Source organism: Methylobacterium sp. WL69 (genome assembly GCF_008039485.1).
Lineage (GTDB): Bacteria > Pseudomonadota > Alphaproteobacteria > Rhizobiales > Beijerinckiaceae > Methylobacterium.
In genome coordinates, this window is record NZ_VRUZ01000022.1 from 1 (window position 1) to 53,683 (window position 53,683).

General features: G+C 70.4%; 52 protein-coding genes and 1 pseudogene. 29 read left to right on the top strand and 24 right to left on the bottom strand.

Features of this window, described 5'->3' with window-relative positions; all coding sequences use genetic code 11:
• The 4 genes from FV218_RS08775 to rpoZ all read right to left on the bottom strand — a co-directional run.
• Positions 1–630 (bottom strand): NYN domain-containing protein (locus FV218_RS08775; protein WP_246685046.1); only part of this gene is annotated, 630 nt, incomplete at its 3' end.
• A gap of 346 nt (positions 631–976) precedes the next feature.
• Positions 977–1,567 carry an orotate phosphoribosyltransferase gene (pyrE, locus tag FV218_RS08780; RefSeq protein ID WP_147709445.1) on the bottom strand — a complete coding sequence of 197 codons (591 nt, stop codon included), beginning with the start codon at positions 1,565–1,567 and terminating at the stop codon, positions 977–979.
• A 584-nt stretch (positions 1,568–2,151) separates the two neighbouring features.
• Complete coding sequence (locus FV218_RS08790) at positions 2,152–4,401, bottom strand: bifunctional (p)ppGpp synthetase/guanosine-3',5'-bis(diphosphate) 3'-pyrophosphohydrolase (protein ID WP_147709446.1); 2,250 nt, start codon at positions 4,399–4,401, stop codon at positions 2,152–2,154.
• 208 nt (positions 4,402–4,609) lie between these two features.
• Positions 4,610–5,014 (bottom strand): DNA-directed RNA polymerase subunit omega, encoded by a 405-nt coding sequence (rpoZ, locus tag FV218_RS08795; protein WP_056092390.1) that lies wholly within the window; start codon positions 5,012–5,014, stop codon positions 4,610–4,612.
• A gap of 118 nt (positions 5,015–5,132) precedes the next feature.
• Here rpoZ and FV218_RS08800 point away from each other — a divergent pair, with 118 nt between their 5' ends.
• From FV218_RS08800 to FV218_RS08815, 4 genes are all read left to right on the top strand, one after another.
• Positions 5,133–5,864, top strand: a complete 732-nt coding sequence (locus FV218_RS08800) for a GDSL-type esterase/lipase family protein (RefSeq protein ID WP_187273003.1) — start codon at positions 5,133–5,135, stop codon at positions 5,862–5,864.
• Between the two features lie 58 nt (positions 5,865–5,922).
• Positions 5,923–6,672: a type I methionyl aminopeptidase gene (map, locus tag FV218_RS08805; RefSeq protein ID WP_056092381.1), complete on the top strand. Its 750-nt coding sequence runs from the start codon at positions 5,923–5,925 to the stop codon at positions 6,670–6,672.
• 92 nt (positions 6,673–6,764) lie between these two features.
• Complete coding sequence (locus FV218_RS08810; protein ID WP_056092378.1) at positions 6,765–7,103, top strand: helix-turn-helix transcriptional regulator; 339 nt, start codon at positions 6,765–6,767, stop codon at positions 7,101–7,103.
• The gene (locus FV218_RS08815) at positions 7,063–8,316 is read left to right on the top strand and encodes a type II toxin-antitoxin system HipA family toxin (RefSeq protein ID WP_147709448.1); all 1,254 of its coding nucleotides are present in this window, start codon (positions 7,063–7,065) and stop codon (positions 8,314–8,316) included. Before FV218_RS08810 ends, FV218_RS08815 begins: the two co-directional genes overlap by 41 nt.
• An 85-nt stretch (positions 8,317–8,401) precedes the next feature.
• On the opposite strand, the gene FV218_RS08820 is transcribed toward FV218_RS08815, so the two are convergent.
• A complete protein-coding gene (locus FV218_RS08820; RefSeq protein ID WP_147709449.1) occupies positions 8,402–8,806 on the bottom strand; it encodes a 4-oxalocrotonate tautomerase family protein in 405 nt (134 codons plus the stop codon).
• Between the two features lie 100 nt (positions 8,807–8,906).
• Here FV218_RS08820 and FV218_RS08825 point away from each other — a divergent pair, with 100 nt between their 5' ends.
• The gene (locus FV218_RS08825; protein WP_147709450.1) at positions 8,907–9,755 is read left to right on the top strand and encodes a LysR family transcriptional regulator; all 849 of its coding nucleotides are present in this window, start codon (positions 8,907–8,909) and stop codon (positions 9,753–9,755) included.
• A 620-nt stretch (positions 9,756–10,375) separates the two neighbouring features.
• Complete coding sequence (locus FV218_RS08830; RefSeq protein WP_147709451.1) at positions 10,376–11,098, top strand: carbonic anhydrase; 723 nt, start codon at positions 10,376–10,378, stop codon at positions 11,096–11,098.
• Positions 11,099–11,156: 58 nt separating this feature from the next.
• On the opposite strand, the gene FV218_RS08835 is transcribed toward FV218_RS08830, so the two are convergent.
• Positions 11,157–12,368 carry an NAD(P)/FAD-dependent oxidoreductase gene (locus FV218_RS08835; protein ID WP_187273004.1) on the bottom strand — a complete coding sequence of 404 codons (1,212 nt, stop codon included), beginning with the start codon at positions 12,366–12,368 and terminating at the stop codon, positions 11,157–11,159.
• Between the two features lie 247 nt (positions 12,369–12,615).
• Here FV218_RS08835 and fabD point away from each other — a divergent pair, with 247 nt between their 5' ends.
• The 5 genes and pseudogenes from fabD to FV218_RS08860 form a co-directional block, all read left to right on the top strand.
• Positions 12,616–13,554, top strand: a complete 939-nt coding sequence (fabD, locus tag FV218_RS08840; protein WP_147709453.1) for an ACP S-malonyltransferase — start codon at positions 12,616–12,618, stop codon at positions 13,552–13,554.
• A 14-nt stretch (positions 13,555–13,568) separates the two neighbouring features.
• Positions 13,569–14,309: a 3-oxoacyl-[acyl-carrier-protein] reductase gene (gene fabG, locus FV218_RS08845; RefSeq protein ID WP_056092357.1), complete on the top strand. Its 741-nt coding sequence runs from the start codon at positions 13,569–13,571 to the stop codon at positions 14,307–14,309.
• A gap of 324 nt (positions 14,310–14,633) precedes the next feature.
• Positions 14,634–14,870: an acyl carrier protein gene (locus tag FV218_RS08850; protein WP_018044468.1), complete on the top strand. Its 237-nt coding sequence runs from the start codon at positions 14,634–14,636 to the stop codon at positions 14,868–14,870.
• An 87-nt stretch (positions 14,871–14,957) separates the two neighbouring features.
• Positions 14,958–16,220 (top strand): beta-ketoacyl-ACP synthase II, encoded by a 1,263-nt coding sequence (fabF, locus tag FV218_RS08855; RefSeq protein WP_056092354.1) that lies wholly within the window; start codon positions 14,958–14,960, stop codon positions 16,218–16,220.
• A 195-nt stretch (positions 16,221–16,415) separates the two neighbouring features.
• A pseudogene (locus FV218_RS08860) lies at positions 16,416–16,589 on the top strand (beta-ketoacyl-ACP synthase II); the annotation flags it as partial.
• A 219-nt stretch (positions 16,590–16,808) separates the two neighbouring features.
• On the opposite strand, the gene FV218_RS08865 reads toward FV218_RS08860, so the two are convergent.
• Positions 16,809–17,162, bottom strand: a complete 354-nt coding sequence (locus FV218_RS08865) for a hypothetical protein (protein ID WP_147709454.1) — start codon at positions 17,160–17,162, stop codon at positions 16,809–16,811.
• Positions 17,163–17,508: 346 nt separating this feature from the next.
• Between FV218_RS08865 and mltG the strand changes: the two genes are divergently transcribed.
• The 3 genes from mltG to gmk all read left to right on the top strand — a co-directional run bounded on the left by mltG (position 17,509) and on the right by gmk (position 20,655).
• A complete protein-coding gene (gene mltG / locus FV218_RS08870; RefSeq protein ID WP_147709475.1) occupies positions 17,509–18,861 on the top strand; it encodes an endolytic transglycosylase MltG in 1,353 nt (450 codons plus the stop codon).
• A gap of 259 nt (positions 18,862–19,120) precedes the next feature.
• Positions 19,121–19,999 (top strand): YicC/YloC family endoribonuclease, encoded by an 879-nt coding sequence (locus tag FV218_RS08875; RefSeq protein ID WP_056092351.1) that lies wholly within the window; start codon positions 19,121–19,123, stop codon positions 19,997–19,999.
• 11 nt (positions 20,000–20,010) lie between these two features.
• Positions 20,011–20,655: a guanylate kinase gene (gene gmk, locus FV218_RS08880; protein ID WP_147709455.1), complete on the top strand. Its 645-nt coding sequence runs from the start codon at positions 20,011–20,013 to the stop codon at positions 20,653–20,655.
• Between the two features lies 1 nt (position 20,656).
• Here gmk and FV218_RS08885 read toward each other — a convergent pair whose 3' ends face one another.
• The gene (locus FV218_RS08885) at positions 20,657–21,703 is read right to left on the bottom strand and encodes a lysylphosphatidylglycerol synthase domain-containing protein (protein ID WP_147709456.1); all 1,047 of its coding nucleotides are present in this window, start codon (positions 21,701–21,703) and stop codon (positions 20,657–20,659) included.
• 67 nt (positions 21,704–21,770) lie between these two features.
• Positions 21,771–22,250: a (2Fe-2S) ferredoxin domain-containing protein gene (locus tag FV218_RS22705; RefSeq protein ID WP_187273005.1), complete on the bottom strand. Its 480-nt coding sequence runs from the start codon at positions 22,248–22,250 to the stop codon at positions 21,771–21,773.
• A gap of 191 nt (positions 22,251–22,441) precedes the next feature.
• Between FV218_RS22705 and FV218_RS08895 the strand changes: the two genes are divergently transcribed.
• Complete coding sequence (locus FV218_RS08895; protein WP_056092340.1) at positions 22,442–23,755, top strand: hypothetical protein; 1,314 nt, start codon at positions 22,442–22,444, stop codon at positions 23,753–23,755.
• 41 nt (positions 23,756–23,796) lie between these two features.
• Positions 23,797–24,078, top strand: a complete 282-nt coding sequence (locus FV218_RS08900) for a hypothetical protein (RefSeq protein ID WP_056092337.1) — start codon at positions 23,797–23,799, stop codon at positions 24,076–24,078.
• A 3-nt stretch (positions 24,079–24,081) separates the two neighbouring features.
• Here FV218_RS08900 and FV218_RS08905 read toward each other — a convergent pair whose 3' ends face one another.
• The 8 genes from FV218_RS08905 to FV218_RS08940 form a co-directional block, all read right to left on the bottom strand.
• Positions 24,082–25,449, bottom strand: coding sequence for a sigma-54 dependent transcriptional regulator (locus tag FV218_RS08905; protein ID WP_056092333.1), 1,368 nt, complete (start codon positions 25,447–25,449; stop codon positions 24,082–24,084).
• Between the two features lie 55 nt (positions 25,450–25,504).
• A complete protein-coding gene (gene fliN, locus FV218_RS08910) occupies positions 25,505–25,849 on the bottom strand; it encodes a flagellar motor switch protein FliN (protein ID WP_056092330.1) in 345 nt (114 codons plus the stop codon).
• A 51-nt stretch (positions 25,850–25,900) separates the two neighbouring features.
• Positions 25,901–26,488, bottom strand: coding sequence for a FliH/SctL family protein (locus tag FV218_RS08915; protein ID WP_147709457.1), 588 nt, complete (start codon positions 26,486–26,488; stop codon positions 25,901–25,903).
• The gene (fliG, locus tag FV218_RS08920; protein WP_147709458.1) at positions 26,485–27,537 is read right to left on the bottom strand and encodes a flagellar motor switch protein FliG; all 1,053 of its coding nucleotides are present in this window, start codon (positions 27,535–27,537) and stop codon (positions 26,485–26,487) included. Before fliG ends, FV218_RS08915 begins: the two co-directional genes overlap by 4 nt.
• A 45-nt stretch (positions 27,538–27,582) precedes the next feature.
• Positions 27,583–29,196: a flagellar basal-body MS-ring/collar protein FliF gene (fliF, locus tag FV218_RS08925; protein ID WP_147709459.1), complete on the bottom strand. Its 1,614-nt coding sequence runs from the start codon at positions 29,194–29,196 to the stop codon at positions 27,583–27,585.
• Between the two features lie 261 nt (positions 29,197–29,457).
• Complete coding sequence (locus tag FV218_RS08930) at positions 29,458–29,733, bottom strand: DUF1153 domain-containing protein (protein WP_018044452.1); 276 nt, start codon at positions 29,731–29,733, stop codon at positions 29,458–29,460.
• Positions 29,734–29,834: 101 nt separating this feature from the next.
• Positions 29,835–30,512 (bottom strand): flagellar hook capping FlgD N-terminal domain-containing protein, encoded by a 678-nt coding sequence (locus FV218_RS08935; RefSeq protein WP_147709460.1) that lies wholly within the window; start codon positions 30,510–30,512, stop codon positions 29,835–29,837.
• A gap of 13 nt (positions 30,513–30,525) precedes the next feature.
• Positions 30,526–31,617 carry a flagellar hook-length control protein FliK gene (locus FV218_RS08940; RefSeq protein ID WP_244474993.1) on the bottom strand — a complete coding sequence of 364 codons (1,092 nt, stop codon included), beginning with the start codon at positions 31,615–31,617 and terminating at the stop codon, positions 30,526–30,528.
• 773 nt (positions 31,618–32,390) lie between these two features.
• Between FV218_RS08940 and mnmA the strand changes: the two genes are divergently transcribed.
• The 4 genes from mnmA (at position 32,391) to FV218_RS08960 (ending at position 37,244) form a co-directional block, all read left to right on the top strand.
• Positions 32,391–33,539, top strand: coding sequence for a tRNA 2-thiouridine(34) synthase MnmA (mnmA, locus tag FV218_RS08945; protein WP_056092317.1), 1,149 nt, complete (start codon positions 32,391–32,393; stop codon positions 33,537–33,539).
• Between the two features lie 37 nt (positions 33,540–33,576).
• On the top strand, positions 33,577–34,230 hold the full coding sequence (locus tag FV218_RS08950) for a methyltransferase domain-containing protein (RefSeq protein ID WP_056092312.1): 654 nt from the start codon (positions 33,577–33,579) through the stop codon (positions 34,228–34,230).
• Between the two features lie 400 nt (positions 34,231–34,630).
• The gene (gene ilvD / locus FV218_RS08955) at positions 34,631–36,361 is read left to right on the top strand and encodes a dihydroxy-acid dehydratase (protein WP_056092310.1); all 1,731 of its coding nucleotides are present in this window, start codon (positions 34,631–34,633) and stop codon (positions 36,359–36,361) included.
• The gene (locus FV218_RS08960) at positions 36,348–37,244 is read left to right on the top strand and encodes a tetratricopeptide repeat protein (RefSeq protein ID WP_056092306.1); all 897 of its coding nucleotides are present in this window, start codon (positions 36,348–36,350) and stop codon (positions 37,242–37,244) included. The genes ilvD and FV218_RS08960 overlap by 14 nt, the downstream gene beginning before the upstream one ends.
• Positions 37,245–37,274: 30 nt before the next feature.
• Here FV218_RS08960 and FV218_RS08965 read toward each other — a convergent pair whose 3' ends face one another.
• Positions 37,275–37,901 (bottom strand): glutathione S-transferase family protein, encoded by a 627-nt coding sequence (locus FV218_RS08965; protein WP_147709462.1) that lies wholly within the window; start codon positions 37,899–37,901, stop codon positions 37,275–37,277.
• Positions 37,902–37,979: 78 nt separating this feature from the next.
• Positions 37,980–38,768, bottom strand: a complete 789-nt coding sequence (xth, locus tag FV218_RS08970) for an exodeoxyribonuclease III (protein WP_147709463.1) — start codon at positions 38,766–38,768, stop codon at positions 37,980–37,982.
• 96 nt (positions 38,769–38,864) lie between these two features.
• On the opposite strand from xth, the gene FV218_RS08975 reads away from it, so the two are divergent.
• The 3 genes from FV218_RS08975 (at position 38,865) to glpX (ending at position 42,144) form a co-directional block, all read left to right on the top strand.
• Positions 38,865–39,566, top strand: coding sequence for a ceramidase domain-containing protein (locus FV218_RS08975; protein ID WP_147709464.1), 702 nt, complete (start codon positions 38,865–38,867; stop codon positions 39,564–39,566).
• Positions 39,567–39,715: 149 nt separating this feature from the next.
• Positions 39,716–41,038 carry a homoserine dehydrogenase gene (locus tag FV218_RS08980; protein ID WP_147709465.1) on the top strand — a complete coding sequence of 441 codons (1,323 nt, stop codon included), beginning with the start codon at positions 39,716–39,718 and terminating at the stop codon, positions 41,036–41,038.
• A 113-nt stretch (positions 41,039–41,151) separates the two neighbouring features.
• Complete coding sequence (gene glpX, locus FV218_RS08985) at positions 41,152–42,144, top strand: class II fructose-bisphosphatase (protein WP_056092291.1); 993 nt, start codon at positions 41,152–41,154, stop codon at positions 42,142–42,144.
• Between the two features lie 12 nt (positions 42,145–42,156).
• Here glpX and FV218_RS08990 read toward each other — a convergent pair whose 3' ends face one another.
• The 4 genes from FV218_RS08990 to FV218_RS23430 form a co-directional block, all read right to left on the bottom strand.
• Positions 42,157–42,420 carry a YARHG domain-containing protein gene (locus FV218_RS08990; RefSeq protein ID WP_147709466.1) on the bottom strand — a complete coding sequence of 88 codons (264 nt, stop codon included), beginning with the start codon at positions 42,418–42,420 and terminating at the stop codon, positions 42,157–42,159.
• A 106-nt stretch (positions 42,421–42,526) separates the two neighbouring features.
• Positions 42,527–43,396, bottom strand: coding sequence for a tetratricopeptide repeat protein (locus FV218_RS08995; protein WP_147709467.1), 870 nt, complete (start codon positions 43,394–43,396; stop codon positions 42,527–42,529).
• 264 nt (positions 43,397–43,660) lie between these two features.
• Positions 43,661–45,535, bottom strand: a complete 1,875-nt coding sequence (locus tag FV218_RS09000) for an ABC-F family ATP-binding cassette domain-containing protein (protein ID WP_147709468.1) — start codon at positions 45,533–45,535, stop codon at positions 43,661–43,663.
• An 84-nt stretch (positions 45,536–45,619) separates the two neighbouring features.
• Positions 45,620–45,748, bottom strand: coding sequence for a hypothetical protein (locus FV218_RS23430; protein WP_274533123.1), 129 nt, complete (start codon positions 45,746–45,748; stop codon positions 45,620–45,622).
• Between the two features lie 469 nt (positions 45,749–46,217).
• Here FV218_RS23430 and FV218_RS09010 point away from each other — a divergent pair, with 469 nt between their 5' ends.
• Genes FV218_RS09010 through FV218_RS09025 form a run of 4 tightly spaced genes read left to right on the top strand, consistent with a single transcriptional unit; the run spans position 46,218 to position 49,662 of the window.
• Positions 46,218–46,904, top strand: a complete 687-nt coding sequence (locus tag FV218_RS09010; protein ID WP_056092281.1) for a Crp/Fnr family transcriptional regulator — start codon at positions 46,218–46,220, stop codon at positions 46,902–46,904.
• Between the two features lie 3 nt (positions 46,905–46,907).
• Positions 46,908–47,981 (top strand): ABC transporter ATP-binding protein, encoded by a 1,074-nt coding sequence (locus tag FV218_RS09015; RefSeq protein WP_147709469.1) that lies wholly within the window; start codon positions 46,908–46,910, stop codon positions 47,979–47,981.
• Positions 47,978–48,874 (top strand): ABC transporter permease subunit, encoded by an 897-nt coding sequence (locus FV218_RS09020; RefSeq protein ID WP_147709470.1) that lies wholly within the window; start codon positions 47,978–47,980, stop codon positions 48,872–48,874. The genes FV218_RS09015 and FV218_RS09020 overlap by 4 nt, the downstream gene beginning before the upstream one ends.
• A complete protein-coding gene (locus tag FV218_RS09025) occupies positions 48,871–49,662 on the top strand; it encodes an ABC transporter permease subunit (RefSeq protein WP_147709471.1) in 792 nt (263 codons plus the stop codon). Before FV218_RS09020 ends, FV218_RS09025 begins: the two co-directional genes overlap by 4 nt.
• 88 nt (positions 49,663–49,750) lie before the next feature.
• Here FV218_RS09025 and FV218_RS09030 read toward each other — a convergent pair whose 3' ends face one another.
• Positions 49,751–51,673: an AsmA family protein gene (locus tag FV218_RS09030; protein WP_147709472.1), complete on the bottom strand. Its 1,923-nt coding sequence runs from the start codon at positions 51,671–51,673 to the stop codon at positions 49,751–49,753.
• Between the two features lie 286 nt (positions 51,674–51,959).
• Here FV218_RS09030 and FV218_RS09035 point away from each other — a divergent pair, with 286 nt between their 5' ends.
• Together FV218_RS09035 and FV218_RS09040 are read left to right on the top strand one after the other, a co-directional pair.
• A complete protein-coding gene (locus tag FV218_RS09035; RefSeq protein ID WP_147709473.1) occupies positions 51,960–52,688 on the top strand; it encodes a CoA transferase subunit A in 729 nt (242 codons plus the stop codon).
• Between the two features lie 23 nt (positions 52,689–52,711).
• On the top strand, positions 52,712–53,371 hold the full coding sequence (locus FV218_RS09040) for a 3-oxoacid CoA-transferase subunit B (RefSeq protein WP_147709474.1): 660 nt from the start codon (positions 52,712–52,714) through the stop codon (positions 53,369–53,371).
• The last annotated feature ends 312 nt before the right edge of the window (positions 53,372–53,683 follow it).

Sequence of the window (53,683 nt, forward strand, 5' to 3'; positions counted from 1 at the left end):
GGGGCGGGGGGGGGCCGAGCGCTCGGGGGTCTCGCCGCGGGAGCGGGTGCCGGTGTCGCCGGGGCCGGACACGGACCGGTCCGGCGTCGATCGCACGTTGCGCTCGCCCGGGTCGCGGCCGACGCGGGGGATGAGGTGGACGAGGTCGAGGAACTCGTCGGCCTGCCGGCGCAGGTCGTCGGCCACCATGGCGGGCTGGGTCTGGATGGTGGAGACCACGGTCACCCGCACGCCCTTGCGCTGCATGGCCTCGACGAGGGAGCGGAAGTCGCCGTCGCCGGAGAACAGCACCATGTGGTCGATGCGGGGCGCGAGTTCGAGGGCATCGATGGCGAGCTCGATGTCCATGTTGCCCTTGATCTTGCGGCGCCCGGCCGAATCGACGAACTCCTTGGCGGGCTTGGTCACGACCCGATAGCCGTTGTAGTCGAGCCAATCGATGAGCGGACGGATCGACGAGTATTCCTGGTCCTCGACCATGGCAGTGTAGTAGAAGGCCCGGATGAGATTGTCGCGCGCCTGGAACTCCTTCAACAGACGACGGTAATCGATGTCGAACCCGAGGGCCTTGGTCGCGGCGTAGAGATTGGCCCCGTCGATGAACAGGGCGCTGCGCTGTTGTGCGCTCATGAAACGATCCAATTTTCCGATACGAAGTCAGGCCGCGGCCGCTTCGCGCATCATGATCTCTGTCGAATTTCGCAATCTAGAGTCTGTCTTTCGACCGTCTTCGACCGGATTTTAATCAACGAAATCGATAAAATGGCGACGGCTCGCCGGCGCGCGGCGAAACAGCCGCGCGTAGTAGGGCACCGAGGCGATTTATGTCAAGCTTGACCAGTATTAAGTGTAGAAATTCTAAGTTTCCCGGACTGGTTTAGTCGAAATTCTACCGAAACCGGAAATAAATCTCTCCTCAAGCCGGGCCGCCGTCTTGGCCGGCTCGATCCCGCTGCGCCGGAGCCATGCGACGGCCTCAGGCCTTCGGCACGACCCGGCTGCCGGGCTTGACCGCCGGCAGGGCCGCGAGTTCGGGCGGCAGGGCGTCGGCCGGGTAGGCCGGGATGTCGAGGGTCACGAGGGTGACGAGGGGCAGGCCGATCTCGCCGCGCCCGCCCGAGCGGTCGATGAGGCAGGCCGCGCCGACGATTTCGCCGGCCTCGCCGGAGAGGGAGGCGAGGCATTCGCGGGCCGAGAGCCCGGTGGTGACGATGTCCTCGACGATGACGGCCCGCGTCCCCGCCGGGATGCTGAAGCCGCGCCGCAGGGTGAAGGGGCCGCCGGGATCGCGCTCCACGAAGATGGCGCGGGCGCCGAGGTGCCGCGCGGTCTCGTAGCCCGGCACGATGCCGCCGATGGCCGGCGAGACCACGATGTCGATGGGGCCGAACCGCTTGGTGATCGCGGCCGCGAGGGCCTTGCACAGGCGCTCGGTGCGGACCGGATCGGAGAAGATCGCCATCTTCTGGAGAAATACCCCGGAATGCAGGCCGGAACTGAGGACGAAATGCCCCTCCAACAGGGCGTTCGCGTCGCGGAATTCGGCGAGCACCTGCTCAGGGGTCATGGTCGGCTCCGGTCTTCTTCGCGGTCTTCGGAAATCGGTCCGTGTGTAAGCAGGGGCGGAGGACGGGCGCAAGCGCCTGGTCCCGATCCTCACCAACACCGTCGTCTTCGGTCGTCAGCCGGCAGCGCGGGTCCCCTCTTCGTTCAGGCAGGGCGATCGCAGCTGATGGTCGCGGTCTGAAGCCGCCGCCGAAGGGCGTCGTCGAACAAGCGGAGTTTCCGGTGCGCATCCCCTCTCCCCGCCTGCGGGGAGAGGGACGCGTCTCCCCCCTGCCGGGGAGCGCGTCGAGGCGGCAGCCGAAGGTGAGGGGGCGAATCCGGAAGAGGCTCCTCCGACGAAGCCCCCTCACCGTCGCTGCGGCTCCGCCTTCGCTCGCCGCAGGCACGGCGGGGTGCCTGCGGCCCTCTCCCCGCAGGCGGGGAGAGGGGGATGCGCACCTGCGTTCTGCACGAAGGGGCAAGGGCCGGCCCAAACGCATGCACCCATCCGCGATCGCCCTGCCTGGAAGGAGAGGGAGCCTGTCGTGTCTCCCGCCCATCGAACCCGGAGCAGGAAGCACGACGGTCTCCACAGCAAGCCGGAGCTCACCCGTTCACCCGGTCAACCCGAGCGACGGTGCGCTTGGCGCGCAGCTCCGCCACGATGGCGTTGAGGTGCTTCAGGTCCCAGACGGCGAGATCGATGACGATTTCGGTGAAATCCTGGGTCTTTCGCTTCATCGACAGGTTGTCGATGTTGCCGTCGTGGTCGGCGATGACCTGGGCAATGGAGGCGAGCACGCCGGGCTCGTTGATGGACTGGAGGGCGAGACGCGCCGGGAAGCGCTCGCTGGCGCCGGCCTCGACGTCCCAGCGCACGTCGAGCCAGCGGTCGGGCTCGTTGTCGAAGGCGGCCAGGGCCGCCGACTGGATCGGGTAGATGGTCACGCCGATGCCGGGGGTGAGGATGCCGACGATGCGGTCGCCCGGCACGGCGCCGCCATTGGGCGCGAAGCTCACCGGCAGGTCGGTGTCGAGGCCCCGGATGGGGATCGCGTCGGGCCGTCCCGCCTCGCCCGGCCCCTCGGGGAAGGTCAGACGCATGGTCTGGTCCTTCGAGAGGCTGAGTCGGCCCGCGCCCCCGGCGGCGGGCTGCTGCAGGGGGGAGGGCACCGGGCGGCGCTCGTCCTTGTGGTCGGGATAGACCGCCCGCACCACGTCGCCCGAGAACATCTCGCCCCGGCCGACGGCCGCGAACACGTCCTCGGTGGAGGTCCGGGCGAGCCGGGGCAGGGCGCCGCGCAGCTTGTCCTCGGAGAAGCTCTTGGCCGCCCGCTCAAAGGCGCGGTCGAGGATCTGGCGCCCGAGGCCGGCATATTGCCGCCGCACGGCCGAGCGCGTCGCCCGGCGGATGGCGGCGCGCGCCTTGCCCGTCACCACGAGGGATTCCCAGGCCGCCGGGGGCGACTGGCCGTCGGCGCGGGCGATCTCGACCTCGTCGCCGTTGACGAGCTCGTGCAGGAGCGGCGCCATGCGGCCGTTGATCTTGGCCCCCACGGCCGAGTTGCCCACATCGGTGTGGACCGCGTAGGCGAAGTCGATGGGGGTGGCGCCCCGCGGCAGGGCGATGAGCCGGCCCTTCGGCGTGAAGCAGAACACCTGGTCCTGGAACAGCTCGAGCTTGGTGTGCTCCAGAAATTCCTCCGGGCTGTCGCCCTCGGCGAGCAGCTCGATGGTGCGGCGCAGCCACTGGTAGGCGCCGCTTTCGGTGGCGAGGCGCGGCGGGGCGCCGGCGTCATCCTTCCCACCGCCGTCCTTGGCACCCGCCTCCTTGTAGAGGGCGTGGGCGGCGATGCCGTACTCGGCGATCTCGTCCATGGCGGCGGTGCGGATCTGCAGCTCGACGCGCTGGCTCTTCGGGCCGATCACCGTGGTGTGGATCGAGCGGTAATCGTTCTGCTTCGCGGTCGAGATGTAGTCCTTGTACCGCCCCGGCACCATCGGCCAGGTGGTGTGGACGACGCCGAGCGCCCCGTAGCAGTCGGCGAGGGTCTCGACGATGATGCGAAAGCCGAAGATGTCCGACAATTGCTCGAAGGCGACGGACTTGCGCTCCATCTTGGCCGAGATCGAGTAGGGCCGCTTCTGCCGCCCCGTCACCGCGGCGGTGATCCCCTGCGCGGCGAGGCGGGCGGTGAGGTCCTGCTCGATGCTCTCGACCAGGCGCTCGGATTTCGCCGAGAGGTCGGCGAGGCGCTGGGCGATGGTGGCGTAGATCTCGGGCTTGAGGTTGCGGAGCGCCAGGTCTTCCAGCTCCTCGCGCATCTCCTGCATGCCCATCCGGCCGGCGAGCGGCGCGTAGATGTCGAGGGTCTCCTCGGCGATGCGCTCGCGCTTGTCCACGCGCATGTGGTGGAGGGTGCGCATGTTGTGGAGGCGGTCGGCGAGCTTGACCAGCAGCACGCGCACGTCCGCCGCCACGGCGAGCAGCAGCTTGCGAAAGTTCTCGCCCTGGGCGGCGCGCTTCGAGACGAGGTCGAGGCGCTTCAGCTTGGTCAGGCCGTCCACGAGGGCGCCGATCTCGGGGCTGAAGATCTCGCGGATCTCGTCGAGGGTGGCGGCGGTGTCCTCCACGGTGTCGTGCAGCACGGCGGCCACGATGGTGGCGTCGTCGAGCCGCAGGTCGGTGAGGATGGCGGCGACTTCGAGGGGATGGGCGAAGAACGGGTCGCCCGACGCCCGCTTCTGGGTGCCGTGGGCGCGCATGGCGTAGACGTAGGCGCGGTTGAGCAGGGCTTCGTCCGCGGCGGGGTTGTAGCGCTTGACCCGCTCGACAAGCTCGTATTGGCGCATCATCCGCGAGTGAGACCCTTTTTGCGACTTCGACGCCCGCATCACACGGGCCGGAGCGCAATTTGTCCCGCATCGCACGCGCCCACGCCAGCCCGAAAGCGCCGCAGGCCGGCATTTAAGGCGCCGCAGGACGGGTTCTCGGCCGGTGGGAGGCAAGAAAAAACCCGGCCGCGGGGCCGGGTTGCTGGTCGCGCGCCGTGAAGGCTGCCGATTACTCGGCCTCTTCGTCCGTCTCCGTCGGCGGGGCGAGGTTCTCGAGGCCGCGCAGAAGATCTTCCTCGCTCATGCGGTCGAACTGCACGTCGTCGCTGGTGGATTGCGGGGCGACGGCGGCGGCGGCGGGCGAGCTCGACAGCAGGGGCACGGTCTCGGCCTCGGGCTCGTCGACCTCGACGTATTTCTGCATCGAGTGGATGAGCTGTTCCTTGAGGTCGTCGGCCGTGATGGTCGCGTCGCCGATCTCGCGCAGGGCGCAGACGGGGTTCTTGTCGCGGTCGCGGTCGATGGTCAGGGGCGCGCCGGCGGCGAGCAGGCGGGCGCGGTGACTGGCGAGCAGCACGAGCTCGAACCGGTTCTCGACCTTGTCGATGCAGTCTTCAACGGTGACGCGAGCCATGGGGGCGGCTCCTTCCTCGAACAGGGTTTAGGGAATTGAACCGGCCTCTTACACCCCTTGACGCGCGGCAACAAGACGTGCCTCCGGAAGGGGACGGGGCATGCGGAGGACGGGGCGGATGACGCGGGGATCACACGTCCGGGCCGTGGTGGCGCTGAGTGTTCTGCTCGCCGGCCCCGCGCGGGCCGAGGAGCCCCCTTGCGATGCCGCCGACATCGCCGTCGCGACGATCCCGGTGCCGCCCCAGAGCGCGACGGCCTACCGGCGCGCCGAACTCGTCGGGCGCGCCGCCGCGCAGGCGCCGGGCGCCGGAATCGTGCTGCTCGGCGACAGTCTCACGGAGCTGTGGCCCGAGGCCCTGGCCCGCGAGACTTTTGGCGATGGCCTCCTCAACCTCGGCGTCGGCAGCGACCGGACCCAGAACGTGCTGTGGCGCCTGCAGGACGCGCGTTACGCCCGGCTCGCGCCCCGCACCGTGTTCCTCATGATCGGCACCAACAACCTCGGCTACGGCGACAAGGCCTGCGCCATCCTCGACGGCATCCGCCGGATCGTCGACCGGATCGACGCGCTCTGGCACAGGCCCGCCCTCGTCGTCGTCGGCACCCCGCCGCGGGGCCGGAAATCGGCGTTCCGCGATGACGCGCGCACGGCCCTGAACCGCGCGGTGGCGGAGCTCCTGGCGGGGCGGGGCGGCGCCGTCCTGGTGGAGGGCGCCGACGCCGCCCTGCGCTGCGCCGACGACCAATGTCCGACCTTCCTGCCCGACATGGTCCACCTCACGCCGGAGGGATACGCGACCCTCGGCGCCGCCATCCGCGCCCGGCGGGCCCCGGCGCCCGCCCCGTGAGCGCCCGCCCTGGGGCCGCCCGGTCCCGACCACGTCCCATCCTCCCTTCGGATCGCCCATGACCATTTCCAACGACGGCGACCTCGTCCTCCTCGAAGAGATCGGGCGCATCGTCGCCAACGCCCTCGCGGCCATGGGCGCGGCCCTCGAGCCCGGCATGACCACGGCGGAACTGGACCGGATCGGCCGGGGCATCCTGGAGGCCGCCGGGGCCCGGCCCGGACCCGAGCTGTCCTACGGTTTCCCGGGGGCGACCTGCATCAGCGTCAACGAGGAGATCGCCCACGGCATCCCGGGCCCGCGCCGGATCGGGGCCGGCGACCTCGTGAACATCGATGTCTCGGCGGAGAAGAACGGGATCTTCGCCGATACGGGCGCCTCCTTCGCCGTGCCGCCCGTGACGAAATCCGTCGAACGCCTGTGCCGGGACGGGCGCCGGGCCCTGTGGACCGGCATCCGGCAGGTCGGGGCCGACCGGCCGCTCGCTGGCATCGGGCTGGCCATCGGCGACTTCGCGCGGAAGAACCGCTACACCCTCGTCCGCAACCTCGCGAGCCACGGGGTCGGCCAGTCCCTCCACGAGGAGCCGAAGGAGATCGCCACCTGGCCCGACCGCTCCGAGCGGCGGATCATGGGCGAAGGCCTCGTCTTCACCATCGAACCGTTCCTCTCCCTCGGCAGCACCTTCGCCGACGGCGGCGACGACGGCTGGACCCTGTTCGGCGACCCCAGGGCCCCGACGGTCCAGTACGAGCACACCGTCGTGGCGACGCGCCAGGGCGCCCTGGTGGTGACGCGGCCGGGGTGACCGGGGGACGGAGGCACGCCTCCGATGGGGACGGCTCTCCAAGATGGAAAGCAGGCTTTCACTTAAGGCCACTTCCGTGCAATTCTGATGGCATGAAATACGAGCGCGCCACACAGACGCCGTTCGAGGTCCTGGACGGGCTGCGCGAGGTGGGACGGGCCCTCAGGGCCGCGCGCCTGCGCCGACGTCAGCCCGCAGCCGACCTCGCGGCCCGCGTGGGGGTCTCCCTTCCGACCCTGCGCAAGCTCGAGAACGGCGACCCGACGGTTTCGCTCGGCGTCTTCGCCAAGGCCGCCTGGGTCCTCGGCCTCCTTCCGGCCGTCCGGCACGCGGTCAGTCCCGAGAACGACCACCTCGCCGCCGCCATGGAAACCGCCCGCCTTCCCAGCCGTGCGCGTCGCCCGCGCGAGGCGAATCTCGATGACCTCTGAGGTCTATGTCCATGTCCGCCACCGGGGCGGCGCCACGGACCTCGCCGGCCGGTATCGCCGCGTCGCGCCGGCGGCCGGGCAACCCTACGGCGAATTCGCCTATGTCGGGTCCTGGCTGAGGAACGATCATGGCCGGGCCTTCGCCCTCGATCCGGAACACCTGCCGCTTCAGCCGGGGCCATTCAGGAGCACCGGCCGCGGCCGGCTTCCGGGCGTCCTGGCGGATGCCACCCCGGACCGCTGGGGCCGGCGGCTCATCGCGCATCGGCGGCCGGTCGACAGGTCCCCGATGACGGCGGGCGACTGGTTGCTCGCCACCGGGGACGAGCGCGTCGGATGCCTCGCCTTCTCCGAAACCCCGGCCCCGCCGCCACCCCATCCCGGCTACGCGGCCATGGCCGACCTCGACGGCATTGCGGACGGGTTTGAACGTCTGGAACGCGGTGAGGCGGTCGAAGGGCTGGCGGCCCGCCTCTGGAGCGCGGGCGCAAGCATGGGCGGCGCCCGGCCGAAGGCCGTCGTGGAACACCAGGGCACCCTATGGATCGCCAAGTTCCAGCGGCGGGACGACACCTACGACCAATGCGGCGCCGAGCATGCGACGATGCGCTTGGCATCCCGGTGCGGGATCGACGCCGCTGAGACCAAGCTGCTCCCTGTCGGGCCTCGCAAGGTCATCCTGGTCAAGCGCTTCGACCGCGATCCGGTCACGCACGAACCGACGGCCCATTACCTGAGCGGATTGACCGCCCTCGGACTGGACGAGACGTCCGATTCCGGCTCCTACCCCGAACTCGCCCTCTTCCTCCTCCGGCACGGCGCGCGGAACGTATCGGACCGCCATGAACTCTTCCGCCGCATGGTGTTCAACGTCCTGTGCGGCAACCGGGACGACCACCTCAAGAATCACGCCGTCCTACGGCGCGACGGCGCGTGGCGGCTGTCCCCGGCCTTTGACGTGGTTCCTCAACCGGACATGGATCCGCAGCAGGCCATCGGGGTCGGCCGATCCGGGAGCTACCCGACGATCGGCAACGGCCTGACCCGGGCCGCGGATTTCGACCTCTCGCAAGACGATGCCCGCGGACTTGTCGCCGACCTCGCTGCCCGGATGCGATCCTGGCGGCAGGATTTTGCCGCCGACGGCGTCGACGCGGTCACGATCGGGCGGCTCGCGCGGGCCTTCTCGACGGAACTGGAGCGTCCCGGGTGATCCCCGGCGCCGCGTCGGAGGCCGCGTCGAACACGCGCTCTTTCCCCGGCGTCCCGTCTTTCTCCACCGGATGCCGGCGTTCGGTCTATCCGGGGTTGGCGACGGCCCAGCGGCCGTTCTGGGTGCGGCCACCGTAGCCGTAGGCGTCACCGTCGACGGCGTGGACGAAGACGTAGCATTCCGGGTGCAGCGGGCCGATGAGGTCCGCCATCCCGTCGAAGGCGGCACGGACGAAGGCCGTGGTCTCGGCCTTCGTGTTGGTCCCGGCGGTGATCTTGATGTCGAGCCAGAACGCCGACAGCCCCGCCTCCGTCGGGCGCGTCCCGGCGATGAACCAGCCCTGCGGGTCGGCTTCCTCGACTAGCACGGCCGTGACCTCCGGGTCCTTGCCGAGCCGCTCGGCCCCGAGGCGGGCGGCCAGGCGGGCGATGTCCGACCGGAGATCGGGCCGCGGCGATGCGGTGACGTAGCGGACGGTGATCATGGGCATCGAAAAACCTCCTCGGCATGGGTGCGGAGATCAATCTGCCCCTGGTTCCATCTCCGTGAAACGCTATGATGCACACTCCTGATCATAGCGGTTCGGTATCATGCTCGATCTCGCCTCGGTTCGCCTGTTCATCCTCGCGGTGGAATTCGGCAACCTCACGCGGGCCGCGGAGGCGGCCGGGACGGTGCAGCCCGTGGTCAGCACGCGCCTCAAGGGCCTGGAGGCGGCCCTCGGCCGCAAGCTCCTCGAACGCACGCCCCGCTTCGTCCGGCCGACGGAGGATGGCCTGGCCTTCCTCGCCAAGGCCCGGGCGCTGATGGCCGCGCACGACGCGGCCACGTGCTTCGACGACGCGCCGACGGCGCGGTTCGCCATCGGCGCGAGCGATCATGCCCTGGGGACCGGGCTGGAGGACGTGATCCGCCACGTCCGCGCGGCGCTGCCGCCGACGAGCGCCCTCGAACTCCGCCTCGGCGTGTCCCAGCAGGTCCGTGCCCTGTTCGACGGGGGCGACCTCGATGCCGTCATCGTCCGCCGCGAAGCGGGCGGCGCGGAGGGCGAGGTGCTCGGCACGGACCCCCTGGGCTGGCGGTGCGCGGACGGGAACGCCGTCGCGCCGGACCGTCCCCTGCCGCTCGTCACCCTCGGGCCGGCCTGCGGGGTCAGGTCCATGGCGATCCGGCGCCTCGAGGCGGCCAACCGGCCGTGGCGGGAAGCCTTCGTCGGCGGGAGCTGCATCGCCCTCGCGGCCGCCGTGAGGGCGGGGCTCGGCATCGCCCCCATGGGGGCCGTCGCCTCCGGGCGCATGGCCGACGCCGGCGCGCGCCTCGGTCTCCCCGACCTGCCGCCCTCGGAGATCGTGATGTTCGCCCGCACCGGGTCCCCGACGGCGAGCGCCGCCGCACGGGCCCTCGAAGCGGCGGTCCGGACCATGCTGCGGACGACGTGACGGCACGGGTCGACAGCCCCCCGCGCACGTTCGAGGGGTGCGTCTCAATCCGTTCGCCACCCGCCGCAACTTACCCCGGCGACAACGCCGCGGACGCCCCCTATCGTCGCGCGGGCCGGTCCCGTGCAGAGACGGGGTCCCGGAAGGCATCCGGATGCGGGCGTGAAGCACATCGGTGCTCCCTCTCCTGTTTGGGCTACGGTATTTACACATCTCGCGGGATGCTCGGGTCCCCTCTCCTGGAAGGCTACTGGATTCACACAATCGCGAACGGGCCGATCTCGTGCAGAGACAGGGCCCCTGACGGCAACCGGATGCGGGCGTGAGGCCCATCGGGGCTCCCTCTCCTGGAAGGAGAGGGTTGGGGTGAGGTGTGCGAACTTTCCGGAGAAGCCACACACCTCACCCTGTCCCTCTCCTTCCAGGAGAGGGGACCCGCGCTGCCCGCGAGATGTGTGAATGCCGTAGCCTGGAAGGAGAGGGAGCCCCGGTGCGCCTCCCGCCCGCGTCCGGATGCCTGCCGCGGCACGGAATCGGCCCATTCGCAGTTGTTTGAATCCGGTAGCCTGTAAAAATATGACTATCATCGCGCGAGACCGGACAAGCGGAGCCCCAAGCCCATGAAGACCTTGCTCAGCCGACGCAGCCTGCTCGCCTGCGGCTGCGGCCTCGGCGCCGCCTGCTTCGCCGCCACCGGCCTACCAAGCGGTGCATTCGCCGCGAGCCCATCGACGAAGAAAACCACGCTCACCGCCGACGAGGCCCTGGAGACCCTGAAGCAGGGCAACCGCGCCTACCAGACCGACAGCCCCGTGCGCGCCGTGCAGGGCCGCGAGCGCCGCATCGAGATCGCCCTGGGCCAGACGCCGTTCGTGGTTCTGGTGAGCTGCTCGGATTCCCGCGTCTCGCCCGAGATCCTGTTCGGCCGGGGCCTCGGCGAACTCTTCATCGTGCGCAACGCCGGCAACTGCGTCGACACGGCGGCCTTGGGCTCCATCGAATACGCCGTGTCGCAGCTCGGCGTGCCCCTGGTGCTGGTGATGGGCCACAGCCGCTGCGGCGCCGTGGAGGCCGCCATCGATGTGGTGAAGAACAACACCGTCTATCCCGGCTCCATCGGCCGGATGATCGAGCCCATCGTGCCGGCGGTCCTGTCCCAACGCGAAAAACCCGGCGACTTCGTCGAGAACTGCGTCCGCGCCAACGTCGACCGGGTCGTGGCCCGCCTGCGCGGCGCCTCGGAGCCGAGCCTGATCGACCCCCTCAAGGCGGGCAAGCTCCGCATCGTCGGCGCCGCCTACAGCCTCGACACCGGCACGGTGGATTTCTTCAACGAGGCCTGACCCGGCCCAGGGGCCTGACCCGGCCCAAGAGCACGATCAACAGCGCCGCGGGGACCGCTCACGGGTTCGCCGCCGGCGCCTTCGAGCGAACGCGCGCGGCGGCGGAGCGGAGTTGCACGACGGCGGTGCGCAGATGCGCGGTGGCATCGGTCAGGGCCTGTTCGCCGCGGCGGAAGACCGTGCTGCGCAGGGCGAGGAAGCGCGAGGCCACGTCGCGGCCCATCTTCATCCGGCGCATGCGCAGGCTCTTGCCGACGGAGAGCTGATCGGCCGCGACCTTGTCCGGGTCGGTGTAGAAGGCCGCGATCTTGGCGCTGTCCATGCCGGGGGTGGCGAGCCAATCCGGCAGGTGCCGGATCAGCACGGTCACGTCCGAGAGGGCCTTGGTGATGCCGGTGCCCCAGCCGGGGCAGGTGGTGCAGAACGCGTCGCCGATCACCACCACGCCGTCGCGCACGGGGTTGGCGATCTCGACGATGTCGATGGGGCGGTGCTGGACGGGGCCGACGGCCTCGACCGCTCCGTAGGTCCGGGTCAGGCCCGGCATCAGGCGCTGCAAGGCCGCTGCGGGATCGGCCAGGAAGGCCTCGGCGGCGGCCCCGCCCCGGGGCCAGTAGGTGAACAGGTTGGCGCGGACCTGGGTGCCGAGGGGGAACAGGGTGAGGTAGGCGATGCCGTCGCCGCCGCCCTCGGCGCTCCAGATCAGCTGCTCCCCCGCGAACAGGGCGTAGCTGCAGGCGGTGTTGAAGCCGTAGACCAGGGCGTGGCCCTGGCTCACCACGCGCCGCTCGAAACCGAGGGAGCGGGTCAGCGCCTCGCCGAGGCCGGTGGCGATGACGAGGAGCCGGCCCGCGTAGCGCCGGCCGTCCGCCAGGGTCAGGGTCTGGACCTCGGCCCCCGTCGTCATCCCGGTGACCCGGCCCGTCACGTTCCGGACGGTGTCCGGCATGGCGGCGCGGACGGCATCCACGAAGTCGGGATAATGGACGGCGTATTCCCGCGACGGCACGCGCTTGATCAGCCGGCTCCAGCGGCCCTCCACCACCGTGTGGATCTGCGTCGCCGCCGTGCGGGCGCCGGCCCCGAGACCGAGGCGATCGAGGACGTCCATCTCCCGGCCCGAGAACTTCTCGGCGCGGAATTCGCGCGGATGCGCGTCCCGGGCGGCGACGAGGAGGACGCGCCGCCCCTCGCGCGCCGCCGCCGCAGCGAAGCTGAGGCCGGCGATCCCGGCGCCGATCACCAGGGCGTCGTAGAGAATGGGATCCATCGACTGGACGGTCGGCGCGACGGAACCTGGGACTGGATCGGCGGTTTCGGGCTGGGACATGGCGGGACGGCTCCTGGGTCGCCGTGGCAGAACGAAACGCTCTGGAACATCGCGGCGGCCGGACGGGGGGCTCCGCGCAAATCCCGTGCGCGGCCCCGGACGAGGTGAACCGTGCCATTTTGCGACGCGTGATTGACTTGCGCGTCCCGCGATGCGAGTGGGCCGCCCTTTCCGGGACGGGGAATCCATGGCGCGCGCACTCATCTTTCCGGGCCAGGGCAGCCAGGCCGTCGGCATGGGCAAGGCGCTCGCCGACGGCTTCCCGCAGGCCCGCGCCGTGTTCGAGGAAGTCGATGCGGCGTTGGGCCAGAATCTCTCGCGCCTGATGTTCGAGGGGCCGGTGGAGGAACTCACCCTCACGGCCAACGCCCAGCCGGCCCTGATGGCCGCGTCCCTCGCGACCCTGCGGGTACTGGAGGCCGAGCGCGGCCTCGACCTCCGGCGCGACGTGGCCTGCGTCGCCGGCCACTCGCTGGGCGAGTACACGGCCCTCGCCGCCGCCGGCACCTTCTCCATCGCCGACGCGGCGCGGTTGCTGCGTATCCGCGGGCAGGCGATGCAGGCGGCGGTGGCGCCGGGGGCGGGCGCCATGGCGGCCCTCATCGGCGCCGAGATCGAGGCCGCCCAGGCCATCGCCGAGGAGGCGCGGGAGGGCGCCGTGTGCGATGTCGCCAACGACAACGGCGGCGGCCAGGTGGTGCTGTCGGGCGACCGGGCTGCCGTGGAGCGCGCCGTGGCCCTGGCGCAGGCGCGCGGGATCAAGCGCGCGGTGATGCTCAACGTCTCGGCACCGTTCCACTGCCGGCTCATGGCCCCGGCCGCCGAGGCCATGCGGGCCGCTCTGGGCGACGTCGCCATGCACAGTCCCGTGGTGCCGGTCTACGCCAACGTGCTGGCCGCCCCGGTCACCGACCGCGACGCCATCCGCGACGCCCTGGTGGCCCAGGTCACCGGGACCGTGCGCTGGCGCGAGGGCGTCGCCGCCATGGCGGCGGCCGGCATCGACATCTTCAACGAGATCGGCACCGGCAAGGTGCTCACCGGCCTCGTCAAGCGCATCGCGCCGGGGGCGGCGGCGAGCGCCGTCGGCACCCCCGAGGACGTCACCGCGTTCCCCACCTTCTGAGCACAGGACGACCCATGTTCGATCTCACCGGCCGCAGGGCCCTCGTCACCGGCGCCACGGGCGGCCTCGGCGGCGCCATCGCCAGGACCCTGCACGCGCAAGGGGCCACCGTAACGGTGTCGGGCACCCGGCGCCCGGCCCTCGAAGCCCTCGTGGCCGACCTCGGGGGGGAGCGCCTCCACATCGTCGAGTGCGACCTCTCCGACAAGGCGGCGGTGGAGGCCCTGGTGCCGGCGGCGGAGGCGGCCATGGGCGGCCTCGACGTGCTGGTGAACAACGCCGGCATCACCCGCGACAACCTCGTCCTGCGGATGAAGGACGACGAATGGGACGCGGTCATCGCCGTCAACCTCACGGCCGCCTTCCGCCTGTCCCGGGCCGCCGTGAAGGGCATGATGAAGCGCCGCCACGGCCGCATCGTCAACATCGGATCGGTGGTCGGCACCACGGGCAATCCGGGGCAGGTGAACTACGCCGCCGCCAAGGCCGGCCTCGTCGGCATGACCAAGGCCATGGCGGCCGAGGTCGCCACCCGCAACCTCACGGTCAACTGCATCGCGCCGGGCTTCATCACCTCGCCGATGACGGATGCGCTCAACGACAAGCAGCGCGAGGGCATCCTCACCCGCGTGCCCATGAACCGCCTCGGCACCGGGCCTGAGATCGCCGCCGCCACCCTCTACCTCGCCTCCGACGAGGCCGGCTACGTCACCGGCCAGACCCTCCACGTCAACGGCGGCATGGCGATGGTGTGAGGGCAAGCTTTGCTGCACCGCACACCCGCAAAAGCCCCGGGCGGGCGGAAAAAGCCACGGCGATGAACGGCTTGTGAACCGGGCCTCGCCAGGGCAGGAACCCTGTGTTAACACCCCGCCTGCCGTGCGAGGGGGGTTGACGGTTCGGCGTGTTGCGGAGATTCCCATAACGATGTGGACCAGGTCGAGGACCACTCGCCCGAGGGCCACCCGAAACGCGCGCGAGCGAACACACCGGCCGCATCCCGGACCAGCACAACCGGTCACGGGCCGGCGGCCACGGCGACACCATCACGACTCTTGAAGAGCTAAGGACCAAGACCGATGAGCGATATCGCTGAGCGCGTGAAGAAGATCGTTGTCGAACACCTCGGCGTCGAGCCGGAGAAGGTGGTCGAGGGCGCGAACTTCATCGATGATCTCGGCGCCGACAGCCTCGACACCGTCGAGCTCGTGATGGCGTTCGAGGAGGAATTCAACGTCGAGATCCCCGACGACGCCGCCGAGACCATCCAGACGGTCGGCGACGCGGTGAAGTTCCTCGAGAAGAACTCCGCCTAATTCACACCGAGACGAGGCGCCGGATGCGGGGTCGGCCAGACCCCGCGCGCCGTTCGTTTCACGATGGGACCGGTTCGGGATAGCGCGATGCGTCGGGTAGTGGTGACGGGTTTGGGCATGGTGACGCCGCTGGCCAGCGGGGTCGAGGCCACCTGGAGCCGGTTGATCGCGGGTGAGTCGGCGGCCAAGGTGGTCACGGCCTTCCCCGTCGACGACCTCGCCTGCCGCATCGCCTGTTCCGTGCCGTTCGGCGACGGCTCCAACGACACCTTCGATCCGGATGCCTGGATGGAGGCGAAGGAGCAGCGCAAGGTCGATCCGTTCATCGTCTACGCCATGGCGGCCGCCGGCCAGGCCCTCGACGACGCCGACTGGCACCCGAAGAGCCACGAAGACCAGTGCGCCACGGGCGTGATGATCGGCTCGGGCATCGGCGGCATCGGCGGCATCTACGACGCGTCCGTGACCCTGCACGACAAGGGTCCGCGCCGGATCTCGCCGTTCTTCATCCCCGGCCGGATCATCAACCTGGCCTCGGGCCAGGTCTCCATCGCCCACGGCCTCAAGGGCCCGAATCACTCCGTCGTCACCGCCTGCTCCACGGGCGCCCACGCCATCGGCGACGCCGCCCGGCTGATCCAGTTCGGCGATGCCGACGTCATGGTGGCGGGCGGCGCCGAATCACCGGTGAACCGCCTGGCACTCGCGGGCTTCGCCGCCTGCCGCGCCCTTTCCACCGGCTTCAACGACGACCCGACCCGCGCCTCGCGCCCCTACGACCGGGACCGCGACGGCTTCGTCATGGGCGAGGGCGCCGGCGTCGTCGTGCTGGAGGAGTACGAGCACGCGAAGGCCCGCGGCGCGAAGATCTACGCCGAGGTGGTCGGCTACGGCCTCACGGGCGACGCCTACCACATCACCTCGCCGGCCCCCGACGGCGACGGCGCCTTCCGCTGCATGAGCGCCGCCGTCAAGCGCGCCGGCATCCGGGCCTCCGACATCGACTACATCAACGCCCACGGCACCTCGACGCCCATGGGCGACGAACTCGAGCTGAAGGCCGTGGAGCGCCTGCTCGGCGACCACGCCGCCAACGCCGCCATGTCTTCCACCAAATCCGCCATCGGCCACCTGCTCGGCGCCGCCGGCGCCGTGGAAGCCATCTTCTCGGTGTTGACCATCCGCGACGGCGTCCTGCCGCCGACCCTCAACCTCGACAACCCGTCCGTGGTCACCGCCATCGACCTCGTGCCGCACGAGGCCAAGCGCAAGCGCGTCGATGTCGTGCTGTCGAATTCGTTCGGGTTCGGTGGGACGAATGCGAGCTTGGTGATGCGGCGGGTGGATTGAGGCCAAAGCCTCCCATCAGTCCGATCTCTGACGACTGATCAGAACCTCTTCGGACGCTGTGCTTGCCCGAAAGGGGTGCTTGCCTCTTCGAGACCATCCCCGACGATTCAGTGCGGCCCATCGCCTAGACCGCTGCGGTATGAGGTGCAGCGCGGGTCCCCTCTCCTGGAAGGAGAGGGGGCGCGTCGCGGCCGCTCGATCCGCGATGGCGTCCTGCCGCCGCCCCTCAACTTCGACACCCCCTCGGTGGACACCGCTAACGGCCGCGTACCGCACGAGGCCAAGCGCAAGCGGGTGGATGTCGTGCTGTCGAACTCTTTTGGATTTGGTGGGACGAATGCGAGCTTGGTGATGCGGCGGGTGGATTGAACACGACTATCGGTCAATAATGCAATTTTATACCGCTTAGCATTGCAGTCCTATTATTTGACGCAAATGTTGCCTCCATGGAGGCACGGAGAGCCGATACTGCGTCGAACGCAGTATCATTTACTTTTATATTTACAATCTTACGCCGCGCAACGATCTATCGCTGTGCAACTTGAGCGCAGTGTTCCCGCCAGGGCCAAGCCGATGCTGTCCCGCCTGCTACAGGCGCAGTGAAGGTGGACGGGTTTGCGCATCCTTCGTCGGCGTGATGGGCTTTTTCGGCGCGAAGGCTACCGAAAGAGCTACAAGAACGCTCAAAATAAATACAATCGCCCGAAGAACATTGATGTGCCTGATTGCAAATGTAATTGGGGCTGACTTTTGAAGATGCGCCCCATTCTTGGTGATCAAATACAAAAAACTGCCCATACCCATTAAACAGCTAAAAACATATACAATTATAAACGCCCCGTTATCACCCGGACAACCTATCGGTTGTCGTGCGATCAAGAATACTAACATGATAAAGAACGGAGTCAGCAAAAATCCAGCAATGATGTTTCCGCGTCTCATCTCGATGGTCCTCATACCTTCAAGAAGGATCGTCTTCGTTTAGATCATACGGGCACGACCTTGACCATGAAAGAAGCCTTCCCGACCCCTGTCTAGGTCCGCGATAGGCGGAAGGGTATCGTGGGCGGCGGGTCAGAAACGTCGCCACTCGGCCGCGTCCGAACATCGGAGGGCACGCGCACGCCGTGTTCCTTCGCCCCTTCCGCAAATCCCCCATTTCGCCACAAAACCGACTAAGCTCGCACGCTTAACGGTCAGCCCCTCGCGCCCGCCCGGCGTCGCGCGAGCATGCCCCATGCCCTGCAAAGGACGGGGGGAGGGGGCCCTAGGCCCGAACAGGATGTCCATGTTCTTCCGCAAGCGCCCGAACCCCGAGCCCGTGCCGGCCGCCTCCGAGGAGCGGGCTCTGCCCCAGCGCGCCCTGCCGCGCAGCCCGAGCGAGGCGATCAAGCCCACGGCCGCGCCGCCGCCGCCGGACCTGCCCGAGCGCCGCCGGGGCGGCCTGCTCGCCACGGTCTCCGGGCTGCTCACCCTGTCGGTGGTGCTGGCCATCGGCGTGATGATCGGCATGACCCTGTTCGAGCGCCAGGTGAAGGAGCCGGGACCGCTGCCCGCCGACAAGGTCGTGGTGATCTCGCCCCGCAGCGGCACCTCGGAAATCGGCGAGGCCCTGTCGCGCGAGGGCGTCATCACCCACACGGCCCTGTTCGAGTGGGCCGCCCGCCTGAGCGGCAAGGCCCTCAAGGCCGGCGAGTACACGTTCAAGGCCCATGCCAGCATCAACGACGCCATCGAGACCCTGTCGTCGGGCCGGCAGGTCCAGCACGCCGTCACCTTCCCGGAGGGGCTGACGAGCGAGCAGATCGTGGCGCGGCTCAACGACAACGACATTCTCTCCGGCGACATCAACGAAATCCCGGCCGAGGGCGCGCTCCTGCCCGACACCTACAAGTTCGAGCGCGGCGCCACCCGCCAGCAGATCGTCAACCTCATGCGCGCCAAGCAGCGCGAGGTCCTGGCCGACATCTGGAAGCGCCGCTCCGCCGAGATCCCGGTCAAGACCCCTGCCGAGATGGTGACGCTGGCCTCCATCGTCGAGAAGGAGACGGGCCGCGCCGACGAACGGCCCCGCGTCGCCGGGGTGTTCGTCAATCGCCTCAACAAGCGCATGAAGCTGCAATCGGACCCGACCATCGTGTACGGGCTGGTGGGCGGGCGCGGCACCCTCGGGCGCGGCATCCAGCGCACGGAGATCGAGCGCGCCACGCCCTACAACACCTACGTCATCGAGGGCCTGCCGCCGGGCCCCATCGCCAATCCGGGCCGCGCGGCGCTCGAGGCCGTCGCCAACCCGTCGCGGACCAAGGACCTGTTCTTCGTCGCCGACGGCACCGGCGGCCACGCCTTCGCCGAGACGCTTGAAGGCCACTCGCGCAACGTCGCCCGCTGGCGCCAGGTCGAGCGCGCCCGCCAGGCCCCGACCCCGGACGCCGCCGTCGACAAGGTCGAGCCGGCGCCGGACCCCGCCCGCGCCTCGGCCTACGCCCCGGCCGACACCAACTTCGCCGGCGGCGCCGATCCGTCCGCGCCGCGCCCGAAGGCCTTCGACGCCTCGGAGGGCACCCGCCTCGACCCCCTGCGCAACAAGACCTTCGATTTGAATTCGCCCAAGAACGTGCCGGTGCTGAAGCCGCAGTGAGGGGGGGCGTGTGCATCCCCTCGCCCCGCTTGCGGGGAGAGGGCCGCGACGACCCCGTCGTCGGCGCGGCGAGGCGGCAGCCGACGGTGAGGGGGCGGCTCCGAACGAGCCTCCACCGGATAGACCCCCTCACCCCCGCTTCGGCTCCGCCTGCGCTCCCTGCCTGCACGCCGGGGTGCAGGCAGGCCTCTCCCCGCCCGGCGGGGAGAGGGGGGCGGCAACCGGTGTGGCTTTCCTCCGAACACGGTCCCCCAAAACCATGATCCTCTCCAGCATGACGGGGTTCGCCCGGGCCACGGGCACCACCGGGCCGGTGCAGTGGGCCTGGGAGGTCCGCGCCGTGAACGGGCGCGGCCTCGAGGTGCGCCTGCGGGTGCCCAACGGCTACGATGCGGCCGGGGAGGTCGCCCGGACCGCGTTGCAAAAGACCCTGGCGCGGGGGCAGTGCCAGCTGTCGCTCAACCTCTCCCGCCCCGACGCCGCCCCGCGCATCAGAATCAACGAAGGGCTGCTGGCCGAGCTCGCGGCGGCGGTGGCGCGGGTGCCGCGGCCCGAGGGCGTCGCCCCGGCGACCCTCGACGGGCTCCTGGCCCTGCGCGGCGTCATCGAGACCGAGGACGAGGCGGGCGTCGACGCCGACGCCCTCGCCCGCGACCTCGCCGCCGGGGTGGTGCGCCTCGTCACCGACCTCGTCGAGGCCCGCCGCGCCGAGGGGCGCCAGCTCCGGGGGATCATCGAGGGTCAGCTCGCCGAGATCAGCCGCCTGACCCGCGCCGCCGAGGAGTGTCCGGCGCGGAAACCCGAGGCCGTGCGGGCGCGCCTCGCCGCCACGGTCTCGACCCTCGTCGCCATCGGCAACCTCGACCCCGACCGCCTGCACCAGGAGGCGGTGCTGCTCGCGGCCAAGGCCGATGTCCGGGAAGAACTCGACCGCCTCGGGGCCCATCTCGCCAGCGCCGCCGACCTCCTGGCCCTGGGCGGCGCCATCGGGCGCAAGCTCGATTTCCTCGCCCAGGAGCTCGGCCGCGAGGCCAATACCCTGTGCGCCAAGGCGGGCGACATCACGCTGTCGCGGATCGGACTCGACTTGAAGGCCGTGGTGGAGCAATTCCGCGAGCAGGTTCAGAACGTCGAGTAGGTTTTTTTGCGATGCAGGCGACGGCCATCGAGCGGCGCGGGTTCATCCTCATCCTGTCCTCGCCCTCCGGCGCGGGCAAGACCACACTCACCCGGGCCGTCGCCGGCGATCCGAAATGGGGGCTCGACCTCTCGATCTCGGTGACCACCCGCGCCCGCCGCCCGTCCGAGATCGACGGCAAGCACTACAACTTCATCGACCGCGAGGCGTTCGACGCCCTCCGCGCCGCCGACAACCTGCTCGAATGGGCCGAGGTCCACGGCAATTTCTACGGCACCCCGCGCAGGCCCGTGGAGAAGGTGCTGGGCGCCGGCCGGGACATGATCTTCGACATCGACTACCAGGGCACCCGGCAGGTGCGGGCCAAGCTCAGCCACGACGTGGTGACGGTGTTCATCCTGCCGCCCAGCCTGGCCGAACTCCGCCACCGCCTGGAGCGCCGGGCCGAGGATTCGCCCGACACCATCGAGAAGCGCCTCGCCAACGCCCGCCTCGAGATCCAGCGCTGGAGCGAGTACGACTACGTCATCGTCAACGACGACCTCGACGACGCCTTCCGCTCCCTCGAAGGCATCCTCATCGCCGAGCGCCTGAAGCGCGACCGCCGCATCGGCCTGACGCCGTTCGTCGAGGGGCTTCTGGCGGAACCGGACTGATCTACTCCGGCACCACCGTGGCGCGGCGCGCCTCCAGCATCTGCCAGGCGATGAGCGCCGGCACGCCCAGCACCACGTCGGGCACACGCTTCGCCAGGGACAGGGCGAGCGCCGTGCCGGGGTCGAGGCCGAACAGGCCGCCGAGCAGCACGAACCCGCCCTCCTGCACCCCGAGGCCGCTCGGCACCGGGAACGCCGCCGACTTGATCGCCTGACTCAGCGCCTCGATCACCAGGATCTCGGTCCAGCTCACCCCGGCGATTCCGATGCAGGCGAGGGCGATCCAGATCTCCACGGCGCCCATGCCCCAGGCGAGGAGGTGGAGCCCGAACCCGGCGGCGATGTCGCCGCGCCGGCCCGGGGCCCAGACCGCGTCGAGGGCGTCGTACACCCCGCCCGGCGCGCCGTTCCGCGGTGCCACGGCCGCGCCGGCCCAGCGGCGCATCTGGCCCGTGGACCGGCGCACGAGGTCACGGGCCGCGCCGCTGCGCTGGACCGCGAAGAAGGCCGCGACGATCACCGCCGTCACGGCAAGGGCCCCCGCCGTCCACGTCGCCAGGGCCTCGGCGGTGCCGCCGCCGACCCGCGTCAGCAGCACCACGCCGAGCAGGGCGAACAGCCCCTGCGTCGCCACCTGCATCAGCATGTCGACGAGGATCGAGGCCGCCGCCAGGGGCCCCGCCACGCCCCAGAACGTCAGCAGCCGCCCGCCCACCACGTCGCCCCCCACCGAGGCCACGGGCAGCAGCACGTTGATGCCCTCGCGCACGAACCGCAGGATGAGGAACGCCCCGGCCTCCACTTTGGCGAGGCCGCCGAGGAGCCGTTGCCAGGCGAGCCCGCACACGGCGACGATGGCCGCCCGGACCAGGACGATGCCGATGAGGCCGACGGCGCCGATCCGCCCGAAGGCGTCGGCCACCGCATGGAGGTCGTGGGTCACCACGAGCCAGATGCCGAGCCCGAGGCCCAGCACCGTGCCGAGCAAGGGGAGCCGGCGCAGGATCGCCCGGCCGATCCGCCTCCGTCCGGTGGCGGGCGGGTTCATTCGGGGCGATCCTGCCGGATCGAGACGCTACGAACGGGCTTCATCGCGGACGCCGCCAGCCTCCGGTTCAGGGGATGCGCGACCCGGACCTGTCATCCTCCGGCGCACCCGGCGGCGTTAGCGTGGCTTTGGGGCCGAAATCGGGGAGGAGGGCGTCGAGGATCGCGTCCGGATCGCCGGACGGATCGACGAGGACGATGCGCCCCTGCGCGAGGCTCGCCGTCGTCGCCACCGCCACGGCCCGCTTCGGGCAGGGACCGAGGCAGCCCACCTCGACGAGGCGCGGCTTCGGGATGCGCCCCTTGAACGTCCCGGCACGCGCCTTCAGGGCCTGCTTGAGGACGGTGCGGATGCGGCCCTTCGGCAGGCCTTGACGCTTGGCGCATTTGGTGCAGACGAGGACGACGTCGCCGAATTTCGCCCTGGCGTAGCGGATCTTCTCGGGCGCCCGCGGCGCGGCTTCGGTGCCGGCGCGCTTCGCCGTCCGCGATTGCGCGCGCCGGGCCTTCGAATCCGCACGCGTTTCGTCGTTCGGGTCTCGTGTCATCGGGGTCCTCGGCGGGGTGGCGGCCCCGGCGTCTCCGCCGCCCACGCCTTAAAAAGGGCCGAAAAACGCGGGACTCGGCAGGGTAACGGCATGGGGTCGAAAGGGCTCCGCGCCGCGCCCGGGCGCGACGAGGCGCCGGATGCGCGGCGTGGGGCCGCGTTCGCGCGCCGAGCCTTCAGGAACCCGATGTGATGAATGTCGACGAGGTCAAGCAGTCGGAGCGCCTGCGCGGGGTCATCGACCTCGCCCTGCGGGCGGTTCCGGACCTGCGGCGCAACGCCGAGACCGTGGCGCCGATCCCGTCCGGCCGGGCCCCGGCCTTCCTGCGCAAGGCCGGCGAGCGCCTCGACTGGCGGCGCCTGCCGGGCCTGCGCCCGGCGTCCTCGAAGCCGCCCAACCTCACCATCGACCTGATCCGCAACTTCGGCGTCTTCGTGTTGCTGCCGACCCTGATGCTGGCGATCTACCTCTACGGCTTCGCCTCCAACCAGTACGTCGCGGAGGCACAGTTCACCGTCCGCGGCAATGTCGAGCCCATGGAAGAGGCGTCCGTCGGCCAGTTCGCCGACCTGATCCAGAAGCACAACAGTCAGGACAGCTTCATCGTCAAGGACTACATCCAGAGCCAGACCCTCGTGGCCAAGATGGAGGAATCGCTGAAGGTCTCGGCGATGTTCTCCCGCGACGAAGCCGACTTCTGGAGCCGCTACCGGCCGCCCCAGCCCATCGAGGATCTGACCCGCTACTGGCGCAAGCACGTGGTCGCCCGGATCGACGTGATCTCGGGCGTCATCACCCTCACGGTCCGCGCCTTCACTCCTCAGGACGCGCTGACCATCGCCAAGGCGGTGATCGCCCGCACGGAGGTGCTGATCAACCAGATCTCGCGCAACGCCCAGAACGACCTCATCGCCCATGCGGAGGCCGACGCGGTCCGGGCGCAGACCCGCCTGCGCGAGGCCCATCTCGCCCTGCAGACCTTCCGCAACCGCTGGGGCATCATCGATCCGGTCAAGGCGGCGGAGGCGACGCTGACCACCCTGGCCGGCCTGCGCAAGGATCAGCTCAAGGCCGAGACCGACCTGCAGGTCCTGCGCGGCTCGAACCTCGACGAGAAGTCCCGCAGTATCCAGACCCTTGTGGCCAACCTCGCGGCGATCCAGCAGCAGACCAAGCGCCTGCAGGATCAGCTCACGACGGAAGGGCTCTCGGGCTCCGATCCGTCGAACAACATGACCCGGGCGCTGCTCGAATACGAGGGCCTCCAGGTCGAGAAGACCATCGCGGGCAAGCTCAACGAATCGGCCAATCTCATGGTCGATCGGGCGCGCATTGCGGCCAACAAGCAGCAGATCTTCCTGGCGACGTTCGTACCGCCGGACGTGCCCATCGCCTCCATGTACCCGCAGCGGGGCTACGCCCTCACCGTCGGGTTCTTCTGTTTCCTGGTGCTGTGGAGCTCCATCGCCCTCATCGTCGCCGGCCTGAAGGACCAGCGGCTGTAGGCCGGCCCTCCCACACGCCCTCGCGTCGGGTCCGAGAAACCATGTCCGAATTCGCCGACCTCATCGCCCGTGCCGTCAACCCGTCCATGACCCGGGAGGCGCGGGAATCCGTCTACGGCGTGGTCAAGGAGGCGGTCCAGCGGCTCCAGACCCGCGACGGGATGGAGCCGGACGATCCGCGCATCGCCCTGCAGCAGCACCTCGTCGAGGAGACGATCCGCGACGTCGAAGCCGATATCGCCCGCTTCACCTCCCTGGAGAAGCTCGAGCGGGCGCACGCGGCGCAGGTCGCCGACGAGGCGGCGGCGGCGCGGCGGCGCTGAGCCTCAACCGTAGGCGGCAGCCGCCCGCACGCTGCCAGGCTCGGCCACGCTGAGCCCCGCATCGACATACTCGTTGAGCTTGTTGCGCAGGGTCCGGATCGAGATGCCGAGGATCTTGGCCGCGTGCGTCCGGTTGCCGAGGCAATGGTCCAGGGTGTCGAGGATGAGGTCGCACTCCACCTGTGCCACCGTCTGGCCGACGAGGCCGCGGGTCGCGGCCTCGGCCACGCGCGCGGCGCGCTCGGCCGGGCCGGCGGCGGCCCCGCCGATGCTCTCGCCCTCCGGCGTCAGGATCGCGTCCGGGCCGATCTCCGGGCCGGACGCCAGCAGGACGGCGCGGTGGAGGGTGTTCTCGAGCTCGCGCACGTTGCCGCGCCAGGGGTTGGCGCAGACCAGGGTCTGCGCCGCGCGGCTGAGGGGCCGCACGGGGACGCCGTTCACCTCGGCGTATTTCCGGGCGAAGTGGCCGGCGAGTTCGAGGATGTCGGCCGGGCGCTCGCGCAGGGGCGGCAGCTTCAGGTGGACGACGTTGAGGCGGTAGTACAGGTCCTCGCGAAAAGTGCCCTTGCGGACCTCGTCGAGGAGGTTGCGGTTCGACGTGGCGAGCACCCGGATGTCGACCTTGACCGGGGCCGAGCCGCCGACCCGGTCGATGACCCGCTCCTGCAGGGCGCGCAGCAGCTTCGCCTGCAGCCGAACGTCCATCTCCGAGATCTCGTCGAGGAGGAGCGTGCCGCCGCTGGCCTCCTCGAACCGACCGATGCGGCGCGCCACGGCCCCGGTGAAGGCGCCCTTCTCGTGGCCGAACAACTCAGATTCGAGGAGGGCTTCGGGGATCGCCGCGCAGTTGACGCAGACGAAGGGCTTGGCCGTGCGGTTGGACTTGCCGTGGACGTGGCGGGCCAGCACCTCCTTGCCGGTTCCGCTCTCGCCGGTGATGAGCACGGAGGCCTCCGAGCGAGCGACCTGATCGGCGAGCTTGACCACGCGCTCCATGGAGGCGTCGCGCCAGACGAAGGCGCGCCCGTCCTCGGAGACCGCCTGCAGCACCGCGGCGATGAGTTCCGGATCGGGGGGCAGGGGGATGTATTCGCGAGCGCCCGCCTGGATCGCCGCCACCGCCGCCTTGGCGTCCGTGGCGATGCCGCAGGCGATGACGGGGGTGCGGATGCGCTCGTCGGTGAGCGCCGTGACGAGCTCGCGGATCGGCAGGCCGACGTCGATCATGATGAGATCGGCGCCCTTGGCGCGCAACACAGCCAGGCCCTGCGCCAGACTCTCGGCGTTGGTGACCGCCGCGCCCCGGTTCATGGCGATCTTGGAGGCGGTGACGAGTTCGCCGTTGAGGCGTCCGATGATGAGAAGCCGCATGGCTCAAGGTCTCCGTGTCGGGGCCTCGCGCGGGCGCGCGGTGGGCCGGGATGGGTCAGTGATCGTTCTTGATGATCTCGGTCATGGTCACGCCGAGGCGGTCCTCGACGAGGACGACCTCGCCGCGGGCGACGAGGCGGTTGTTGACGAAGATGTCGATGGCCTCGCCGACCTTGCGGTCGAGTTCCAGCACCGCGCCGGGCTGGAGCCGCAGCAGGTCGCCGATGGGCATGCGCGAGGAGCCGAGGACCGCCGAGACCACCACGGGCACGTCGAAGACCTGCTCGAGATCGGCCGCGCTCTTCGGCGTGGTCGGCGCCTCGCGGATCGATTCGGTGCCGAGCCCGTCGAAGGAGGCATCCATTCCGTTGAGCTGCGGCAGGGTGAAGTCGTCGGACATCGGGGACTTTCAGGGATGTGGAACGGGCGAAAACGCAGGTCGGCGGATCGATCAGGTCGGTATGCCGAGGGCGTCGAGCACGGCGGCCTCGATGCGGGCGCGGTCGCGCACCACGCCGCCATCGGCCCATTCCATGCGGGCGTCGCCGGGGGCGAGGTCGGGTTCGCCCAGCACCACGAGCCGGCCCTCGAACCCGCGCTCGCGCGCCAGGCGCTTCACCAGGGTCTCGACCTCGTCGACGAGGCTCTCGTGGACGCGCACCACGAGGTGGGGCACGCCGCGCAGGTGCTGGAGGGCGGCCCGGGCCGCGTCGCCGATGGCGGCGAGGGGCTGGGCGTCCAGGGCCTCGCCGGCGAGGCGGCGGGCGAGCGCCACGGCGAAGTCCATGGCCTCGCCATCGCGCTCGGCGTCGCGGGCATCCGACTGGCCGAGAAGGCCGGCGGCGGCGAGGCCCATGCGGGTGAGGGCGTCGGCCATGCGAGCTTGCGCCTGCGCCTCGGCCTGGGCGCGGCCCTCCTGCATGCCCCGGGCGTGGGCCTCGGCCACGGCGGCAGCCAGGGACAGGTCCTCCTGAACCGCGGCGGCGCTGCTCGGGCGAGGCCGGAAGTCGGTGTCGAACAGGAAGGGGCGGGCGTTCAATAGACCAGCTCCTCTTCGCCGCTCGACTTGGCGATCATGATCTCGCCCTTCTCGGCCAGCTCCTTGGCGAGTTCGGTCATCTTGGCCTGGGCCTCATCGACGTCCTTGAGGCGGATCGGCCCCAGCGACCCCATCTCGTCGGTGATGTTCTTGGCCGCGCGGGTGGACATGTTGCCGAGGAAGAAGCCGCGGACGCGCTCGTCGGCGCCCTTCAGGGCCCGGCACAGGGTGTCGTTGTCGACCTTGCGCAGGAGAGTCTGCACGCTGCCCGGATCGAGCTTGAGCAGATCCTCGAAGGTGAACATGAGCTGGCGGATCTTCTTTGCCGAACCGCGATTGGCCTGATCGAGGGCGGAGAGGAAGCGCCCCTCGGTCTGGCGGTCGAAGGCGTTGAACACGTCGGCCATGAGTTCGTGGGCGTCCCGGCGCGTCGTCTGGGCGATGGTGGAGACGAACTCGACGCGCAGGGTTTCCTCGATGTGGCGCAGGGCCTCCTTCTGCACCGTCTCCATGCGCAGCATCCGGTTCAGGACGTCGATGGCGAAGTCCTCGGGCAGGATGGTCAGCACCTTCGCGGCGTATTCGGAGCGGACCTTCGAGAGCACCACCGCCACCGTCTGCGGATACTCGTTGCGCAGGAACGAGGCGAGGATCTCGGGGTCGATCTGGGTCAGGCTGGCCCAGACGCGCTTGCCCGAGGCGCCCTTGATCTCCGCCATGATCGAGGAGACCTGATCCTGCGGGAAGATCTTGAGCAGGAGCGACTCGGTCCGTTCGAAGTTCGAGGTGATGCCGCCGCCCGACGACAGGCGCGAGACGAAATCGACGATGAGCTTCTCCACGGTCTCGGCTTCGAGGGAGCCGAGCTGGACCATGGCGTGCGAGACCTTCTTGATCTCGTCCTCGTCGAGCATCTGCCAGATCGGCGCGCCGTCGGTGTCGCCGAGCAGCAGCAGCAGGGCCGCGGCGCGCTGCGTGCCGGGCATGGCGGCGAAGGCCGCACTCCCGGCATCGGTCAGTGCCGATGCGATGTTCAAACCCGAGGACATGGCCTCAACTCCCAGGACGACGCACGAAGGACAGGCGGACGAATCTCAGTTGTCGTTGATCCAGTTGCGCAGGACCTCGACGGTCTCGCCCGGACTGGCGCGGACCATATCGACCACGCGCTGCACCGTTTCGGCCTGGACCTGACCGTTGATCTTGGCGAAATCGACGAGCCGGGCGGTGGGGTTGTCGCGCGGCGCCAGCATCCCATCCAGGGCCGGATCACCGGTGGTCGCGGACGGGCCGGCCACGAGGGCGATGGCGACGGGCTCGGTGGTGAGCACCTTGCGCAGGAGCGGCCGCACCACGGCGAGCAGCACGATGAGGGTGAGCATCGCCAGGACCGTCAGTTCGACGATGCGCATGACGTCCTCCTTGGAGGGGGACATCAGGGACTGGAGAAGGCTCGCTTCGACGAATTCGGGCGCGGCCGGCGATTCGGCGAAGCGCAGGTTGACCACCTCCACCTGATCGCCCCGCGCCTTGTCGAAGCCGATGGCCATGCGCACGAGGGTGGCGATGCGTTCGACCTCGGCCGCCGGGCGCGGCTGATAGGCGAGCTTGCCATCCGCCCCCGGGGCGTAGGCCCCGTCCACGAGGACCGCCACGGAGAGCCGCTTGACCCGGCCGCCCTCGACCACCTCGGTCTTGGTCACCCGCGAGATCTCGTAGTTGGTGGTTTCCTCGTTCTTGTTGGTGGAATCCTTCTGGGCCGGGGCGGCGCCCGGCTGATTGGCGCCCGGCAGCTCGTTGCCGACGCTGACCGCCCCCTCCGCGCCCCCCGTCAGGGAATTCTCCGTGCGGGTCTGGGTGGAGCGCACGACGCGGCTCTCGGGGTCGAAGCTCTCGGAGCGGCTCTCGATGCGGTTGACGTCGAGCTCGGCGCTGACCTGGACCCGGGCGCGGCCGGCACCGACGATGCCGGCGACGATCTCCTCGATCTGCGACCGCAGGCGCCGCTCGAGGCCGACCTGCTTCTCCTCCAGGCCGAGGCCCTTGTCGGCCTCGGCGTCGCGGGCCCCATCGGCCAGGAGCCGTCCGCGCTCGTCGACGATGGAGACCCGCTCGGGCTTGAGCCCCTCCACCGCCGAGGCGGTGAGGTGGCGGATGGCCCGGACCTGGGACGGGTCGAGGTCGCCCATGAGCTTGAGGACGATGGCGGCGCTTGGCACCTCGCGGTCGCGCTCGAACAGGCGCCGCTCGGGGATGACGAGGTGGACGCGCGCCGCCTGGACCCGGCCGATGGCGCGGATCGAGCGGGACAGCTCGCCCTCCAGGGCCCGAAGGTGGTTCACGTTCTGGACGAAGTTGGTCGACGAGAAGGCGTCGCCCTTGTCGAAGATCTCGTAGCCGACGCCGGCCTGACTCGGCAGGCCCTTGCCGGCGAGATCCATGCGCAGGCGGGGCAGATCGGCGCGCGGGGCCATGACGGTCTGCCCGGCGTCGCCCTTGGTCTCGTACTTGATGCCGCGCGCATCGAGGTCGCGGATCACGGCGGAGGAGTCCGACATGGACAGGTCGGCGAACAGGACGCCCATATCGGGCTTGGAAACCCGCAGGATCACGAAGGCGAAGAAGCCGATCAGGGTCATGGTGACGGCGGCCATGGCGGCCAGCCGCGCCGGCCCCAACTTCGTCACCAGTTCGAGAACCGACTTCACCGCGCGACGCACCCAACCGAACCGGCGTGGCGGACCGCCCGCCTTCGCCCGGCAAAATTTGCCCAGGCCGTGGTTAGCGGCCGGTTAACGAATGGGCGGGCACCCCGGAAAACCGGGGCCCGCGGCACCCTGAATGCGAAAAGACCGCGCCCCGGGGAGGGCGCGGTCTTTCGGGGGATCACCGGGGGTCTCCGCCGCTGATCCAGGGGGCGATGGCGGTGGCCTCGTGAGCCGTGACCATCGCAGCGTCGGCGGGCTCCGTCAGTGCCGGTAGTGCTGGATGCGCGTGGTGCGCAGGCCGGCCAGACCGTGCTGGTCGATGGAGAACTGCCAGCTCAGGAACTCCTCGGTGGTGAGGGTATAGCGCTGGCAGGCCTCTTCGAGACTGAGCAGGCCACCCCTCACGGCGGCGACCACCTCGGCCTTGCGACGGATCACCCAGCGACGGGTGGTCGTCGGCGGAAGATCGGCAATGGTTAATGGACTACCATCAGGCCCGATCACGTACTTCACTCTCGGGCGGCTTGGTTCGGTCATGATACGCTCTACAACTCGACTGACCTGTCGAGATTGGAAGCTACTTGCGCCCACTTAAAATATGTTGAAGCGGAACGATCGCATCTGATTCGTCACGACGCTCATGTGGACAACCCTGTTCCGATGCTCCGCACGCTGCCGATGGGCACCCGGGCGGAGTCGATGAGGAGCACCGGCGCGGTGCCGCTGAGATCGACGCCGTCGACCTTCCCGGTGATCTGCGTATCGACGCTGACCTGGGTGCCGGTGGCGTCGCGGGCGTCCACCTTGATGGAGTAGGTCCCCGCCGGCGCATTCATGCCCGTGGACGCCCGCCCGTCCCAGAGATAGGTCTGTGCCCCGGCCGGCATGGCCTTCGACTGGGTCGCCACCACGTTGCCCTTCGCGTCCGTGATGGTGATGGTCGCCTGGGTGGCGGCGCGCGAGGGCGTCAGGGTCCAGGTGGCCGACCCATCGGCCAGATCCGCCGTCTTGCCATCGGCGGTGACGGTCTGACCGATGAAGCCCGTGGCCGAGGACGAACTCGACGCCTTGGCGTTGGTCAGGATCGAGTCGAGGCGGTCGTTCGACTTCAGCTGCTGTTCGACGCCGGCATATTGCACGAGCTGCTGGGTGAACTGATTCGTGTCCATGGGGTCGAGGGGATTCTGGTTCTTGAGCTGCGTGGTGAGCAGCGTCAGGAACTGGGTGAAGTTGCCCGCGATCTCCTGGGAGGAGGTCTTGGTGGCGGAACTCGCCGAAGCGGCGGCGTTCGCGACGCTGCTGATGCCGGATGACATGATGGGGTGCCCCTCAGATTCGGATGTCGAGGCCGGTCAGGCCCCTCAAGCTGCGCACGGGAACGGGCGCGAGGGCGGCGCGGCCCTCGGGCTGGCCGGGAAGGCCCGGACCGCCCGGACGGCCATCGGGATGGCGTCCGTCCGATCCTTGGCCGTCGGCGCCCCGGCCGCCGGATTGCGTGTCGCTGCGCAGGGAAACATTGATGTTGGCCTCGGACGCGTCGAGGCCGGCCTGCGACAGGGCCTGCTGCAGGCTACCGGTGTCGCGCTGGAGTAGGGCGAGGGTCTCGACGCGGTCGACCACGAGGTGGGCCATCACGGTGCCGCGCTCCTTGTCGATGTCGAGGCTGACGTCGATGCGGCCGAGGTCTCCCGGATCGAGGCGGATCTCGAAATGGTTCGAGCCCTGGAGCGAGCGCAGGCCGATGGTCATGGGTACGGCGCCGAGGGGGACCGCGGCCGCCGCCGGCGCAGGGGGCTGGGTCGCTGCCACCGATGGCGCTTGGGTCGACGCGGTGGATGCCACGGAGGCGCCCGGCAGCAGGGAATCGAAGCTCTCCCGAACCTGCGGTAGGCCATCCGGCAGGGCGATCTCTCCGACGGCGGCCTTGGCGTCGTGCACCGCCACCGCCGGGTCGGCCTTGCCCGCCGTGGCAGCCCCAGGCCGGGCGTCGGCGGCGGCGCCTGGCCCTTCGCCCTGCGATGGCCCGAGCGCGCCGGCCGGGGGTTGGACCGCGCCCGACGAGGATGGAATTGGATTGGCGGGCGCCTCGTCCTCGGCGGTCGAGGCTTGAGCGCCATGGTGCACCGGGCTGTGCGGCACCGGACTCGGGGGAGGGGGCGGTGGCGGGAGGAAACCGAGGGCGAGGAGCGAGGCGTCCGGTTCTTCGATGGAGGCCTCCGCGGCTTCGCCGTCGTCCTCCGTCCCGTCCGTGACGGTTTCCTCCGCGGCGCCGGTCTCGACGGTCGTTCCCGCACCGGCGATCACCGTGGCCGCCACGGCCGCCTCGGGCGACCCCGTCGTGCCGGCTGCCGCGGCAGCGGCTCGGTCGCGCGCCGCTCCTGTCACCTCGGCCCCGGTCTGATCCAGGGGAGCCTTGCCCAAGCCTCCTTGGCCTAAGGAAGCTTGGCCTAAGGAAGCTTGGCCTAAGGAAGCTTGGCCTAAGGAAGCTTGGCCTAAGGAAGCTTGGCCTAAGGAAGCTTGGCCTAAGGACTTCTGCCCCAAGGACACCTGGCCCGACGGGTCCGCATCCGGCGGCGCCGTCGCCGTCTCAGGGGAGGCGGGTCGGTCGCGGGCGATCCGCTCCGGCGCAGGGGGCCGCTCGGATCGGACCGACTTGTCCGGGCGGTCTCGCTGCGAACGGACATCCTCGGTTCGCGCATCGCGTGATCGCACGTCCTGCGTTCCAGTATCCCGGGTTCGTAAGTCTCGGGCACCCGTGCCCTGGAAGGAGCGGTCCTGGGTGCGGGTCGTCTGTGCGCGGATCTCCTGCGACCGCGGCTGCGTTCGGTCAGGCTCGGGATCGCGGATCGCGAAGACGGGCCGTGACGCCGCCGGCGCCTGGGCACGGGCCGGGGTCGGCGTCGCACGGCGCAGGAGGAAATCCGTTTCGAGAAACGCTTGCGCCATGGGTCCGAGGTCTCCTTGGCCAGGGTGGAGCAAGGGCCGAGCCACACCGCTCGACCGGTCAATCCTCTGATCCATATGGATATTTCCGACATCGTCGGCGGACGGTCCGGCCGAACCTGCCCGGCGCCCGGCAGGATTTGCCGGGTCGCCCCCCGGGAGCGCGGGACGCCTCCCTGGAACTCGGACGCGAGGACCGCTATAGACTCGCGCCCGGGACCGGATCGGCCCCGCCGGCGAAACTGGGCGCGATGAATTCCCTCGATCTTCCCAAGGCCCCGCACGAGACGCGCGTCGTCGTCGCCATGTCCGGCGGCGTCGATTCCTCCGTCGTGGCCGGGCTGCTGAAGCGCGAGGGCTACGACGTCGTCGGCATCACCCTCCAGCTCTACGACCACGGCGCGGCGACCCATCGCAAGGGGGCCTGCTGCGCCGGTCAGGACATCCACGACGCCCGCCGCGTCGCCGAGGCCCTGGGAATCCCGCACTATGTCCTCGATTACGAGGACCGTTTCCGGGAATCCGTGATCGACCGCTTCGCCGAGAGCTATCTCGCCGGCGAGACCCCGATCCCGTGCGTCGAGTGCAACCGCTCCATCAAGTTCCGCGACCTCCTGGCGACGGCGCGCGACCTCGACGCGGACGCCCTGGCCACGGGCCATTACGTCGCGAGCCGCGCCCTGCCGCAGGGCGGGCGCGGTCTCTACCGTGCCCTCGATCCGGCCCGCGACCAGAGTTACTTCCTCTACGCCACCACCGCGGAGCAGCTCGACTTCCTGCGCTTCCCCTTGGGCGAACTGCCCAAGGACGAGACCCGGCGCCTCGCCCATGAACTCGGCCTGTCGGTGGCCGAGAAGGCCGACAGCCAGGACATCTGCTTCGTGCCGCAGGGACGCTACGCCGACGTGATCGCCCGCCTGCGGCCCGACGCGGCCCGGGCCGGCGACATCGTCGATCTCTCGGGGCGGGTACTGGGCCGCCACGAGGGCATCATTCACTACACCGTCGGTCAGCGCCGGGGCCTGCGCCTCGCCGTCGGCGAGCCCCTCTACGTCGTGCGCCTGGAGCCCGAAGCCGGCCGGGTCGTCGTCGGCCCGCGCGAGGCCCTGGCCACCAGTCGTATCCGGCTGACGGACGTGAACTGGCTCTCCGACCGGCCGCCCGTGGATCTGCCCGTCGCCGTGCGGGTGCGCTCGACACGCGAACCCCGCCCGGCCCACCTCACCCTCGACGCCGCCACCGGCACCGCCGAGATTGTCCTGGCGACGCCCGAGGACGGCGTCTCGCCGGGACAGGCCTGCGTGATCTACGCCGATGACGACCCCCGCGCGCGCGTCCTCGGCGGCGGCACCATCCGGCGGGTCGACGCGTTGCAGGCTGGGGCCGCGCAGGCGGCCTGATCCACCCTTCACTCCCCTACAGGACTTCGAGATCGACATGCTGAGCGAGCCGCGGGAGGCCGGTCCGAGCACGGCCCTGATGCGCAAGGCCTATGCCCGCTGGGCACCGGTCTACGACGTCGTCTACGACAAGCTGACGGAGCCCGCCGCGCGCGATGCCGTGGAGGCGGCCGTGGCCTGCGGGCCCCGCATCCTCGAGGCCGGCGTCGGGACCGGCCTGTCGCTCGGCTACTACCCGCGCACCAGCTTCGTCTGCGGGGTCGACCTGTCCGAGGACATGCTCAAGCGCGCCCGCGCCAAGGTGCGTCGGCGCGGCCTCACCCACGTGCGCGGTCTCCAGGTGATGGATGTCTGCCGCCTCGGCTACGCCGATGCCAGCTTCGACGCCGTGGTGGCGCAGTTCCTCATCACCCTGGTGCCGGACCCGGAGGGCGCCCTGTCCGAGTTCCTGCGGGTAGTGCGCCCGGGCGGCGAGATCGTACTCGCCAATCATTTCGGGCAGACCGACGGCCCCATGGCCAAGGTCGAGGAGATCGTCGCCCCGCTCTGCACCAAGATCGGCTGGTCGTCGGACTTCAAGTCCACGCGGATCGAGGCCTGGGCGCGGGCACACGGCGTCGAGTTCATCGGCGTCGCCCCGACCTTCCCGGGCGGCTTCTTCAAGATCCTGCGGATGCGCAAGCCCGGTTGAGGCCGCGCCCCCGCGCCCCCGAAGGTCGAGCCCGGAGCGTTCACCGCGCCCCGGGCTTTTTCGTACCGTCGCCCTGGAATTTCATCCTCTCACGAGCCTCCTCCGCGCGGTGCATCCGGGCCGAAGCGTGGCTGTGGCGAGGTCGCAACACCCCAAAACCATCCAGACTTTGCCTTGGGAGGCGCCTGCCCCCGCCGCGATCCCGCCATAAACCGGGACCACCTCAGGCCGTGCGGTAAACGGTAGTCCCCCCAACGCTTTACCGCAGAGTTCCGAGTCATTCCGAGAGTGATCCACGTGGGTTCGCGCGCCGTCCGCTGAGGGCTCGCGCGCCCCGTCGGGACGCCGGACGACCGGACCTCACGGTTGAGCGTAGCAGGCCGGGGCGGCGAGATTGACCATGGACGCGCGCAACACCGACAAGTCCAAGCTCCCGAGCCGTCACGTGACGGAGGGACCCGAGCGCGCGCCCCACCGCTCGTACCTTTATGCCATGGGTCTCACCAAGGAGCAGATCCATCAGCCCCTCGTCGGCGTGGCATCGTGCTGGAACGAGGCGGCCCCGTGCAACATCTCGCTGATGCGCCAGGCGCAGGCGGTCAAGAAGGGCGTTTCCGCCGCCCACGGCACCCCGCGCGAGTTCTGCACCATCACGGTCACCGACGGCATCGCCATGGGCCATGCCGGCATGCGCGCCTCCCTGCCGTCCCGTGAGGTCATCGCCGATTCCGTCGAGCTGACCATGCGCGGCCACGCCTACGACGCCCTGGTTGGCCTCGCCGGCTGCGACAAGTCCCTGCCCGGCATGATGATGGCCATGGTGCGCCTCAACGTGCCGTCGATCTTCATCTATGGCGGCTCGATCCTGCCCGGCTCGTTCCGCGGCCGGCCCGTCACCGTGCAGGACCTGTTCGAGGCGGTCGGAAAGGTCGCCGTGGGCGACATGAGCCTCGACGACCTCGACGAGTTGGAGCAGGTCGCCTGCCCCTCGGCCGGCGCCTGCGGCGCGCAGTTCACCGCTAACACCATGGCCACCGTGTCCGAGGCCATGGGCCTCGCGCTGCCGTACTCGGCCGGCGCCCCGGCCCCCTACGAGATCCGCGACAGATTCTGCATGACGGCGGGCGAGAAGGTGATGGAGCTCATCGCCAAGAACATCCGTCCGCGCGACATCGTCACCCGCAAGAGCCTCGAGAACGCGGCGGCCGCCGTCGCGGCGTCGGGCGGCTCCACCAACGCGGCTCTGCACCTGCCCGCCATCGCGCACGAGTGCGGCATCAAGTTCGACCTGTTCGACGTCGCCGAGATCTTCAAGCGCACGCCCTACATCGCCGACCTGAAGCCGGGCGGGCGCTACGTCGCCAAGGACATGTTCGAGGTCGGCGGCATCCCGCTCCTCATGAAGACGCTCCTCGACCACGGCTTCATGCACGGCGACTGCATGACGGTCACCGGCCGCACCATGGCCGAGAACATGGAGCGCGTGCACTGGAACCCCGACCAGGACGTGGTGCGGGCCGCCAACACCCCCCTGACCCCGACCGGCGGCGTCGTCGGCCTGCGCGGCAACCTGGCCCCCGAGGGCGCCATCGTGAAGGTCGCGGGCATGCCGGCGGAGGCCCAGGTCTTCACCGGTCCGGCCCGGGTGTTCGACGGCGAGGAAGCCTGCTTCGAGGCCGTCCAGAAGCGCACCTACCGGGAGGGCGAGGTTCTCGTCATCCGCTACGAGGGCCCGAAGGGCGGTCCCGGCATGCGCGAAATGCTCTCCACCACCGCAGCCCTCTACGGCCAGGGCATGGGCGACAAGGTCGCGCTCATCACCGACGGGCGGTTCTCGGGCGCGACGCGCGGCTTCTGCGTCGGCCATGTCGGGCCGGAAGCCGCCATCGGCGGCCCCATCGGTCTCCTGAAGGATGGCGATATCATCACCCTCGACGCCATCAACGGCACCCTCGACGTCGCCGTGAGCGACGCGGAGTTCGCCACGCGCCGGGCCGCGTGGACGCCGCGCACCAACACGGCGACCTCCGGCTACCTGTGGAAGTACATGCAGACCGTCGGTCCCGCCGTGGACGGCGCCGTGACCCATCCGGGCGGCGCCCAGGAGACGCACACCTATGCCGACATCTAGGACCGCCCTCGGCCGCCCCGCGCGGCCGGTCCGGGCCGCTCCGGGTCGGCCCACGCGCGGACGGCTGCGCGTCGCCATGGCGGCCGGGCTCCTGCTCCTGTGCGGAATTCCCGTGGAGGCGCTGGACGCCACTGCACGCACGCCCGTGCCCCCGGCGGGCTACCGCACGGCCCGCGAGGCCCTGCGCTCCGGGGTTCGTGACTACAACGCCGGCGACAAGGAGGGCGCCGCGCGCGCCCTGGAATACGCCGCCGGCCAGGGCCACGCCCTCGCCCTGTGGAAGCTCGGCCGCATGTACGCCGAGGGCGACGGGGTGCCCCACGACGATCTCAAGGCGTTCGAGTTCTTTTCCCGCATCGCCGACGACACCACCGACGACGGCCCGGACGCCCAGAACTCGGGCGTGATGGCCAGCGCCTTCACGGCGTTGGGCGCCTACTTCCTCGACGGGATCAAGGGCACCTACGTTCGCCCGAACCCGGAACGCGCCTACGACATGTTCAACTACGCGGCGTCGTATTTCGGCGATCCGAACGCCCAGTACAACCTCGCCCGGCTCTACCTCGACGGCACCGGTGTCGAGGCCGATCCGCGCCAGGCCGCACGCTGGTTCAATCTCGCGGCCGAGAAGGGCCACGCTCCGGCTCAGGCGCTCCTCGGCGAACTGCTCGTCAACGGCCAGGGCGTGCCGAAGCAGCGCGCCCGCGGCCTGATGTGGCTGTCCCTGGCCCGCGAGGCGGCGCAGGGCCGCAAGGACGACTGGATCGTCGCCCTCTACGACAAGGCCTGGACGGCGGCGAGCGAGGACGACCGCCAGACCGCGCAAGCCCAGGCTTCGCAGGCCCAGACCCAGGTGACGGGCTCGGCGCGGCGCCGACGCTGAGATAACCCTCCCAGCGTCGGCCGATCGATCTTACGGATTCGTGCGTGCGGCGAGCGCCGTGACGAAGGACGGACGCTCCAGGGTCGCGGCGACGTACCGGGCGAGCTTCGGCCAGCGGCCGGCATCGACCGTCTCGTCGGCCAGATGCAGGTTGTGGAAGCCCGTCGCCACCGAGATGTCGGCGATGCTGAAGGCGTCGCCCACGAGGTACGGTCCGTCGATCTGCGCCTCGAGGTAGTCGTAGATCTTCGGCAGATCCTGTGTCAGCGCCTTCGTCACGGCGGCCTCGTCGCCGGGCTGGCCCAGGAGTTTGGGCTTCACGATCCGGTTGGCGAACGGTGCGATGATCACCGGAAACATCTCGGTATCGCCGAACTTGTCGAACCAGATCGCGCGGCCGCGGGCCTTGGCTTCCGTCGGCAACAGGGCCGGACTCGGGTGCTTCGCCTCGATGTAGAACAGGATCGCGGATGAATCGGCGAGGAGGAAACCGTCATCGTCGATGGCCGGGATCTTGCCGAGCGGGCTTGCGGCCTGGAACGCGGCATCGGGATCATGGAAGAACAGCGGGATGTGCTCGGCGCTCACGTCCTTCTCGGCGAGGGCCACGAGGACCTTGCGGACGTAAGGGGAGTAGCCAGTACCGTAGAGTTTCACGTGGGAAGGCTCCTTTTGCCGGGGGGATGGCGTGCCAACCCATGACGGGCCGCTTGGTTCAGGAGGGGCCGCCCCGCGTCAGGCGAGTTCCACCGTCACCGCCACGTGGTCGGACGGCTTCTCCTGCCCGCGGAGGTGCTTCTGCACCGAGGCCGAGACGAGGCGATCGGCGGCCTGCGGCGAAAGCAGGAGGTGGTCGATGCGGATGCCGGCATTCCGGTTCCAGGCGCCGGCCTGATAGTCCCAGAAGGTGTAGAGGCCAGGCTTCGGATCGCAGGCGCGCAGGGCCTCGGTGAAGCCTTCGGCCAGGAGGGCGCGGAAGGCCGCCCGGGTCTGGGGCAGGAACAGGGCGTCGTTCGCCCAGGCCGCCGGATCGGACGCGTCCTCGGGCTCGGGGATCACGTTGTAGTCGCCGGCGAGGACCACGGCCTCCTCGCGGTCCAGGAGCGTGCGGGCGTGCCGGCGCAGGCGCTCCAGGAAGGCGAGCTTGTAGGGGTATTTCGGGCTGTCGACGGGATTGCCATTGGGCAGGTAGATCGAGGCGACGCGCACGGGTGCCGTATCCTCCCCCGAGACCAGGCCTTCGATGTAGCGGGACTGCTCGTCGGTCTCGTCGCCGGGCAGGCCGCGCCGGACCTCACGGAGGGTGAGGGGCGCGCGCACCAGCAGGGCGACGCCGTTATAGGCCTTCTGGCCGAGGGTCTCGACGGCATAGCCCGCCGCCTCGATCTCGGCGCGCGGGAACGCCTCGTCCTGGCACTTCAGCTCCTGCAGGCAGACCACATCGGGCTTGGCCCCGTCGAGGAATCCCACGAGATGGCCGACCCGCTGCTTGATGGAATTCACGTTCCAGGTGGCGATCCGCATGGGGGCTGGGTGTCCTGAACTCTCGGCATGCCCGTCATCGTGGCTTCGCGGGGCGGTGGCAAGCGGGATGGGTTTTTCGCGGGGGGTGGGGCCAACATGGATGAGACGTGGTTCGCGCCCGTCTGCGCCTATTGCGAGCGAGCGGATGGCAGCTTCTGGGCCGAGCCCGTCAACGCGCTGTCGAATGCCGCCTTCCTGATCGCCGCCGGAGCGGTCGCCTGGCGGGAGCGCCGGGCACCACGGCGCGATCCCGTTGTCCTGGGCCTCGCCGGCCTCGTCGCCGTGATCGGCCTCGGCTCGTTCCTGTTCCACACCCTCGCCGTGCGCTGGTCGCTCCTGGCCGACGTCATCCCCATCGCGGCGTTCATCCACGCCTACTTCTTCCTGGCCATGCGGCGCTTCTTCGCGTTCGGGCCCGGGCCGGCGCTGGCCGCGACCCTGCTGTTCGCGGCCTTCGGCTTCGGCCTGGAACCGGCGCTGGACATCCTCTTCGGCCCCGCACTCGCGGCCGCCACCAACGGCTCCCTCGGTTACGCTCCGGCGATCCTGGCCCTCCTGGGGGTCGGGACCGGTCTGCTCATGCCCCGGGGCGGGCACGACCCCGCCCGCCATGCGGCCGGCATCAGCCTGCTCTGCCTCGCCGGCCTGTTCGCCCTGTCGCTGGCGTTCCGCACCCTCGACCGGAGCCTGTGTGCGAGCCTGCCCCTGGGCACGCACTTCGTCTGGCACGTCCTCAACGCCGGGGTGCTCGGCGGTCTCCTCGTCACGGCGCTCCGTTACCGGGCGCGCCGAGGCTGAACCCCACCGGCGGATTTGTTGCACCCCCCTGGGATTCGTTGCAGAAGAGCCCGCCGCTCCCCGACCGGAGCGAACGGAACGACCCGTGGACGGTCGCCCCGTACCGGGCCCGCCCCGAACGGCCCATGGAAGATGACGGATCGCGCGCCATGAAACAGAGCCTCCGCCTCGGCGTCGCCGGCCTCGGCACCGTCGGTGCCGCCGTGGTCCGCATGGTCGCCCGCCGGGCCGACGCGCTTGCCGCCGCCAGCGGCCGCGAGGTCCGCATCACCGCCGTGTCGTCCCGTGACCGGGGCCGCGACCGGGGCCTCGATCTCGCCAGCGTCACCTGGTTCGACGATCCCGTGGCGCTCGCCGCCAGCCCGGACATCGACTGCGTGGTCGAGCTCATCGGCGGTGCCGAGGGCCCGGCCAAGGCCACGGTGGAGGCCGCCATCGCGGCGGGCAAGCACGTGGTCACTGCCAACAAGGCGCTGCTGGCCAGGCACGGCGCCGCCCTGGCCCGGGCGGCGGAAGCGAAGGGCGTCAGCCTCGCCTACGAGGCGTCCGTCGCCGGCGGCATTCCGGTGATCAAGGCCATGCGCGAGGGCCTCACGGGCAACGCGGTCTCGCGCGTCTACGGAATCATGAACGGCACCTGCAACTACATCCTTACCCGGATGGAGCGCGAGGGCCTGACCTTCGAGGCCTGCCTCAAGGACGCGCAGGCGCTCGGCTACGCCGAGGCCGACCCGACCTTCGATGTCGAGGGCTTCGACACCGCCCACAAGCTCGCCATCCTCACGAGCCTCGCGTTCGGGGTCGAGATCGATGCCGAGGGCGTCTCCGTGGAGGGCATCTCGGCGATCCAGCCCCTCGACCTCACCATGGCGGAGGAGCTGGGCTACCGCATCAAGCTGCTGGGCGTCGCCCAAGTGGCCGAGGGCGGCATCGAGCAGCGCGTCCACCCGACCATGGTGCCGAAATCCTCGGCCATCGCCCAGGTGATGGGCGTCACCAACGCGGTCACCATCGACGCCGACGCGGTGGGCGAACTCACCCTCATCGGGCCCGGGGCCGGCGGCGAGGCCACGGCCTCCGCGGTGGTCTCCGACATCACCGACATCGCCGCGGGGGTGAGCCGTCCGACCTTCGGACGGCCCCATGCGGAGCTCGGTCCGGCGCAGCGCGTCGCCATGCAGCGCCACGAGGGCGGCTACTACATCCGCCTCACGGTCCATGACCGGCCGGGCGTGGCCGCCGGCGTCGCCACCCGCATGGCCGAGCGCGACATCTCCATCGAGAGCATCCTCCAGCGCCGCTCGGAGAGCGCCGCCTCGAAGGACCCGCACGGCCGCTCGGGCCAGCCCGTCCCCCTGGTGCTGATCACCTATGCGGCGACGGAGGGGACCATCCGGGCCGCCCTCGACGCCATCGCGGCCGACGGGCTCCTGGCCGAGGCGCCCCAGCTCATCCGGATCGAACGGGAATAGGCGTCCCGCGCAGGATTCCGCCGGACCGCATGAAGAAATCGCCCCGAATGGTAGTGTTTCTCGAACTTTAGTTCATAGAGAGCGCACGAACGGCGAAAGGCGCGGACAGGTCCATGGCGTACGGTAAGACAACCCCCGGCGGTACCGTCGATCGCACACTCGCCCTGGAGCTGGCGCGGGTGACCGAGCGCGCCGCCATCGCCGCCGCCCACCTGCGCGGCCAGGGCAAGGAACGCGAGGCCGATCAGGCCGCCGTCGACGCCATGCGGGCCGAGCTGAACAGTCTGCCCATCGACGGCACCGTGGTGATCGGCGAGGGCGAGCGCGACGAGGCGCCGATGCTCTACATCGGCGAACGCCTCGGCACCGGCACCGGCCCGAAGGTCGACATCGCCGTCGATCCCCTCGAAGGCACCACCCTGTGCGCCAAGGACATGCCCGGCGCCATCGCGGTCATGGCCCTCGCGGAATCCGGCTCCCTGCTCGCCGCCCCCGATGTCTACATGCAGAAGATCGCCATCGGCCCCGGCTACCCGGCCGGGCTCGTCGATCTCGACGCGAGCCCCGCCGACAACATCGCCGCGCTGGCCCGTCACAAGGGCATCGACCCGGCCCAGATCACCGCCATCATCCTCGACCGGCCGCGCCACATGGCCCTGGTCGCCGCCGTGCGGGCGACGGGGGCCGGCATCCGCCTGATCTCGGACGGCGACATCGCCGCCATCATCCACACGACGAGCCCGGACGAGACCGGCGCCGACATCTACCTCGGCATCGGGGCCGCCCCCGAGGGCGTCATCGCCGCCGGGGTGCTCCGCTGCATCGGCGGCCACATGCAGGGCCGCCTCATCCTCGACAGCCACGACAAGCGCGAGCGCGCGGCGCGGATGGGCATCAGCGATCCGAACCGGAAATACGAGCTCCACGACATGGCGCGCGGCGACGTCATCGTGGCCGCCACCGGCGTCACGGACGGGGCGCTTCTCAGGGGCGTGCGGTTCAAGCAGGGCCACGTCGAGACCGAGACGGTGGTCTATCGCTCGGCCACCGGCACCGTGCGCCGCATCATCGGCGAACACCGGCGGATGCAGCCCTTCGAGGGCTGACGGAGGCGGGGATCAGTCCCGGCACCCGTTGCGCTGTTCCTCACGCACGATGTCGGCGACCTTCTCCCGATCGCGGGCGGAGAGCGGCACATCGCGGAGGCCGTCGTAGCGGCAGTTGGCGTTGCCGAAGGCCTTGATGGCGCGGACCGTGCGGAAGCAGTAACCGGCCTCGGCATAGACGGCGTTGCGCTCGCCCCAGAGTTCATCGCACGGGAAGGCGGCCTGGGCTGGCGCGGCGGGCAGGATCACGAGGCAGGCGAGGGCGAAGCGGCGCATTCAGGGAACTCCCGGAGATGGGCGATCCTGGCGGGTTTTTCACCCGCCCCAAGGTGTCCGGCGGGCAATCCCGAGGGAAGCCCGCCGTCGGACGGCGGGCGTCGCGTCAGTTGAACAGCGAGCCGACGCCGCCCTGCACGCGGCCGAGACCCTGCTTGGCGATGGCGTTGCCGGGATCGAGCTGCGCGGCGCGCTGGTAGCTCTCCATCGCCTCCTTGCGACGGTTGGACTTCTCGTAGGCCACCCCGCGATAGGCCCAGGAAGTGGCGTCCTTATTGTTGACGTTGAGGGCCGCGTTGTAGTCTTCGATGGCCTTGTCGAACTGATTGGTGGCGATGAGGCTCTGGCCGCGGGCGGCGTAGGGGGCGGCCACGAACGGGTTGCGGTCGATGGCGGCGTCGAAATCGGCGATGGCCTGGGTGTTCTGGTTCTGCTTCTGCCGCACGAGGCCACGAGCGTGGTAGGCTTCGGCCGATTCCGGCGTCAGGCGGATCGCCTGGTTGAGGTCGTTGCCGGCACCGTCGAGGTCGCCCTGGGCGCGCAGGACGTTGGCGCGGCCGATATAGGCCGGGCCGTAATTCGGGTCCGCCGCGATGGCCTTGGAGAAATCGCCGAGCGCCGCGTCGTTGCGGCCGATCTGGCGGTTGGCGAGCGCCCGGTTGTTGTAGGCCGAAGCCGAGTTCGGATCGATCTGCACCGCCTTGGTGAAATCGCCGATGGCGTCGTTGAACTGGCCCGAACGGGCATAGGCGGCGCCGCGAGTGACGTAGGCGGCGGCGTCGTTGGGGTTGCGCTGGATCACTTCGCTGAGCGAGGCGATGTTCACGTTGGTGGCGCCCGTGGTGTCGGTCTCGAGCACGGCGAACTGCTTCGGCGCACCGGCATTGCCGTAGGTCTCGCACCCGCCGAGCGCGGCCGCCACGAGGGCGGCCCCGATCAGCCCCGCCTTCGATGCCCGCAGCGTCAGAACCGTCATGAACCCGCTCCCCCCGGGCGTCCGCGCACGGCACGGCCCCGCCCCATAAACTTGTGCCCGAACCCGGACCGCCCCGATCCGCGCGTCCGCGCCGGAACGGTCGCGCATCGCGGTGAACGCGCGCTTAAGACGGCGCCGTTCCCGACCCTCAAGCCCGCCCGTGTGGCGAACATATGGCTCCCGTCGACGATCGGGCCCGGGGAGCCGCGGCGCCGGGCAATCGCTTCCGGCGTGTGGTGCCGGAGCCGCAGATCCGGGCGGCCGTCAGGCTTCCGCCGCCTCGATGGCACCGCTGAGGTCGAGCCATTCCTCCTCGGCCGATTCGAGGGCGCCGGCGGCATCCGAGCGCATCTTGGCGAGTTCCCCCGCCTTGGCGGCATTGGCCTGGAAGGCGGTGCCGTCGGCGAGCGCGGCATCGATCTTGGCCATGGCCTCGGCGAGCTTCTTCATACGCGCCTCCACCGCCTCGATCTTCTTGCGCAGGGGCGCGAGGGCCACCCGGCGCTCGGCGTTGGAGCGCCGCTCCACCGCCTTGACCCCGCCGACGGTCTCCACCGCCTCCTTCTCCGCCGGACGCTCGGGGCCGGCGAGCACGAGGCGGCGGTAATCGTCCATGTCGCCGTCGAAGGCCTTCACGCTGCCGTTGGCGACGAGCCAGAGTCGGTCGGCGCAGGCTTCGACCAGGAAGCGGTCGTGGGAGACGAGGATGACGGCGCCCTCGTAATCGTTGATCGCCTCCACCAGGGCCTGCCGGCTCTCGATGTCGAGGTGGTTCGTCGGCTCGTCGAGGATGAGCAGATGCGGGCCGTTGAAGGCGGCGAGGCCCATGAGCAGCCGGGCCTTCTCGCCACCGGAGAGCTGCGAGACCGGCGTCTCGGACTTGGTGCCGGAGAAGCCGAGGCGCGCGGCCGCCGCGCGCGCCTTCGATTCCGGCACGTCCGGCATCAGGTCGCGGACATGGGCGTAGGCGCTCTCGGCGGGGCGCAACTCGTCGAGCTGGTGCTGGGCGAAGTAGGCGACCTCCATTTTCCCGGAGCGCCGCATCTCGCCGCTGAGCGGCGGCAGGCGCCCGCCGATGAGCTTGCAGAAGGTCGACTTACCGTTGCCGTTGGCGCCGAGCAGCGCCACCCGGTCGTCGGGGGCCAGCGAAAGATTGAGGCCGGACAGCACGATCCGGTCGGGATAGCCCGCCTGGACGCGCTCCATGGCGACGATGGGCGGCGAGAGCGGGCGCTCCGGGCTCGGCAGGCGGAACGCCGGCACGTCGTCCTCGATCACCGAGGCGATGATCTCCATCTTGGCGAGCCGCTTGACGCGGGACTGGGCCTGACGCGCCTTGGTCGCCTTGGCCTTGAACCGATCGACGAAGCTCTGGAGATGGGCGCGCTCGGCGTCCTGCTTCACCTTGGCCTTGGCCTGGAGCGTGCGCTTCTCCGCGACCTGTCGGGCGAACGAGGTGTAGCCGCCGCGGTAGATGGCGAGCTTGCCCCGGTCGAGGTGGAGGATGTGGTCGACGCACTCGTCCAGCAGGTCGCGGTCGTGGGAGATGATCACCGCCGTGCGCGGATAGCGCTCGAGGTAGTCGTAGAGCCAGATGGTGCCCTCGATGTCGAGGTAGTTGGTGGGCTCGTCCAGCAGCAGCAGGTCGGGCTCGGAGAACAGCACGGCGGCGAGCGCCACGCGCATGCGCCAGCCGCCCGAGAAGTCGGAGCACGGACGGCCCTGCGCCGCGGCATCGAATCCGAGGCCGTGCAGGATGGCCGCCGCGCGGGCCGGAGCCGAGTGCGCCTCGATGTCCACGAGCCGCGTCTCGATCTCGGCCCGGCGCAGGCCGTCGGCGTGTTCGGCCTCCGCCATCAGGCGCGCGCGTTCGGTGTCGGCGGCGAGCACCACGGCGTGGAGGGTCTCAGGGCCGGCCGGGGCCTCCTGCGCCACGGCGCCGATGCGCATGCCCTTGGGCATCGACACGGTGCCGCCCTCCGTCGGCAATTCGCCGAGGATCGCCCGGAACAGCGTGGTCTTGCCGGCGCCGTTGCGGCCCACGAGCCCGACGCGGGCCCGGTCCGGAATCACGAAGGTGGCGCCGTCGAGGATCAGGCGTTCGCCGATGCGGTAGGTGAGGTCGTTGACGCGCAGCATGAGCGGCGTTCTGGCGCCGTGCCCCGGCCGTGGCAAGCGGCGTATGGCGGTTTCCGGGGCGTGAGGCCCGCCGGGCCGCCCGGATCAGACGCGTTCCCAGGTGGCGGGGTCGGCGAGGAGCGCCGCCACGAGGGCGTGGTTGAGGGTGTGGCCCGTATGCCGGGCGGTGACGTGGCCCAGCACGGCCACGCCCGGAAAGGGTGAGGGCCGCACCCAGGGTGGCCTGGGCCAGGCCGGCCGACGAGGCTCCCGCCCGAACCAGATCGAGGGAAACAGGGCCTTCGTCCGGATTAAAAAGTATAGTTCCAGATTATGATTGGATTGTCATTACGAAATTACACCCCGATCCGGCGCGACACGTGCTCATCGGGGACAAATTCGGCTATCATCCGATTTAATCTTGGCAAGCGGGCGAGGAGCGTCCGTCCCCATTGGCCGCTGTTTCGCGTCGAAACCGGGACGCCAAGGCAACAGCCCGGCGCGGCCACTAAGCCTATCCACGTCCATCGGGAGGCTGCGGCTTGACCGGCCCGGACCCGGCCGTCACGATCGACCGATTGGATCGTCGGACGTCCGATGCATCCGAGAGCATGGGCCTGCCGTGGGCTGGGTTGGCGCGCCGGATCGGCAGCGATCCCCGCAGGGTCAGGATCGGGCGCAGGGCGCCACCAGGAGTTTTTCGATGAGTCGGCTGGCGACAATCCCGTTCTTCAAGGAACCGGGAATCGAGTTGTCGTCCTACGAGACGCGCTGCCACTGGCGCCGGTTCGACGAGAACGAGGTTCTGGTCGATTACGACGACGTCTCCACCGACGTATATTTCCTGGCCTCCGGCGAGGTGCGCATCCTCAACCGGTCGCAATCGGGCAAGGAGGTGATCCTCGGCGAGATGCGCGGCGGCGCGTTCTTCGGCGAACTCGCGGCCCTCGATGGCATCGGCCGCTCAGCCAACGTCACCGCCCTGACGCGGGGCGAGGTCTGCGTCGTGCCGGCGCCGATCTTCCGTCAGATGATCTTCGCGTCCGAGGCCATCGCCGACCGGCTGTTCCGCCTGCTGGCCAAGCGGGTCCGCGAGCTCAACACCCGCATCATGGAGCACGCGCTCCTCGACCTGCGCCATCGCCTCTACGCCGAGCTGCTGCGCCTCTCGGTGCCGCGCACGGGCGGGGACGGTGCCCGCGTCGTCACCCCGCCGCCCTACCACCACGTGCTCGCCGCCCGCATCGGCTGCCGCCGCGAGCAGGTGACCCGCGAATTCACCGTCATGGCCGCCGACGGCCTCATCGACCGCACCCGCGGCGCCCTCGTGATCCGCCGGCCCGACCTCCTGGAGGCCCGCGTCGCCGAGGCCCTGCGGGAGGACAGCTGAGCCTTGGACGGGACGGATCCGGCGCCGCGCCTCGATCTCGAAGGCGTCACGAAGCGGTTCGGTGACGGCGTTGCCGTGGCGGATGTCTCCCTGGCCCTGTCGCCGGGCGAGTTCTTCTGCCTGCTCGGGCCGTCGGGCTGCGGCAAGAGCACCCTCCTGCGCCTCGTGGCGGGATTCGAGACGCCGAGCGCCGGTCTCATCCGCGTCGACGGGCGGGACCTGGCCGGGCTGCCGCCGCACCGGCGGCCGGTGAACATGATGTTCCAGTCCTACGCCCTGTTCCCGCACAGGGATGTCGCCGGCAACGTCGCGTACGGCCTCACGAACCTGAACCGGGCGGACCGGGCCGGCCGGGTGAGGGACCTTCTGGCTCGCGTGCGCCTCGACGGCTTCGGGACGCGTCGGATCGACACCCTGTCGGGCGGCCAGCGCCAGCGGGTGGCCCTGGCCCGGGCACTCGCCCGCGAGCCGGGCGTGCTGCTCCTCGACGAGCCCCTCGGCGCCCTCGACCGGGGCCTGCGCGAGGAGACGCAGAGCGAGCTGCGCGCCCTCCAGCGCCGCCTCGGAATCACCTTCGTGATGGTCACCCACGATCCCGGCGAGGCGATGGCGCTGGCCGACCGCATCGGCGTGATGGACCGGGGCCGCCTCGTGCAGGTGGGGGACGCCGTCACCCTCTACGAGCGCCCCGCGACCCGCTTCGTCGCCGGGCTGCTGGGCGACGTGAACCTGATCCCCGGCCGGGTCAGCGGGCGGGACGGCGATTGGGCCGTGGTCGAGACCGGGTTCGGTCCGGTGCGCGCCCGCGCGTCCGGCCCCACGCCGGGGGAGGGGGAGGCAGCGACCCTGGTCATCCGTCCGGAACGCGTCGGCCTCGGCGCCGGGGTGGGTCCGGCCGGCACGATCACGGACGTGACCTTCCTCGGCGAGCGCATCCGCCGACAGGTCCGCATGGCGGACGGCACCCTCCTGCGGGCGAGCGGGCCGGCGGGCGGACACGCGCCGGACCCGCATGGGGTCGGCGCCGCGATCCGCCTCGACCTCGACCCCGAAGCCTGCCGGCTTCTTCCGGCATGAAGCGGCCCGCCCGCCTCATCGCCGTCGTGCCGGCCCTGTGGCTCGCCGCCTTCGTGCTCGTGCCCGCCCTGATCGTCCTCAAGATCAGCCTGTCCGCGGCGGCCACCGCGCAACCGCCCTACCTGCCGGTCCTCGACTGGAGCGCCGGACCGGTGGGCTGGGGCAGCTTCCTCGAAGCCCTCGACTTCACCAACTTCGAGACCCTGCTAGGCGACGCCCTCTACCGGGATGCCGGCCTGCAATCCCTGTGGCTCGCCGGCCTTGCCACCCTGATCCTGGCGCTCCTCGGCACGCCCCTGGCCCACGCCATAGCGCGGTCTCCGGCGCGACTACAGCCGCTCCTCGTCGCCCTCGTCATCGTGCCGTTCTGGACGAGCTTTCTCATCCGCATCTACGCCTGGATCGCGATCCTGAAGCCGGAAGGGCTCCTGAGCGCCGCCCTCCTGCGCCTCGGCCTCATCGATCGCCCCCTCGAGATCCTCGGTACGCAGGCCGCAATCCTCGTCGGGCTGACCTACGCCTACCTGCCTTTCATGGTGCTGCCGCTCTATGCCGTGATGGTCCGCCTCGACCCGAGCCTGCGCGAAGCCGCCGCCGATCTCGGCGCCTCGCCCATCCGGGTGTTCTGGAGCGTGACCCTGCCCCTGGCCCGGCCGGGCCTCGCCGCCGGGGCGCTCCTGTGCTTCGTGCCGATGGTCGGCGAGTTCATCATCCCGGATCTGCTGGGCGGCTCCGACACCCTGATGCTCGGGCGCGTGCTGTGGAGCGAGTTCTTCTCCAACCGCGACTGGCCCCTCGCCTCTGCGGTGGCGATCCTCATGCTCGCCCTCGTGATCGTGCCCCTCGTCCTCCTGCGCGAATCCGGCACGCCGGACCGGAACGCGGTCCGGTGAGCCATTTCGGTCGCCTCTCCCTCGGCCTCGGGCTCGCATTCCTGTACGGGCCGATCCTCGTCCTCGTGGCGTTCTCGTTCAACGCCTCGGCCCTCGTCACGGTCTGGGGCGGATTCTCGACCCGCTGGTACGGGTTGCTGTTCGCCGACGGTCCGCTCCTGGCCGCCGGCCTCGTTTCCCTGCGGGTCGCCCTGGCGGCGGCGGCACTCGCCACCCTGTTCGGCACCCTCGCGGCCCTGGCCCTCGATCGTGGCGGGCGCTTTCCCGGCCGCTCCGCCTTCACCGGACTCCTCTACGTCCCCATGGTGATGCCCGAGGTGATCACCGGGCTCGCCCTCCTGCTGCTCTTCGTCGCCACCGGCTTCGAGCGCGGCCTCGTCACCCTCGTGGTGGCGCACGCCACCCTCGGCCTCGGCTTCGTCGCGGTGATCGTCGGCGCCCGGCTCAAGGGGTTCGACCGCACCCTGGAAGAGGCCGCCGCCGACCTCGGCGCGGGCCCGCTGCAGGTCTTCGCCACCGTCACCCTGCCCCTCATCGCCCCGGCGGTGGCGGCGGGCTTTCTCCTCGCCTTCACCCTGTCCCTCGACGACCTCGTCATCGCGAGCTTCGTCGCCGGGCCCGGGGCCACCACCCTGCCCATGCGGCTCTACAGCCAGGTCCGTCTCGGGGTGAACCCGGAGATCAACGCCGCCTCGACCCTGCTGGTGGGCGGCGTGACCCTCATCGTCCTCGGCGCCTCCTGGCTGTCGGCGCGCGGCGGCGACCGGTCCCATGCGGGCACCGCTTGACCGCGGCGCGTGGGCGGAAAATCAACGGTGCTCGGCGCCGAACCAGCGGCCCCACGGCCGTCACGGCGCCGATGAAGCGAACGCGGTCTCAGGGCGCGTAGGCGCGGGCCGCCGCCGGCAGGCCCGGTCTGCCGCCGGGCCCGGGGCGCAGAGCACCGGTGGATGTCAGGCCGCCGCCATCCTCGGGGGCGGCCTTGCGGACCACGACGGCGTCCCAAGGGCCCGCGATGGCGTAGGTCGGTCCCGGGCGCGCGGTGCCGTCGGCGGCCGCGCGCGGCAGGAGTTGCGCCCGCGCTTCGAAGCGGCGCTCGGGCAGGACCACGGCACCCGTCAGGGTCCCGGTCAGGGCGGACGTCCGCAGGACGCCATCGGCGATCTCCCCGACACCATCGACGACGCGCAGGGTCAGGCCGGCATGCTCGAAGGCCGTGCGGCCGTTACGGCGGGCCAAGGCTCCGGCCGCGGGGGTTCCGTTGCGATGGACGACGTCGGCGAGATCGATCCCCGCCAGGGCGCCGCCGTCGACGGCGAGCGTCGCGCGTCCGTCGAGGTGTCGCATGAGCACGTCCGGCGTCGTGCCCGCGCCCTCCAGGGCGACCTGCCCGCGCGCGGCCCCGAACACCCAGCGATCCTGCCCGAGATCGACCAGGACGGCACCGAGGTCGAGGCTGTCGAAGGCGCCCTGGAGCCTGACTTCGGTCCTGCGCGGATCGTCCGCAGCAGGGGTGAGGCCGAGGCGCCCCTTCACGAGGCCGCCCTGCAGGGTTGCGCGGCTCAGGGCCGCCTCGATCCCGCCCCGGCGCACCAGGACGCTGGCGGCCACGTCCTCGAACAGCAGCGGGCCCATCCGGGCGCCGCCGGCCGAGACCCGCAGGTCGAGGTCGCCGCCCGTGAGGGGATGCAGGGCGAGGCTGCGTCCGCTCCAGCCCGCCGCCTCGGCCTCGTCGAGCCCGAACAGGCGCAATGTCTCGGCGACGAGGGGCGCGAGGTTGAGGGTCTCGGCCGCCAGGGTCGCCTGAATGGCCGGACGTCCCCCCGCCAGGGCGACGGAGCCGGCGCCCTCGAAGCGATTGTCGCCGACGTCGAGACGCAGGCTCGGCAGGAGCAGGGTCCGGTCCCGCACCTCGAAGGCACCGGCAAGGGCGAACGCCTCGATCATCGGCGACAAGGCCAGATCGCCGCCCACCCAGCCCAGGGTCTCGGGCAGGGACCGGGTCCGGAGGCTGGCGCTTCCGGTGAGGGCCAATCCTCCGTCCGGGGAGCCGCTGCCGAGCGAGCCTTCGCCCTCCACGGAGAGGCTGCCCGCCGGCCAGTCGGCGGTGGCGGCGAACGGGCTGCGCGCCCCCGTGGCGAGGTTGGCGACCCGCAGGCCGGTGAGGGTGAAGCGGGCAGGGACCGCGTTCCACCGGAACGCGCCGGCCACATCGACCTGCGCGCTCCAGCTGGGCCAGGACACGGTGAGATCGACCTCCTGGGCCGTCTGCACCCGGCCGTCGCGCGGGTCGCGTCCCGTCACCGTGACCTGGCTCAGGGTGAGGCGACGGGGATGGGCGGATCCGGGCTCGACGAGGCGGGCGGCCTGGGCCCTCGGGGCGGCCCAGCGCGGGTCGTCGTCGCGGGTGGGCAGGCTCACGGTCCCACCCTCCAGGGAGGCGGTGTTGACCTCGATCCGCCCGGCGAGGAGGGCGAACAGGTTGAGCTGGAGCTTGAGGGCCCCGCCCTCGGCCAGGGGCGCCGCATCGCCCGCGGTCGCGGCGAAGCGGACGCCCCCGAGGCTGAGACGGGGCAGGGGCAGGAGCGCCACCTCCGCCGGGCCGGAAGCCGTCAGGGCGATGCCGTAGCTCTGGGCCAGGGGACCACCGACGAAGGCGACCGCGCGCTGCGTCGGCACCGTCCAGGGCAGGCAGGCGCCCGCGAGACCGGCCGCGACGGCACCGAGGCCGAGAAGGGGAACGAGACGTCGCAGCGACTGGGCACTCCGTGCGGAGGGCGGGCCGGACCCTTCCGGCACGTCCAGCCGATGGTCGTCGCGGGCGCCCCCACCCGGCGACGAACGCTGATGCGATCCAGACTCCTATCCCCTCCGGAGCGGTTTGTCTCCCGGGGCGGACGGCCGTGCACCGGCCGATGTCGGGGCGCGGGTTGGCGTCCGAATCGGGTGACACCCGCACGGACCTGTCGGGGCGCACCGTAACCCCCCGCTGGTCATCACGAATTGCTTGGCGTAACCGCAACGAAGCGCGATGCTGACGGCAGGATCGAGAACCGTTGCCGGAGACCTTTGGGGGAGGGCGTTCATGAAGAAGGTACGCAACGATGCGACGGAGGCCCTGGCCGGTCTCCTCAAGGACGGGATGACGGTGATGGCCGGGGGCTTCGGCCTGTGCGGCATCCCCGACGAACTCATCGACGCGATCCGCGAATCGGGGGTCAAGGACCTCACGGTGATCTCGAACAACGCCGGCATCGACGGCGTCGGCCTCGGCAAGCTCCTGGAGACCCGCCAGGTCGCCAAGATGATCTCGTCCTATGTCGGTGAGAACAAGGAATTCGCCCGGCAGTACCTCGGCGGCGAGCTCGCCATCGAGTTCAACCCGCAGGGCACCCTGGCCGAGCGCATCCGCGCCGGCGGCGCCGGCATCCCGGCCTTCTTCACCAAGACGGGTGTGGGCACCCTCATCGCCGAGGGCAAGGAGGTCCGGGAGTTCGACGGCGAGAGCTACGTGATGGAGCGCGGCCTGTTCGCCGATCTCGCCATCGTCCACGCCTGGAAGGGCGATACGGAGGGCAACCTCGTCTACCGGAAGACGGCGCGCAACTTCAATCCGATGATGGCCACCGCCGCCAAGGTGACCGTGGCTCAGGTCGAGCACCTGGTGCAGCCCGGCGAGATCGACGGCGACGCGGTCCACACCCCGGGCATCTTCATCAAGCGGATGATCCACGTGGCGATCCGCGAGAAGCGCATCGAGCAGCGCACGACGCGCAAGCGCGGCGAGCCCGCCATCCCCCCCGCCGCCGTCTGACGAGAACGCAGGAGACACACCCCATGGCCTGGACCCGCGAACAGATGGCGGAGCGCGCCGCCAAGGAACTGCGCGACGGCTTCTACGTGAACCTCGGCATCGGCATTCCGACCCTGGTGTCGAACTACATCCCCGAGGGGATGTCGGTGCAGCTGCAATCGGAGAACGGCATGCTCGGCATGGGCCCGTTCCCGTTCGAGGGCGAAGAGGACCCCGACCTCATCAACGCCGGCAAGCAGACCATCACGGAACTGCCGACCACGAGCTACTTCTCCTCGTCGGATTCCTTCGGGATGGTCCGGGGCGGGCACATCAACCTGTCGATCCTCGGCGCCATGCAGGTGGCCGAGAACGGGGACCTCGCCAATTGGATGATCCCCGGCAAGATGGTGAAGGGCATGGGCGGCGCCATGGACCTCGTGGCGGGCGTGAAGCGGGTCGTGGTGGTGATGGAGCACGTCGCCAAGGGCAAGGACGGCTCCGAGGCGCCGAAGCTCCTGGCCGAATGCGACCTGCCGCTCACCGGCACCCACGTGGTCGACATGGTCATCACGGATCTCGGCGTCTTTACCATCGACAAGAAGGGGAACGGCGGCATGACCCTCGTCGAACTCGCCGAGGGCGTCACCGAGGACGAAATCCGCGCCAAGACGCAGGGCGCCTTCACCACGCGCCTCGCCTGATCCGCCTCGTTTCGGGACGCCGGGGCCGGGTCCGGTGCCGGCATGGCTAAGCGGCCGTTAAGCCGAACCGTCGAAGTGTCAGCGCAGGCCGTGGACCGATCGTTCCCCGGCCTGCGTTGCGTGAGACGAGGGTGACGGCGTGATGGATAGCGTTCCGGCAAGGATGGACAATGTCGTGCCGTTCCGGCGGGCGGCCCCGCCCCCGGCCCAGCCCCGTGGGGGCGGGCGGGTTTAGACATCACAGACCCCACGAGACATGGGGAGCGGGGGTATGGCGGGGTGGGGTTGTATAAAAAAAGGGGGGGGGGGGGG

Bases quoted from the DNA above. Each gene is read 5' to 3' on its own strand.
- pyrE (WP_147709445.1), bottom strand. From the start codon at position 1,567: ATGACCCCTGAGCAGGTGCTCGCCGAATTCCGCGACGCGAACGCCCTG.
- FV218_RS08790 (WP_147709446.1), bottom strand. From the start codon at position 4,401: ATGATGCGCCAATACGAGCTTGTCGAGCGGGTCAAGCGCTACAACCCC.
- rpoZ (WP_056092390.1), bottom strand. From the start codon at position 5,014: ATGGCTCGCGTCACCGTTGAAGACTGCATCGACAAGGTCGAGAACCGG.
- FV218_RS08800 (WP_187273003.1), top strand. From the start codon at position 5,133: ATGACGCGGGGATCACACGTCCGGGCCGTGGTGGCGCTGAGTGTTCTG.
- map (WP_056092381.1), top strand. From the start codon at position 5,923: ATGACCATTTCCAACGACGGCGACCTCGTCCTCCTCGAAGAGATCGGG.
- FV218_RS08810 (WP_056092378.1), top strand. From the start codon at position 6,765: ATGAAATACGAGCGCGCCACACAGACGCCGTTCGAGGTCCTGGACGGG.
- FV218_RS08820 (WP_147709449.1), bottom strand. From the start codon at position 8,806: ATGCCCATGATCACCGTCCGCTACGTCACCGCATCGCCGCGGCCCGAT.
- FV218_RS08825 (WP_147709450.1), top strand. From the start codon at position 8,907: ATGCTCGATCTCGCCTCGGTTCGCCTGTTCATCCTCGCGGTGGAATTC.
- FV218_RS08830 (WP_147709451.1), top strand. From the start codon at position 10,376: ATGAAGACCTTGCTCAGCCGACGCAGCCTGCTCGCCTGCGGCTGCGGC.
- FV218_RS08835 (WP_187273004.1), bottom strand. From the start codon at position 12,368: ATGGATCCCATTCTCTACGACGCCCTGGTGATCGGCGCCGGGATCGCC.
- fabD (WP_147709453.1), top strand. From the start codon at position 12,616: ATGGCGCGCGCACTCATCTTTCCGGGCCAGGGCAGCCAGGCCGTCGGC.
- fabG (WP_056092357.1), top strand. From the start codon at position 13,569: ATGTTCGATCTCACCGGCCGCAGGGCCCTCGTCACCGGCGCCACGGGC.
- FV218_RS08850 (WP_018044468.1), top strand. From the start codon at position 14,634: ATGAGCGATATCGCTGAGCGCGTGAAGAAGATCGTTGTCGAACACCTC.
- fabF (WP_056092354.1), top strand. From the start codon at position 14,958: ATGCGTCGGGTAGTGGTGACGGGTTTGGGCATGGTGACGCCGCTGGCC.
- FV218_RS08865 (WP_147709454.1), bottom strand. From the start codon at position 17,162: ATGAGACGCGGAAACATCATTGCTGGATTTTTGCTGACTCCGTTCTTT.
- mltG (WP_147709475.1), top strand. From the start codon at position 17,509: ATGTTCTTCCGCAAGCGCCCGAACCCCGAGCCCGTGCCGGCCGCCTCC.
- FV218_RS08875 (WP_056092351.1), top strand. From the start codon at position 19,121: ATGATCCTCTCCAGCATGACGGGGTTCGCCCGGGCCACGGGCACCACC.
- gmk (WP_147709455.1), top strand. From the start codon at position 20,011: ATGCAGGCGACGGCCATCGAGCGGCGCGGGTTCATCCTCATCCTGTCC.
- FV218_RS08885 (WP_147709456.1), bottom strand. From the start codon at position 21,703: ATGAACCCGCCCGCCACCGGACGGAGGCGGATCGGCCGGGCGATCCTG.
- FV218_RS22705 (WP_187273005.1), bottom strand. From the start codon at position 22,250: ATGACACGAGACCCGAACGACGAAACGCGTGCGGATTCGAAGGCCCGG.
- FV218_RS08895 (WP_056092340.1), top strand. From the start codon at position 22,442: ATGAATGTCGACGAGGTCAAGCAGTCGGAGCGCCTGCGCGGGGTCATC.
- FV218_RS08900 (WP_056092337.1), top strand. From the start codon at position 23,797: ATGTCCGAATTCGCCGACCTCATCGCCCGTGCCGTCAACCCGTCCATG.
- FV218_RS08905 (WP_056092333.1), bottom strand. From the start codon at position 25,449: ATGCGGCTTCTCATCATCGGACGCCTCAACGGCGAACTCGTCACCGCC.
- fliN (WP_056092330.1), bottom strand. From the start codon at position 25,849: ATGTCCGACGACTTCACCCTGCCGCAGCTCAACGGAATGGATGCCTCC.
- fliG (WP_147709458.1), bottom strand. From the start codon at position 27,537: ATGTCCTCGGGTTTGAACATCGCATCGGCACTGACCGATGCCGGGAGT.
- FV218_RS08930 (WP_018044452.1), bottom strand. From the start codon at position 29,733: ATGACCGAACCAAGCCGCCCGAGAGTGAAGTACGTGATCGGGCCTGAT.
- FV218_RS08935 (WP_147709460.1), bottom strand. From the start codon at position 30,512: ATGTCATCCGGCATCAGCAGCGTCGCGAACGCCGCCGCTTCGGCGAGT.
- mnmA (WP_056092317.1), top strand. From the start codon at position 32,391: ATGAATTCCCTCGATCTTCCCAAGGCCCCGCACGAGACGCGCGTCGTC.
- FV218_RS08950 (WP_056092312.1), top strand. From the start codon at position 33,577: ATGCTGAGCGAGCCGCGGGAGGCCGGTCCGAGCACGGCCCTGATGCGC.
- ilvD (WP_056092310.1), top strand. From the start codon at position 34,631: ATGGACGCGCGCAACACCGACAAGTCCAAGCTCCCGAGCCGTCACGTG.
- FV218_RS08960 (WP_056092306.1), top strand. From the start codon at position 36,348: ATGCCGACATCTAGGACCGCCCTCGGCCGCCCCGCGCGGCCGGTCCGG.
- xth (WP_147709463.1), bottom strand. From the start codon at position 38,768: ATGCGGATCGCCACCTGGAACGTGAATTCCATCAAGCAGCGGGTCGGC.
- FV218_RS08975 (WP_147709464.1), top strand. From the start codon at position 38,865: ATGGATGAGACGTGGTTCGCGCCCGTCTGCGCCTATTGCGAGCGAGCG.
- FV218_RS08980 (WP_147709465.1), top strand. From the start codon at position 39,716: ATGAAACAGAGCCTCCGCCTCGGCGTCGCCGGCCTCGGCACCGTCGGT.
- glpX (WP_056092291.1), top strand. From the start codon at position 41,152: ATGGCGTACGGTAAGACAACCCCCGGCGGTACCGTCGATCGCACACTC.
- FV218_RS08990 (WP_147709466.1), bottom strand. From the start codon at position 42,420: ATGCGCCGCTTCGCCCTCGCCTGCCTCGTGATCCTGCCCGCCGCGCCA.
- FV218_RS08995 (WP_147709467.1), bottom strand. From the start codon at position 43,396: ATGACGGTTCTGACGCTGCGGGCATCGAAGGCGGGGCTGATCGGGGCC.
- FV218_RS09000 (WP_147709468.1), bottom strand. From the start codon at position 45,535: ATGCTGCGCGTCAACGACCTCACCTACCGCATCGGCGAACGCCTGATC.
- FV218_RS09010 (WP_056092281.1), top strand. From the start codon at position 46,218: ATGAGTCGGCTGGCGACAATCCCGTTCTTCAAGGAACCGGGAATCGAG.
- FV218_RS09020 (WP_147709470.1), top strand. From the start codon at position 47,978: ATGAAGCGGCCCGCCCGCCTCATCGCCGTCGTGCCGGCCCTGTGGCTC.
- FV218_RS09035 (WP_147709473.1), top strand. From the start codon at position 51,960: ATGAAGAAGGTACGCAACGATGCGACGGAGGCCCTGGCCGGTCTCCTC.
- FV218_RS09040 (WP_147709474.1), top strand. From the start codon at position 52,712: ATGGCCTGGACCCGCGAACAGATGGCGGAGCGCGCCGCCAAGGAACTG.